Annotated in this window: 56 protein-coding genes and 2 tRNA genes (2 of these 58 running past the window's edge); 36 read left to right on the forward strand and 22 right to left on the reverse strand. The window is 62.0% G+C overall.

Features of this window, described 5'->3' with window-relative positions:
* A protein-coding gene (gene hemH, locus AAC850_RS10575; protein ID WP_340588718.1) for a ferrochelatase crosses the window boundary here: on the forward strand, positions 1–195 show its 3' end. The gene continues 840 nt to the left of window position 1, outside the view; 195 of the gene's 1,035 nt are visible here — the last part of the coding sequence; its start codon lies beyond the left edge, outside the window; its stop codon occupies positions 193–195.
* Between the two features lie 18 nt (positions 196–213).
* Positions 214–825 (forward strand): hypothetical protein, encoded by a 612-nt coding sequence (locus tag AAC850_RS10580; protein WP_340588719.1) that lies wholly within the window; start codon positions 214–216, stop codon positions 823–825.
* Here AAC850_RS10580 and AAC850_RS10585 read toward each other — a convergent pair.
* Positions 822–980 carry a DUF1674 domain-containing protein gene (locus AAC850_RS10585; RefSeq protein WP_340588720.1) on the reverse strand — a complete coding sequence of 53 codons (159 nt, stop codon included), beginning with the start codon at positions 978–980 and terminating at the stop codon, positions 822–824. The genes AAC850_RS10580 and AAC850_RS10585 overlap by 4 nt on opposite strands.
* 29 nt (positions 981–1,009) lie before the next feature.
* Here AAC850_RS10585 and AAC850_RS10590 point away from each other — a divergent pair, with 29 nt between their 5' ends.
* Positions 1,010–2,254: an RsmB/NOP family class I SAM-dependent RNA methyltransferase gene (locus AAC850_RS10590; protein WP_340588721.1), complete on the forward strand. Its 1,245-nt coding sequence runs from the start codon at positions 1,010–1,012 to the stop codon at positions 2,252–2,254.
* 153 nt (positions 2,255–2,407) lie between these two features.
* On the opposite strand, the gene msrA is transcribed toward AAC850_RS10590, so the two are convergent.
* Positions 2,408–2,938, reverse strand: coding sequence for a peptide-methionine (S)-S-oxide reductase MsrA (gene msrA / locus AAC850_RS10595; RefSeq protein WP_340588722.1), 531 nt, complete (start codon positions 2,936–2,938; stop codon positions 2,408–2,410).
* Positions 2,939–3,040: 102 nt separating this feature from the next.
* Here msrA and AAC850_RS10600 point away from each other — a divergent pair, with 102 nt between their 5' ends.
* From AAC850_RS10600 to folK, 4 genes are read left to right on the forward strand one after another with little or no spacing between them, the layout of a single operon-like run.
* Positions 3,041–3,853: a class I SAM-dependent methyltransferase gene (locus AAC850_RS10600; protein ID WP_340588723.1), complete on the forward strand. Its 813-nt coding sequence runs from the start codon at positions 3,041–3,043 to the stop codon at positions 3,851–3,853.
* A 12-nt stretch (positions 3,854–3,865) separates the two neighbouring features.
* Entirely contained in the window at positions 3,866–4,729 is an 864-nt protein-coding gene (gene aguB / locus AAC850_RS10605; protein ID WP_340588724.1) for an N-carbamoylputrescine amidase, read from the forward strand.
* Positions 4,730–4,745: 16 nt separating this feature from the next.
* Positions 4,746–5,183 carry a hypothetical protein gene (locus AAC850_RS10610; RefSeq protein WP_340588725.1) on the forward strand — a complete coding sequence of 146 codons (438 nt, stop codon included), beginning with the start codon at positions 4,746–4,748 and terminating at the stop codon, positions 5,181–5,183.
* Positions 5,176–5,661 carry a 2-amino-4-hydroxy-6-hydroxymethyldihydropteridine diphosphokinase gene (gene folK, locus AAC850_RS10615; RefSeq protein WP_340588726.1) on the forward strand — a complete coding sequence of 162 codons (486 nt, stop codon included), beginning with the start codon at positions 5,176–5,178 and terminating at the stop codon, positions 5,659–5,661. Before AAC850_RS10610 ends, folK begins: the two co-directional genes overlap by 8 nt.
* Here folK and AAC850_RS10620 read toward each other — a convergent pair.
* Positions 5,658–6,263: a hypothetical protein gene (locus AAC850_RS10620; RefSeq protein ID WP_340588727.1), complete on the reverse strand. Its 606-nt coding sequence runs from the start codon at positions 6,261–6,263 to the stop codon at positions 5,658–5,660. The two genes, folK and AAC850_RS10620, sit on opposite strands and share 4 nt — an antisense overlap.
* A gap of 184 nt (positions 6,264–6,447) precedes the next feature.
* Between AAC850_RS10620 and AAC850_RS10625 the strand changes: the two genes are divergently transcribed.
* The 9 genes from AAC850_RS10625 to AAC850_RS10665 all read left to right on the forward strand — a co-directional run bounded on the left by AAC850_RS10625 (position 6,448) and on the right by AAC850_RS10665 (position 16,341).
* Positions 6,448–6,523 (forward strand) — tRNA-Lys (locus tag AAC850_RS10625).
* 184 nt (positions 6,524–6,707) lie between these two features.
* Positions 6,708–7,202, forward strand: a complete 495-nt coding sequence (locus AAC850_RS10630; protein WP_340588728.1) for a NotI family restriction endonuclease — start codon at positions 6,708–6,710, stop codon at positions 7,200–7,202.
* Between the two features lie 848 nt (positions 7,203–8,050).
* Complete coding sequence (locus AAC850_RS10635) at positions 8,051–9,583, forward strand: acyl-CoA carboxylase subunit beta (protein ID WP_340588729.1); 1,533 nt, start codon at positions 8,051–8,053, stop codon at positions 9,581–9,583.
* A 255-nt stretch (positions 9,584–9,838) separates the two neighbouring features.
* Entirely contained in the window at positions 9,839–10,288 is a 450-nt protein-coding gene (gene mce, locus AAC850_RS10640) for a methylmalonyl-CoA epimerase (protein ID WP_340588730.1), read from the forward strand.
* Positions 10,289–10,315: 27 nt separating this feature from the next.
* On the forward strand, positions 10,316–12,478 hold the full coding sequence (gene scpA, locus AAC850_RS10645; protein WP_340588731.1) for a methylmalonyl-CoA mutase: 2,163 nt from the start codon (positions 10,316–10,318) through the stop codon (positions 12,476–12,478).
* A complete protein-coding gene (locus AAC850_RS10650; RefSeq protein ID WP_340588732.1) occupies positions 12,475–12,684 on the forward strand; it encodes a hypothetical protein in 210 nt (69 codons plus the stop codon). The genes scpA and AAC850_RS10650 overlap by 4 nt, the downstream gene beginning before the upstream one ends.
* Positions 12,677–13,534 carry an alpha/beta hydrolase gene (locus AAC850_RS10655; protein WP_340588733.1) on the forward strand — a complete coding sequence of 286 codons (858 nt, stop codon included), beginning with the start codon at positions 12,677–12,679 and terminating at the stop codon, positions 13,532–13,534. The genes AAC850_RS10650 and AAC850_RS10655 overlap by 8 nt, the downstream gene beginning before the upstream one ends.
* Positions 13,534–15,540 (forward strand): ATP-binding protein, encoded by a 2,007-nt coding sequence (locus tag AAC850_RS10660; protein WP_340588734.1) that lies wholly within the window; start codon positions 13,534–13,536, stop codon positions 15,538–15,540. The genes AAC850_RS10655 and AAC850_RS10660 overlap by 1 nt, the downstream gene beginning before the upstream one ends.
* Before the next feature lie 21 nt (positions 15,541–15,561).
* Entirely contained in the window at positions 15,562–16,341 is a 780-nt protein-coding gene (locus AAC850_RS10665; RefSeq protein ID WP_340588735.1) for an enoyl-CoA hydratase-related protein, read from the forward strand.
* A gap of 15 nt (positions 16,342–16,356) precedes the next feature.
* On the opposite strand, the gene AAC850_RS10670 is transcribed toward AAC850_RS10665, so the two are convergent.
* The 3 genes from AAC850_RS10670 to AAC850_RS10680 form a co-directional block, all read right to left on the reverse strand.
* Complete coding sequence (locus AAC850_RS10670) at positions 16,357–16,554, reverse strand: YgaP family membrane protein (RefSeq protein WP_340588736.1); 198 nt, start codon at positions 16,552–16,554, stop codon at positions 16,357–16,359.
* 70 nt (positions 16,555–16,624) lie between these two features.
* Entirely contained in the window at positions 16,625–17,587 is a 963-nt protein-coding gene (locus AAC850_RS10675; RefSeq protein WP_340588737.1) for a DUF2891 domain-containing protein, read from the reverse strand.
* Complete coding sequence (locus tag AAC850_RS10680) at positions 17,584–21,063, reverse strand: hydantoinase B/oxoprolinase family protein (protein ID WP_340588738.1); 3,480 nt, start codon at positions 21,061–21,063, stop codon at positions 17,584–17,586. The genes AAC850_RS10675 and AAC850_RS10680 overlap by 4 nt, the downstream gene beginning before the upstream one ends.
* A 99-nt stretch (positions 21,064–21,162) precedes the next feature.
* Here AAC850_RS10680 and AAC850_RS10685 point away from each other — a divergent pair, with 99 nt between their 5' ends.
* The 3 genes from AAC850_RS10685 to AAC850_RS10695 are packed head-to-tail and all read left to right on the forward strand — an operon-like array spanning position 21,163 to position 23,453.
* Entirely contained in the window at positions 21,163–21,894 is a 732-nt protein-coding gene (locus AAC850_RS10685; protein WP_340588739.1) for an energy transducer TonB, read from the forward strand.
* 42 nt (positions 21,895–21,936) lie between these two features.
* The gene (locus AAC850_RS10690) at positions 21,937–22,968 is read left to right on the forward strand and encodes a mannose-1-phosphate guanylyltransferase (protein WP_340588740.1); all 1,032 of its coding nucleotides are present in this window, start codon (positions 21,937–21,939) and stop codon (positions 22,966–22,968) included.
* A 23-nt stretch (positions 22,969–22,991) separates the two neighbouring features.
* Complete coding sequence (locus AAC850_RS10695) at positions 22,992–23,453, forward strand: DUF2721 domain-containing protein (protein ID WP_340588741.1); 462 nt, start codon at positions 22,992–22,994, stop codon at positions 23,451–23,453.
* A 17-nt stretch (positions 23,454–23,470) separates the two neighbouring features.
* On the opposite strand, the gene AAC850_RS10700 is transcribed toward AAC850_RS10695, so the two are convergent.
* Genes AAC850_RS10700 through AAC850_RS10710 form a run of 3 tightly spaced genes read right to left on the reverse strand, consistent with a single transcriptional unit; the run spans position 23,471 to position 25,839 of the window.
* Entirely contained in the window at positions 23,471–23,779 is a 309-nt protein-coding gene (locus tag AAC850_RS10700; protein WP_340588742.1) for a polyhydroxyalkanoic acid system family protein, read from the reverse strand.
* Positions 23,779–24,621, reverse strand: a complete 843-nt coding sequence (locus tag AAC850_RS10705) for a hypothetical protein (RefSeq protein ID WP_340588743.1) — start codon at positions 24,619–24,621, stop codon at positions 23,779–23,781. Before AAC850_RS10705 ends, AAC850_RS10700 begins: the two co-directional genes overlap by 1 nt.
* Positions 24,622–24,630: 9 nt before the next feature.
* Entirely contained in the window at positions 24,631–25,839 is a 1,209-nt protein-coding gene (locus tag AAC850_RS10710; RefSeq protein ID WP_340588744.1) for a toxic anion resistance protein, read from the reverse strand.
* 127 nt (positions 25,840–25,966) lie between these two features.
* On the opposite strand from AAC850_RS10710, the gene AAC850_RS10715 reads away from it, so the two are divergent.
* Together AAC850_RS10715 and AAC850_RS10720 are read left to right on the forward strand one after the other, a co-directional pair.
* Entirely contained in the window at positions 25,967–27,544 is a 1,578-nt protein-coding gene (locus AAC850_RS10715) for a TIGR00341 family protein (protein ID WP_340588745.1), read from the forward strand.
* Positions 27,545–27,560: 16 nt separating this feature from the next.
* Positions 27,561–27,956: an MAPEG family protein gene (locus tag AAC850_RS10720; RefSeq protein ID WP_340588956.1), complete on the forward strand. Its 396-nt coding sequence runs from the start codon at positions 27,561–27,563 to the stop codon at positions 27,954–27,956.
* A 7-nt stretch (positions 27,957–27,963) separates the two neighbouring features.
* On the opposite strand, the gene AAC850_RS10725 is transcribed toward AAC850_RS10720, so the two are convergent.
* Positions 27,964–29,691, reverse strand: coding sequence for a fatty acyl-AMP ligase (locus AAC850_RS10725; RefSeq protein ID WP_340588746.1), 1,728 nt, complete (start codon positions 29,689–29,691; stop codon positions 27,964–27,966).
* Positions 29,692–29,821: 130 nt separating this feature from the next.
* Here AAC850_RS10725 and AAC850_RS10730 point away from each other — a divergent pair, with 130 nt between their 5' ends.
* Genes AAC850_RS10730 through AAC850_RS10745 form a run of 4 tightly spaced genes read left to right on the forward strand, consistent with a single transcriptional unit; the run spans position 29,822 to position 31,867 of the window.
* A complete protein-coding gene (locus AAC850_RS10730; RefSeq protein ID WP_340588747.1) occupies positions 29,822–30,424 on the forward strand; it encodes a regulatory protein RecX in 603 nt (200 codons plus the stop codon).
* Positions 30,408–30,911, forward strand: coding sequence for a DUF192 domain-containing protein (locus AAC850_RS10735; protein WP_340588748.1), 504 nt, complete (start codon positions 30,408–30,410; stop codon positions 30,909–30,911). Before AAC850_RS10730 ends, AAC850_RS10735 begins: the two co-directional genes overlap by 17 nt.
* A gap of 51 nt (positions 30,912–30,962) precedes the next feature.
* Positions 30,963–31,361 (forward strand): NADH:ubiquinone oxidoreductase subunit NDUFA12, encoded by a 399-nt coding sequence (locus tag AAC850_RS10740; RefSeq protein ID WP_340588749.1) that lies wholly within the window; start codon positions 30,963–30,965, stop codon positions 31,359–31,361.
* Positions 31,358–31,867 carry a DUF2155 domain-containing protein gene (locus tag AAC850_RS10745; protein WP_340588750.1) on the forward strand — a complete coding sequence of 170 codons (510 nt, stop codon included), beginning with the start codon at positions 31,358–31,360 and terminating at the stop codon, positions 31,865–31,867. Before AAC850_RS10740 ends, AAC850_RS10745 begins: the two co-directional genes overlap by 4 nt.
* Here the strand turns inward: AAC850_RS10745 and aat are convergent.
* The gene (gene aat, locus AAC850_RS10750) at positions 31,804–32,499 is read right to left on the reverse strand and encodes a leucyl/phenylalanyl-tRNA--protein transferase (protein ID WP_340588751.1); all 696 of its coding nucleotides are present in this window, start codon (positions 32,497–32,499) and stop codon (positions 31,804–31,806) included. The two genes, AAC850_RS10745 and aat, sit on opposite strands and share 64 nt — an antisense overlap.
* Positions 32,500–32,576: 77 nt before the next feature.
* On the opposite strand from aat, the gene AAC850_RS10755 reads away from it, so the two are divergent.
* The 3 genes from AAC850_RS10755 (at position 32,577) to AAC850_RS10765 (ending at position 34,185) form a co-directional block, all read left to right on the forward strand.
* Positions 32,577–32,652: transfer RNA gene (locus AAC850_RS10755), tRNA-Trp, on the forward strand.
* A gap of 159 nt (positions 32,653–32,811) precedes the next feature.
* Positions 32,812–33,999: a glycosyltransferase family 87 protein gene (locus tag AAC850_RS10760; RefSeq protein ID WP_340588752.1), complete on the forward strand. Its 1,188-nt coding sequence runs from the start codon at positions 32,812–32,814 to the stop codon at positions 33,997–33,999.
* 39 nt (positions 34,000–34,038) lie between these two features.
* Entirely contained in the window at positions 34,039–34,185 is a 147-nt protein-coding gene (locus tag AAC850_RS10765; protein WP_340588753.1) for a hypothetical protein, read from the forward strand.
* Positions 34,186–34,279: 94 nt separating this feature from the next.
* On the opposite strand, the gene AAC850_RS10770 is transcribed toward AAC850_RS10765, so the two are convergent.
* A complete protein-coding gene (locus AAC850_RS10770; protein WP_340588754.1) occupies positions 34,280–35,815 on the reverse strand; it encodes an alanine/glycine:cation symporter family protein in 1,536 nt (511 codons plus the stop codon).
* Between the two features lie 276 nt (positions 35,816–36,091).
* Here AAC850_RS10770 and secE point away from each other — a divergent pair, with 276 nt between their 5' ends.
* Together secE and nusG are read left to right on the forward strand one after the other, a co-directional pair.
* Positions 36,092–36,316 carry a preprotein translocase subunit SecE gene (gene secE / locus AAC850_RS10775; RefSeq protein ID WP_340588755.1) on the forward strand — a complete coding sequence of 75 codons (225 nt, stop codon included), beginning with the start codon at positions 36,092–36,094 and terminating at the stop codon, positions 36,314–36,316.
* A 66-nt stretch (positions 36,317–36,382) separates the two neighbouring features.
* Entirely contained in the window at positions 36,383–36,922 is a 540-nt protein-coding gene (gene nusG, locus AAC850_RS10780) for a transcription termination/antitermination protein NusG (protein WP_340588756.1), read from the forward strand.
* A gap of 21 nt (positions 36,923–36,943) precedes the next feature.
* Here the strand turns inward: nusG and AAC850_RS10785 are convergent, their stop codons facing one another.
* Both AAC850_RS10785 and AAC850_RS10790 read right to left on the reverse strand, forming a co-directional pair.
* On the reverse strand, positions 36,944–38,353 hold the full coding sequence (locus AAC850_RS10785; protein WP_340588757.1) for an HWE histidine kinase domain-containing protein: 1,410 nt from the start codon (positions 38,351–38,353) through the stop codon (positions 36,944–36,946).
* Between the two features lie 206 nt (positions 38,354–38,559).
* On the reverse strand, positions 38,560–39,351 hold the full coding sequence (locus AAC850_RS10790; RefSeq protein ID WP_340588758.1) for a CPBP family intramembrane glutamic endopeptidase: 792 nt from the start codon (positions 39,349–39,351) through the stop codon (positions 38,560–38,562).
* Positions 39,352–39,723: 372 nt separating this feature from the next.
* Between AAC850_RS10790 and rplK the strand changes: the two genes are divergently transcribed.
* From rplK to AAC850_RS10805, 3 genes are all read left to right on the forward strand, one after another.
* The gene (gene rplK / locus AAC850_RS10795; RefSeq protein WP_340588759.1) at positions 39,724–40,155 is read left to right on the forward strand and encodes a 50S ribosomal protein L11; all 432 of its coding nucleotides are present in this window, start codon (positions 39,724–39,726) and stop codon (positions 40,153–40,155) included.
* A gap of 4 nt (positions 40,156–40,159) precedes the next feature.
* The gene (gene rplA, locus AAC850_RS10800; RefSeq protein ID WP_340588760.1) at positions 40,160–40,852 is read left to right on the forward strand and encodes a 50S ribosomal protein L1; all 693 of its coding nucleotides are present in this window, start codon (positions 40,160–40,162) and stop codon (positions 40,850–40,852) included.
* 225 nt (positions 40,853–41,077) lie between these two features.
* Positions 41,078–41,485 carry an MAPEG family protein gene (locus AAC850_RS10805; RefSeq protein WP_340588761.1) on the forward strand — a complete coding sequence of 136 codons (408 nt, stop codon included), beginning with the start codon at positions 41,078–41,080 and terminating at the stop codon, positions 41,483–41,485.
* 41 nt (positions 41,486–41,526) lie between these two features.
* On the opposite strand, the gene AAC850_RS10810 is transcribed toward AAC850_RS10805, so the two are convergent.
* Genes AAC850_RS10810 through folD form a run of 3 tightly spaced genes read right to left on the reverse strand, consistent with a single transcriptional unit; the run spans position 41,527 to position 44,791 of the window.
* Positions 41,527–42,291 carry a competence/damage-inducible protein A gene (locus tag AAC850_RS10810; RefSeq protein ID WP_340588762.1) on the reverse strand — a complete coding sequence of 255 codons (765 nt, stop codon included), beginning with the start codon at positions 42,289–42,291 and terminating at the stop codon, positions 41,527–41,529.
* Positions 42,292–42,301: 10 nt separating this feature from the next.
* Positions 42,302–43,840, reverse strand: coding sequence for a flavin-containing monooxygenase (locus AAC850_RS10815; protein ID WP_340588763.1), 1,539 nt, complete (start codon positions 43,838–43,840; stop codon positions 42,302–42,304).
* Between the two features lie 12 nt (positions 43,841–43,852).
* Positions 43,853–44,791, reverse strand: a complete 939-nt coding sequence (gene folD, locus AAC850_RS10820) for a bifunctional methylenetetrahydrofolate dehydrogenase/methenyltetrahydrofolate cyclohydrolase FolD (RefSeq protein ID WP_340588764.1) — start codon at positions 44,789–44,791, stop codon at positions 43,853–43,855.
* 126 nt (positions 44,792–44,917) lie between these two features.
* Here folD and AAC850_RS10825 point away from each other — a divergent pair, with 126 nt between their 5' ends.
* From AAC850_RS10825 to AAC850_RS10835, 3 genes are read left to right on the forward strand one after another with little or no spacing between them, the layout of a single operon-like run.
* Positions 44,918–45,808: a hypothetical protein gene (locus tag AAC850_RS10825; RefSeq protein WP_340588765.1), complete on the forward strand. Its 891-nt coding sequence runs from the start codon at positions 44,918–44,920 to the stop codon at positions 45,806–45,808.
* Between the two features lie 10 nt (positions 45,809–45,818).
* The gene (locus tag AAC850_RS10830; RefSeq protein ID WP_340588766.1) at positions 45,819–46,433 is read left to right on the forward strand and encodes a GyrI-like domain-containing protein; all 615 of its coding nucleotides are present in this window, start codon (positions 45,819–45,821) and stop codon (positions 46,431–46,433) included.
* A gap of 59 nt (positions 46,434–46,492) precedes the next feature.
* On the forward strand, positions 46,493–48,478 hold the full coding sequence (locus AAC850_RS10835) for a TonB-dependent receptor plug domain-containing protein (protein ID WP_340588767.1): 1,986 nt from the start codon (positions 46,493–46,495) through the stop codon (positions 48,476–48,478).
* 12 nt (positions 48,479–48,490) lie between these two features.
* On the opposite strand, the gene AAC850_RS10840 is transcribed toward AAC850_RS10835, so the two are convergent.
* The 5 genes from AAC850_RS10840 to AAC850_RS10860 all read right to left on the reverse strand — a co-directional run.
* The gene (locus tag AAC850_RS10840) at positions 48,491–48,814 is read right to left on the reverse strand and encodes a TraR/DksA family transcriptional regulator (protein WP_340588768.1); all 324 of its coding nucleotides are present in this window, start codon (positions 48,812–48,814) and stop codon (positions 48,491–48,493) included.
* 102 nt (positions 48,815–48,916) lie between these two features.
* Positions 48,917–50,416, reverse strand: a complete 1,500-nt coding sequence (locus tag AAC850_RS10845) for a Ppx/GppA phosphatase family protein (RefSeq protein WP_340588769.1) — start codon at positions 50,414–50,416, stop codon at positions 48,917–48,919.
* A gap of 5 nt (positions 50,417–50,421) precedes the next feature.
* Complete coding sequence (locus tag AAC850_RS10850) at positions 50,422–52,620, reverse strand: RNA degradosome polyphosphate kinase (RefSeq protein ID WP_340588770.1); 2,199 nt, start codon at positions 52,618–52,620, stop codon at positions 50,422–50,424.
* 59 nt (positions 52,621–52,679) lie between these two features.
* Positions 52,680–53,717, reverse strand: coding sequence for a P-type DNA transfer ATPase VirB11 (gene virB11, locus AAC850_RS10855; protein ID WP_340588771.1), 1,038 nt, complete (start codon positions 53,715–53,717; stop codon positions 52,680–52,682).
* 6 nt (positions 53,718–53,723) lie between these two features.
* Positions 53,724–54,788, reverse strand: the 3' portion of a protein-coding gene (locus tag AAC850_RS10860; RefSeq protein WP_340588772.1) for a TrbI/VirB10 family protein. The gene runs 93 nt beyond the window's last position; 1,065 of the gene's 1,158 nt are visible here — the last part of the coding sequence; the start codon falls outside the window, past its right edge; the stop codon is at positions 53,724–53,726.

The raw sequence follows: 54,788 nt of genomic DNA on the forward strand, positions 1-54,788 counted from the left end.
CGTCTCGCCATCGTGGCACCAGGCTTCTCCGCCGATTGCCTCGAAACGCTGGAAGAACTGGCGATCCAAGGCCGCGATGCTTTCCTCGAAGCGGGCGGAGAGAAATTCGCCACGCTTGAATGTCTCAATGCGCGCGAACCGGGGATGGACATGATCGAGGCCATAGTGCGGCGCGAACTCGGCGGGTGGATCTGATCCGCCCAAATCACTGCCATGACAACGTATCTCATTCTCTTTGCAGTGGTTTTCGGGATAAATCTGCTGCCCGCATTTGGCCCGCCCACGTGGTCGATCATCGTGCTGTTCGGTCTGAATTCCGACCTGCCGCTGGCCAGCATCGTCCTTACCGGCGCGCTCGCTGCTGCACTGGGCCGCTTCACACTGGCGCACGGCTTTCGCTTGCTGTCGAATTATGTCTCGCAAAAAACCCGCCGCAATCTGGCCGCCGTGCGGGCCGCTTTTCTGGCGCGAAAGCGCCACGGTATCGCCGGACTTGCGCTTTTTGCCGTGTCTCCCGTACCGTCGGCACAGCTATTTGCAGCGGTCGGACTGGCGGGCGTGCCGCTTGCCGCGTTCACCTTCGCATTTTTCGCCGGGCGGCTTGTTTCCTATACGATCTACGCGGGGTCGGCTGAACTGATCGCACATTCGAGCATCGGCGAAGCCTTCAGCGATTCGCTCACCAGCCCGCTCGGTATCGGGTTGCAGATCGTGCTGTTGGCGGCGCTTATTGCGTTCGCTCGCATCGATTGGGAGAAGATTTTCGGTCCGGCGCCTGAATATCGTGAAACGCCAGAAACCAGAAAAGACGATCGCGCAGGCTAGAAATCGATCGCGATGCCCTTGCTCACCCAGTCACCATAACGCGTGGGACTTAATTCTTCGTCCACCTCCCCTTTTTCCGGTTTGGGAGCCGGATCATTGGTCCAGTAGGCAGGCTTGGTGAAGCCTTCAGGGCGTTTGGTTGCGCGCTTTGTCATGGCGCATAACATGGGACGGCTGGCGCTTCATGGCAACTGGCCCTAGGGCCATGCCGATGGAAACGGTTCCCGGAAGTGGTGCGCGCAAGGCCGCGCTCAAGATGCTCGACGCGGTGCTGCGCCGTGGCGAAACGATGGAGCAGGCGGGCGGCGCGGCCAATGGCCTGCCCAGTTTTGCCGACCGCGCGCTGGCGCGTGCAATTGCGGGCGAAGTGCTGCGCTGGCTGACCGATCTCGACGCGCTGATCGATTCCGCCACCGCCAAGCCGCTGCCTGATGATGCCAAGCCACGCATGGTGCTGCGCATGATGCTCGCCCAATGGCTGCGGCTCGATACGCCGCCACATGCGGTGATCGCCACTGCTCTGCCGCTACTGGCTGGCGGCCCGAAACGGTTGGCGCATGGCGTCTTCGCAACGCTCACGCGCGGCGAAGCCAGGCTGCCGCATCTACCGACACTGCCACAAGACGTTGCCGAGCGCTGGGGTGAGCGGGCAGGGGCGATTGCTGCCGGTATTGCCGAACCGCCGCCACTCGACCTGACGCTGCGCTCCGAAGATTCCGCGGATGTACCTGAGGGCGAAAGCCTTGCTCCGCTCCATCGGCGGTTGCCACGCGGGGCGGCGGTCGAAAACCTGCCCGGCTTCGATGAAGGCGCATGGTGGGTGCAGGATCTGGCTGCCTCGCTGCCTGCGCGCCTGCTGGGTGCGGGCGAGGGTCGCCGCGTTCTCGACCTGTGCGCCGCGCCGGGAGGAAAGACGCTGCAACTGGCCAACGCCGGATGGAAGGTCACCTCGCTCGACAATTCCTCGCGTCGTCTGGAGCGGTTGCGGCAAAATCTGGAGCGCACCGGATTGTCAGCCGAGATAGTGGAGGCCGACGCGATGGGGTGGGAGCCGGACGGATTGTACGACGCCATCCTGCTCGACGCGCCCTGCACCGCGACCGGCACCTGTCGTCGCAATCCCGACGTGATCCACCGCATCGGCCCGCGCCAGATCGAGGCGATGGCGCTGCTGCAGAAGCAGCTTCTGGACCGCGCCGCCAACTGGCTCGCGCCGGGTGGGCGGCTGGTCTACGCGGTCTGCTCGCTCGAACGCGAAGAGGGTGAGGATATTGCCGCGGGATGCGACCTCAAACCCGATCCGATTGCACCCGATGAACTGCCTTCCGGCATCACGCCGACGCCAGAAGGTTGGGTCCGTACCAATCCCGGCCTTCTGGCTGACAGCGGCGGAATGGACGGGTTCTTTATCGCGCGATTTACCGGATAAGCATCCGCGCCAATCCTTTCGGACAATGGTTAACGCCAAGCTGCCGAGGGATCAGCCGCCGCGTGGGGTTTAGCGGCTTTCCGCTCTCGAAAAGCCGCCAAACCTCAACTTCGCTTGACCTGATTAACCGCTTCGGCGCGCATTCCGCCTCGGTTAGGATTTCACCTTGTCGGCAAAACTCTTGCGCAGCTTCATCAGCTTGGGCGGGATCGTGGCCATGCAATAGGGGTTTCGCTGGCCTTCGCCTTCCCAATATTCCTGGTGGTAGTCTTCCGCCGAATACCATTGGGCCGGACCTTCGATGGTGGTCACAGCCGTCCCATGATTGCTGTCGTTCCAGCGCTCGATTGCAGCTTCTGCCTCTGTGCGCTGCTCGTCCGACAACGGGAAAATCGCGCTGCGGTATTGCGTGCCGACATCATTGCCCTGCCGGTTCAACTGGGTCGGGTCATGCGTGCCGAGGAACATGTCGTAGATTTCTGGCAGGCTGACCGTGGCGGGATCGAAAGTAACCTTCACACCCTCGGCATGACCCGTGGTGCCTGTGCAGACCTGCTTGTAGGTCGGATCGGGTACGTCACCGCCGATATATCCGCTCTCAACGCTTTCCACGCCGATCACGTCGTTGAATACCGCCTCGGTGCACCAGAAGCAGCCACCGGCTACGATCACAGTCTCGCTCATCGCAAATCTCCTTTGCCGGTTAGATGGGGACCAAGGCACGGCTTGTCATCCCGCCAATGGTCTGTAGTGCTTGCGGCAATGACTGACACCGGGAGAGTTTCAATGCGTTTCACCCATCTTCTTGCCGCCGCCGCCGTTGTGCTGGCCGCTCCCGTCGCCGCCCACGACGGGCACGACGAACAACACTCGCTGGACGAAGTGCTGGCGATGGAACTGCGCAACGATGATCGCGCGCGCGACCAATATCGCCATCCTGCCGAAACGCTGGCGTTCTTCCAGGTCGAGCCGACCATGCGTGTGGCAGAATACGCCCCCGGCGGCGGCTGGTACACCCGCGTGCTGGTGCCGTGGATTGCGCCGCACGGCCAGTACATCGGCCTGAACCGTGACAGCGGCGCGCGCGAAGAAGGCGCGGCAAGCTGGGGCGATCAATTTGTGGCTGCTATTGCCGAAAGCGGCATGGCGACCGCTGATGCCATCATGGCTTTCGAAAGCGACGAGATTCCCGAAGGTGTTGCCGGCACCGCAGATCGCGTGCTGATCTTCCGCTCCATGCACGGTTTGATGAACGGCAACGCCGCCGATGCCGAACTGCGCGCCATCCGTACGCTGCTCGCTGATGACGGCATGGTTGGCGTGGTCCAACACCGCGCACCCGAAACCGCAAGCTATGCCGAAGCCAGCGGCACGCGCGGCTACATGCGCCAGTCCGACGTGGTGCGCCTGTTCGAACTGCACGGTTTCGAACTGGTCGCGGAATCCGAAATCAACGCCAACCCCAACGACCCGGCCGATTGGGAAGGCGGCGTGTGGACTCTCCTGCCGGTGCTGCGTTTTGGTGACGAGGACCGCGAACGGTACGAAGCCATCGGCGAAAGCGACCGCATGACCCTGCTGTTCCGCAAGCGGGATTGAGCGACTGTCCCGATGACCACGCTTGCTGTCACCGCCCTGCAACTTGCCCTCGGCTCGGATGACGAGGCCGAGAATATCGCCGCTGTATCCACGCTCGTCGAGGAAGCGGCGCAGCAGGGCGCACAAGTTGTCCTGCCGCCCGAACTGTTCTCCGGCCCATACTTCTGCCGCGAGGAGAAAGACGAATTCTTCGCGCTCGCAAGGCCGGTGGCGGAGCACCCCTCGGTCGTCGCGATGCAGAAATTGGCAAAGGGGCTGGGTGTGGCGATTCCCACCAGCTTTTTCGAGCGTGACGGACATCACTATTACAACACGCTCGCCATGATCGGCGCGGACGGCGAGTTGATGGGCACTTATCGCAAGAGCCATATCCCCGATGGTCCGGGCTATGAGGAGAAGTTCTATTTCCGCCCCGGCAATGACGGGTTCAAGGTGTGGGACGTGTTCGGTGCGCGCATCGGAATCGGCATCTGCTGGGACCAATGGTATCCCGAAACCGCGCGCGTGCTCGCGCTGAAGGGCGCTCAGGTCCTGTTCTACCCCACCGCCATCGGCTCCGAACCCAAGGATGCCGAGATGGATACCAGCCGCATGTGGCGCCGCGCCATGGTCGGCCATGCGGTGAGCAATTGCATGCCTGTCGTCGCCGCCAACCGGATCGGCCATGAAGGTGGGCAGAGCGATGGCACAACCTTCTACGGTCACAGCTTCATCTGCGACGAATGGGGTGATATGCTGACCGAGTTTGGCGCGCAGGAAAGCGGCGTACTAAGCGCCACGCTCGACCTCGATGCCGCCCGCCAGCACCGCGCAAGCTGGGGCTTCTTCCGCGACCGCCGCCCGCAGCTTTATGACCGGATTTGCGAGGACATCTGAAACAGGGGGAGTAACAATGCCAAGCCAGGACCAGTTGGACGACCTTTACATCGCCAGCCTCGATATGGCTGCGACGTTGCTGGAGAAAAATGGCGAGTTCTTCCCCATTGGGCACAAGTTGGGGAAAGACGGGCAGATCGCTGCCATTGCGGTGCTGGAGGACGACGACAACCCACCATCGCAGCAAGTAATCGAAGGGCTTGAAACCGCCTTGCGCAGCCTTGCCGGGGCAGGAGACATAGCCGCATCAGCAATCGCGGTGGATATCAGGGTGCGACCCGTTCCCGATGCCGAGCCGACCGATGCGGTACAGGTCCGCGTCCGCGCCGCCGACTACGCGCGCGATGTGATCGTGCCCTATCACGTGGCGACGTCCGGCCTGTTCCGCAAAAAGCGCAAGGTTTCCATCGGCACGCCCTATGCCCAAGCAGCCGAGAACGACATTTTTGGCTGAGTCGCAAGGAAGCCAGTATCTGATCGCCCTGGGCAGCAACCAGCGGCATCCGGGATTTGGCTCGCCCGAAGCGATCCTGCGCCATGCGGCATGCTCGATCGGAGAAATTTTGGGCGATGTTCTCGCCACCTCGCGCATCATCCGCAGCGCACCTGTCGGGCCATCGACGCGGCAATATGCCAATGGCGCGCTCGTGGTGGGAAGCGACCTGCCTCCGCTCAACATGCTGGACGGGCTGCAAATGATCGAGAGCCAATTCGGTCGCAGGCGGGTGGGGCGACGCTGGCGTGCTCGCACGCTCGATCTCGATATCGTGCTGTGGAGCGAAGGGCTGTTTGCATCACCCGACTTGCTGATCCCGCATCCCATGTTCCGCCAGCGCGGGTTCGTGCTCGGCCCGGCCAGCGAAATCGCGCCCGACTGGCGCGATCCGGTGACCGGGCTGACACTTCGGCAGCTACGCGCGCGATTACGCTAGTCGAACACCGATCGGGTTCCCGTCACCACGATAGCTTGCCCGATCTCCACGACTTGCTCCTGCAGGCCGAATTGCAGCGCGACGATGCCATTGCGGCGGATTGGTCGTTCAGCCTCGGAAGTCACCTCATAAAAGCCCCATTCGCGCCCGATCTCGAGCACGGTATCGCCATAACCGGCGTAGGGCGGCTCGTTGATCTGGAAACGCACGCTGACCCGGCCATTGCCATTGGACGCACTGCTTTCGATGGTGCGGGCAAAGAAGCCGATGGTCAGTTGTTCGCCGCGGTTGACCCGGGCAAGAAGCGGGATGTTCACGCCGCCGGCATAGACCTCGGTCGCAGGACCCATGGCGATGCGCAGGGCTGCACCACCGCCGGGATAGCTTTCATCAACAACCAGGTCGCGGCCTAGGCCATAATGCTCCCAGTTGAGATCGGTCGGATCGTTCAGCAACCCGCCCCGCAGCATGTCGTCGATTGCGTGCAGGTGCCCGGGAAGCCCCCGCGTGTTGCGCGGTTCGGGCGCGTCATCATCCTGGGCGGCAACCGGTCCGGCCAAGCTGATCGCAAGGGCGGCGGAAATGGCAAGTATCTTCAACATCGCAGGCAGGCCTCCTCCGGGGCATCACTTGTTATTGTTGTGAACGTTATCATATATGGAAGAGCACACTCTGCAAGTCTCTATTGGGACCAGCATCGCGGCGATAGCGCACAGCGCGCTTGACCATGCACCGCTCGGTCCCTAGGTGACGCGCCGCAGAGAAGTGCTGATGACAACCTCTCTCGGGCCCTTAGCTCAGTCGGTAGAGCAACTGACTTTTAATCAGTAGGTCGCTGGTTCGAACCCAGCAGGGCTCACCACCTTTTTCCTTATATTTCAGCGCGTTGAGTGGCCCTCGGGCCGCTTACGTCGCTGCGTGTGGCGGTCAAGTACCGAATAAGCACCGTGAAGAGGTTCCGAGCGCGGATTTCCTCAGTCTTCTGAGGTGCCAAGCTGGATCGACTGCAGGCCACTTGCTACGCCTTCCCACGAAAGGTAAGGGACTTGGCAGAGCGCTTCCACATCGCAGAATGGTACGGTCGGCCCTTCCTTGAGCTGACGGATGTTGAACGATTGAGGTTTGCTGACCATAAGGTTGGCGGCTCCGCGATGACGAAAGTTGAAATTTCCCGCTTGCTTTTCCTCGAAGAGAAGCTGGCAGCCACTGGACTCACTGACCATCAAACAAAAAGATTGGACACCCTCCGCACCAAGCTGGAAGACCAGCGCGCCGACGAGTTGCCCTGCCCTTTTAGAACAGATACAGCTTATCCGACCTGCAATAAGGCAGGCGGGGTCTGCTCGCTGCAACTTGTCACAGATGATGGGGGCACCATTGAGCCGGTGGCCGGTGAGAAATCCATGGTGAGAGCGACATGCCCAAGCCGTTTTCAGCAGGATAACACGGTTTTTCGACGAATAGGAGAGGATCTCCTCGGCGACAGCGACCCCGCTCAGCTTGAATGTCGCGATCTTAGAGACTTGCGAGCGCCTAACTGACCATGATTGCTTTCACAGAAACGTATTGGTAACACACGGTTTCTGGTCCGCTTGGCTAGAGCACGGGAGCGAATTGCTCACAGGGGGACTATGCGTATTCTAGTGACTTTGTTCGGCTTGTTTTTTGTTTCGGCCTGCGCCTCATCACCAACTCCAACCTTTCTGAACGGTGCTTACTACGTCACAGGAGGGAGTGGCTGCAAAACCTATATCCCGCTAAACGATGGTCGGATTATGTGCTACAATTCCGATAGGAACTTTACGGGTTATCGTAGTGCGATGACGGTCGCAGAACTTCAATATGGTACGGCTGCGAGGGCGAGGCAGCAACAAGCGCGAGATGCGCAACGAGCTAGAATCGACGCTGGTAACGCGCAAATTCAAAACCAAACGCAAAGAACTTTGGAAGCCGCAAGCTCATATACCCCACCTTCTATCGCACCCCTATCACCAAGCTCATCTGCTACCGCATCTTGCACCAACGTAGGTAACTATCTCAGCTGTCGATCAGCTCTACCGCAAGCGAACTTTTCCTGCATTGTGGCGGGCAACGTTTATCATTGCCGACCACGTGAATGAGCACCGCGTCAAGCACCGAAAACACAGCCCCCTTGGCTGCCCTCGATTGACGCTCATTCACTTCATGTCGTGTTTTTAGAGACTTGCGGGCGGCAAACTGACCATAATTTGCCGCTATTGCCGCTACTGCGCGCAACTTTTAATCAGTAGGTCGCTGGTTCGAACCCAGCAGGGCTCACCATTATTTCCGCAATATCGCCGCTGCGCTTCGTCCGGTTTGACTGGATACAATTCCCATGCAACTGGCTGTTGCAGGAGGATTCGCGTCAATGTCAGCCAATATTGCCGAGATGGAGCGGCGCCGCGAAGCAGCCCGGATGGGTGGCGGCCAGAAGCGTATCGATGCGCAGCATGCCAAGGGCAAGCTTACCGCGCGCGAACGGCTCGATATCTTGCTCGATGAAGACAGTTTCGAAGAGCTGGACACCTATGTCGAACATGACTGCATCGATTTCGGGATGCAGGACCAGAAGATTCCCGGCGATGGCGTTGTCACCGGCAGCGGCACGATCAACGGGCGGCTGGTCTATGTCTTCAGCCAGGATTTCACTGTCTTCGGCGGCTCGCTGTCGAAACGCCATGCGGAGAAGATCTGCAAGGTGATGGAGATGGCGATGCGCGTGGGCGCGCCTGTCATCGGCCTCAACGATTCGGGCGGTGCGCGCATCCAGGAAGGCGTGGCCAGCCTTGGCGGCTATGCCGATGTGTTCCAGCGCAATGTGCTTGCATCGGGCGTGGTGCCGCAGCTCAGCCTCATCATGGGGCCATGCGCGGGCGGCGCGGTCTACAGCCCCGCGATGACCGACTTCATCTTCATGGTGAAGGACAGCTCCTACATGTTCGTGACCGGCCCCGAAGTTGTGAAGACCGTCACCAACGAGGAAGTGACGCAGGAAGAACTGGGCGGCGCGGTGGTGCACACAACCAAGACTTCAGTCGCCGATCTCGCGCTGGAAAACGACGTCGAGGCGCTGCTCGCCGCGCGCGACCTGATGGGCTTCCTGCCCGCTTCCAACCAGTCCGAACTGCCGGTGTTGCCGACCGATGATCCGTGGGACCGGATCGAGGACAGCCTCGACACGCTGATCCCCGCCAATGCCAACATGCCCTACGACATGCACGAGCTGATCGCGAAGGTCGTGGACGAGGGCACTTTCTTCGAAATCCAGCCCAAACATGGTGGCAATATCATCACCGGCTTCGGCCGTATCGAGGGCCGCCCGGTGGGCTTTGTTGCCAACCAGCCGATGGTGCTGGCGGGCGTGCTCGACATCGATGCCAGCCGCAAGGCCGCGCGCTTCGTGCGGTTCTGCGATGCCTTCTCGATCCCGATCGTCACCTTCGTCGACGTGCCCGGTTTCCTTCCCGGCACCGCGCAGGAGCACAATGGCATCATCAAGCACGGCGCGAAGCTGCTGTTCGCCTATGGCGAGGCGACCGTGCCCAAGATCACCGTTATTACCCGCAAGGCCTATGGCGGCGCCTATGACGTGATGGCCTCCAAGCATTTGCGCGGCGACCTCAACTATGCCTGGCCGACGGCCGAAATCGCGGTGATGGGCGCAAAGGGCGCGGTGGAGATTATCTTCCGCCAGGACCGCGACGATCCCGACAAGATCGCCGAGAAAACGAAAGAATACGAAGACCGCTTCGCCAACCCCTTCGTCGCCGCTTCACGCGGCTATATCGACGAGGTTATCCACCCGTCCTCGACCCGCAAACGCATCGCGCTGGGGCTGCGCAAGCTGGCGGGAAAGCAGCTCGAGAACCCGTGGAAGAAGCATGATAATCTTCCGTTGTGAGGCGTCCAACTGGGTGAACATCGGTAGTCATGGTACTAGTTTTTTGTCTCGGATTTTTCGCATACTCGGCTGTGCTCTTCTGGAAGGTGCTTCGTGCCATTCGATCAGGGCAAATTGAACTAAGTCGGGAAAAGCAGGATCGAATTGAAAATCCGAAGAAGTTTTGGACAGGTGTCATGATCACAGGTTTAGCTGCGATAATTATGTCCGCAGCCGGGATAGTGGCTTTATTCGTCGCCTCTGGGAGCAGTTAAAATGAAACTCGGACGTCTCAACCACATCGGCGTGGCAACGCCCTCGATTGCGGAATCGATCGCGCATTTCACCGACACCATGGGTGCGACGAAGGTGCACACGCCTTTCGATCTCGAGGAGCAGGGGGTGAAGGTCTGCTTCGTCGATACGCCGACCGAGAGCGGCTATAACGGCACGCAGATCGAGCTGATCGAGCCTTTGTCCGATGCCTCTCCCATCGCCGGTTTCCTCGCCAAGAACCCCTTGGGCGGGCAGCATCATATCTGCTTCGAGGTCGAGGATATCGAGGACGCGCGCAAGTGGTTCGAGGAGCAGGGCAAACGCATCCTTGGCCCCACGCGCATCGGTGCGCATGGCACGCCTATCTTCTTCCTCCACCCCAAGGACATGATGGGCCAGCTCACCGAGATCATGGAAACACCCAAGGAAGGGGCGCATTGGTCGAACTGACCTCGCGCCTGCGCACTGGACACTGAAATGACAGACAAGCCGACGAAATCAGACTGGCACGAAAAGGCCGCCAGGGAAGTGAAGGGCCGCGATCTGACGTGGCACACGCCCGAAGGCATCGCCGTGCAGCCGCTCTATACAGCGGAAGACGCGCCCGAGGACGGCCCTAATGGTGCTGGGGGCCTGCCCGGCTTCGCGCCTTTTACCCGCGGCCCCTATGCCAGCATGTACACCGGCCGCCCGTGGACGATCCGCCAATATGCAGGCTTCTCCACCGCCGAGGAATCGAACGCCTTCTACCGCCGCAACCTTGCAGGCGGGCAGAAGGGTCTGAGCGTCGCCTTCGATCTCGCCACCCATCGTGGTTATGACAGCGATCACCCGCGCGTGGTCGGCGATGTCGGCAAGGCTGGCGTGGCGATCGACACCGTGCGCGACATGGAAATCCTGTTCGACCAGATCCCGCTCGACACGATGAGCGTGTCGATGACGATGAACGGCGCGGTGATCCCGGTGATGGCGTTCTATATCGTCGCGGCAGAGCGGGCCGGCGTCAGCCAGGAAAAACTCAGCGGCACGATCCAGAACGACATCCTCAAGGAGTTCATGGTCCGCAACACCTATATCTATCCGCCTGCGCCCAGCATGCGGATCGTGTCGGACATCATCGGCTATACTTCGCGCAACATGCCGCGCTTCAACTCGATCTCGATCAGCGGCTATCACATGCACGAGGCCGGGGCGACGGCGGTGCAGGAGCTTGCCTTCACCATCGCCGACGGCAAGGAATACGCCAGGCGCGCCATCGAAACCGGGCTTGATATCGACGCCTTTGCGCCGCGCCTGTCGTTCTTCTGGGGCATCGGCATGAACTTCTTCATGGAGATCGCCAAGATGCGCGCCGCGCGCACGCTGTGGCACGATGTCATGACCGAGCTTGGCGCGCAGAACGACAAGTCCAAGATGCTGCGCACCCATTGCCAGACTTCGGGCGTCTCGCTGCAGGAGCAGGACCCCTATAACAACGTCATCCGCACCACGCTGGAGGCCTTGGCGGCGGTGCTCGGCGGCACGCAATCGCTGCACACCAATGCGCTGGATGAGGCATTGGCGCTGCCGACCGACTTCTCCGCCCGCATCGCGCGCAATACGCAGCTGGTGCTGCAGGAAGAAAGCGGGATCACCAATGTCGCCGATCCGCTGGGCGGCAGCTATTACATCGAGGCGCTGACCGCCGAGATCACCGAAAAGGCCCGCGAACTCATCGCCGAGGTCGATGCGCTGGGCGGCATGACCGAGGCGGTCGCCAGCGGCATGCCCAAGGCGCGCATCGAGGAAGCCGCTGCCGCCAAGCAGGCGAGCGTCGACAAGGGCGAGACGGTGATCGTCGGGGTGAACAAGTACCGGCTCGACGAGGAAGACCATCTCGACACGCTCGACATCGACAATCACGCGGTGCGCGCATCGCAGGTTGCCCGGCTCGAGCGGGTGCGCTCGCAGCGCGACGAGGCGGCGTGCACAGCTGCTTTGAAGGCTTTGACCGAGGGCGCGCGCGGCGATGGCAACCTCCTCGCGCTGGCAGTCGAGGCCGCCCGCCACGATGCGACGCTGGGCGAAATCTCCGCCGCGATGGAGGACGTGTTCGGCCGCTATGACACCGTGCCAACGCCGGTAAAGGGCGTCTACGCGTCTGCCTACGAAGGCGATGCGCGCTACGAGCAGGTGGTGGCGGGCGTGCAGGCGGTTGCCCGCAGGCTCGACCACACACCGCGCGTGCTGGTCGCCAAGATGGGCCAGGACGGCCACGATCGCGGTGCCAATGTGATCGCCTCGGCCTTCACCGACATGGGTTTTGAAGTGATCTCCGGCCCGCTGTTCCAGACGCCCGAGGAAACCGCCAAGATGGCGCTCGACAACAATGTCGATGCCATCGGCGCAAGCTCATTGGCCGCCGGACACAACACGCTGATCCCCGAACTGATCGGACACCTGAAAGACGCAGGCCGCGCCGATATCAAAGTTGTCGCCGGCGGCGTGATCCCGCCCAAGGATTACGACTACCTCAAGAAGGCAGGCGTGCAGGGCATCTACGGCCCCGGCACCAATGTGGTCGAAGCGGCAGCGGACTTGCTGCGCCTGCTGGGCCACAATATGCCGCCTGCGGGTGACGAGCTGGAGGCGGCGGAGTGAAGGCGCAGCTTGCCCGGATCATCGCGTTCTTCGTGTTCGTCATACCGGGGTTCTGGTATTTCTTCAGCCATAACGGCATCAGCGCGTGGCTGGTGCTGATCGGCTGCTTCATCCTCGGCAATATTGCCGCGCGTTTGGTGTTCAAGCGTCTGGCCACCGACAAACAACGGCGCGAAGACCTGACGGCGAGATTATTCAATGATTGATTACAAGGCGCTTCTCGCCATTGCCGCTCTCACCGTCGCCACACCGGTGTCGGCGCAGGGTGCCGGTACACCGATCACGATTGGCGAGTCGCACTTGCTGACATTTGATGATGAACCGGTCGCACGGCATATCAATGTGTTTATTCCGCCGGAATATCGAGAGAGCGAGCAAAGCTTCCCGGTGCTCTATCTGATCGACGGATCGCTGGATCAGGATTTCCTGCATGTCAGCGGCACCGTTGCGCTTAATGCCATGTGGGGACGTTCGCAGCCTGCCATCGTTGTCGGGATCAGCACGCGAGACAGGCGCGCGGAATTAATCGGTACTGCGGGCAATGCGGAGGAGCGCGAGGCGTTCCCCACCGCGGGCAATTCCGCGAGCTTTCGCGCATTCATCCGTGACGAGGTAAAGCCTCTGATTGAAGCAACTTACCGTACCAATGGCACCGATGCGGTGCTGGGGGAATCGCTTGCGGGCCTGTTCATCGTTGAAACATGGCTTACCGAACCGGCGCTGTTCGACGGCTATGGCGCGGTTAATCCCAGCCTGTGGTGGGAGGGACAGGCGCTGGCTCGCTCTGCCGCCAACACGCTTGCCGATGGCGGAACGCGAGGACGACTGCTGGTCAGCTATTCCAACGAGGGACCGGAAACACAGGAGGCTGTCGAAATGGTCGCCGTTGCAGCAGGGGAGAGCGCCTGCCTGCTTGCGACGCCCGACCTGACCCATGCCACCGCTTATCACATCCTAACGCCTGCAGTGCTGCAATATCTTTTGCCGACCGGCTATGACTTCAATCCCGAATGGGACTTCAACGTCCCATGTGCGCATGAAGAGGGCGCTCAATAATGTTCAAAAAAATCCTCATTGCCAATCGTGGTGAAATCGCGTGCCGGGTCATCAAGACCGCGCGACGCATGGGTATTGCCACGGTGGCGGTCTATTCGGATGCCGATGCGCGCGCGCCCTTCGTGCAGATGGCCGACGAGGCGGTGCATATCGGTCCGGCTCCGGCAAACGAGTCCTATCTGATCCCCGAGAAGATCATCGACGCGTGCAAGCAGACCGGCGCCGAGGCGGTGCATCCGGGCTATGGCTTCCTCTCCGAGCGCGCGAGCTTCGTGGAGGCGCTGGCCAAGGAGGGCATCGAGTTCATCGGCCCGCCCACCAATGCCATCGCGGCGATGGGCGACAAGATCGAGTCCAAGAAGCTGGCGAAGGAAGCGGGCGTCAACGTCGTTCCCGGCTTTGTCGGCGAGATCGAGGATACGGACCACGCGGTGCGCATCTCGGACGAGATCGGCTATCCGGTGATGATGAAGGCCAGCGCGGGCGGCGGCGGCAAGGGCATGCGCCTTGCCTATAACGAAAAGGACGTGCGCGAAGGGTTCGAGGCGACCAAGCGCGAAGGGCTCAATTCCTTCGGCGACGACCGCGTTTTCATCGAGAAGTTCATCCTCGACCCGCGCCATATCGAGATCCAGGTGCTCGGCGACAAGCACGGCAATGTACTCTATTTCAACGAGCGTGAATGCTCGATCCAGCGCCGCCACCAGAAGGTTGTCGAGGAAGCGCCATCGCCCTTCGTCACTCCCGAAATGCGCCGCAAGATGGGCGAGCAGGCGGTCGCGCTGAGCCAAGCCGTGGGCTACCATTCGGCAGGCACGGTCGAGCTGATCGTTTCCGGCGCGGACCCGACCGGCGAGAGCTTCTACTTCCTCGAAATGAACACCCGCCTGCAGGTCGAACATCCCGTGACCGAGGCGATCACCGGCGTCGACCTGGTCGAGCTGATGATCCGCGTGGCGGCGGGCGAGAAGCTCGAAATGACGCAGGACGATGTAAAAATCGACGGCTGGTCGATCGAAACGCGCATCTATGCCGAAGACCCCTATCGCGGCTTCCTGCCGAGCACCGGGCGGTTGGTGCGCTACCAGACCCCGGTCGATGCCTGGGACGGCGATTTGCGCGGTGTAGACGGCGTGCGCGTCGATAGCGGCGTGCAGGAAGGCGGCGAAGTGTCGATCTTCTACGACCCGATGATCGCCAAGCTCATCACCTGGGGCGAAACCCGCGACGAGGCTGCAGACCTGCAGGTCAAGGCGCTCGACAAGGTCGTGCTCGAAGGGCTCGGCCACAATGTCGATTTCCTCTCCGCCCTGATGCAGCATCCGCGCTTCCGCAGCGGCAATATGACCACCGGCTTCATTGCGGAGGAATATCCCGAAGGCTTCGAAGGCGCGGCCGCATCAGACGAGCTGAAGCGCGCGGTCGCTGCTTGGATTGCCGGTGCCGAATGCACCGAGCGGGCGCGTGCCGGGCGCATCTCCGAACGGCTGAACGGCACGCCTTCGCCCGGCTCCAACTGGACCGTAAAACTCGACGGCGAGACCCATGCGGTCGAACTTGGTGATGGCGGCGCTACCGTCGATGGCGAATGGATCGCTGGCACGTGGGACTGGCAGCCGGGCATGCGCCTCTCCACCGTCACCGCAGATGGCGAGGAATACGGCATCCAGCTGCAACGCGACGGCGCATGGTGGAACCTCACCACGCGCGGGCGCAAATATCGCGGCATGGCCTTGCCCGCGCGCCATGCCGATCACGCCAGCCACATGATCGAGAAAGTGCCGCCCGACACCTCCAAGCTGCTGCTGTGCCCGATGCCGGGCCTGCTGGTGAAGCTGCATGTCGGCGAAGGCGACGATGTCGAGGCGGGCCAGCCGCTCGCCACGGTCGAGGCGATGAAGATGGAAAACATCCTGCGCGCCGAGAAAACAGGCACGGTCGCCACGATCAACGCCGATGAAGGCGAGACATTGGTGGTCGACGCCGTTATTCTCGAACTCGAATAATCCTCACAAGAAAGTACCCCCATGGCTTACGAAACCATCACCTCCGAGGCGCGCGGCGCTGTCACCCTCATCACACTCAACCGCCCCGAAGCCCTGAACGCGCTCAACACTACGGTGCTGCGCGAGTTGCAGGAGGCTTTCGCCGCGTTCGAGGCCGATGACAGCCAGCATTGCGCGGTGGTGACCGGCTCGGGCGACAAGGCCTTTGCGGCGGGTGCGGATATCAAAGAAATGGTCGAGAAGGAGCCGGCCGATTTCTTCCTCGAGGATTTCTTCTCCGGATGGAACGACATGACCGCCAAGATCCGCAAGCCGTGGATCGCCGCCGTCAACGGTTTCGCGCTGGGCGGCGGGTGCGAAGTGGCGATGATGGCCGATTTCATCATCGCATCGGAAAACGCGAAGTTCGGCCAGCCCGAAATCAAGCTGGGCGTTGCGCCCGGCATGGGCGGCAGCCAGCGCCTCACCCGTGCGGTCGGCAAGGCCAAGGCGATGGATTTGTGCCTGACGGGCCGGATGATGGATGCCGAGGAAGCAGAGCGCGCCGGCCTCGTCGCCCGCGTCGTCCCGCATGACCAGCTGATGGACGAGGCGATGAAAGCCGCCGAAACGATCGCCGGAATGCCGCCAATGGCCGCGATGATCAACAAGGAGTTGGTCGACGCTTCGTTCGAAACGACGCTGCAACAGGGCATGTTGCACGAACGCCGCCTGTTCCAGATCCTCACCGCGACGCAGGACAAGGCCGAAGGCATGCAGGCCTTCGTCGAAAAGCGTGCCGCGAACTGGAAAGGCCGCTAGTGCGCCCGTCCAGCTTCAACTGCAGGTAGTGATGCCGAACGGCAGATAGGCCGGACAGGTCGAAACGAAGCTTGTCAGGGCGAACACTGCCGCGACGACATAGGCTGCGACGGCGAGCGTGCCGGTAATCGTGCCCGTTACACCCAGCACAACGAGCACGAATGCCGCGAAAAGGCGCAAGGTACGGTCGAGCGGGCCCATATTCTTCTTCATGGTAGAAACTCCTGTTCCAGTCACAGGAGTTGGTTCTAGCCATCGCCTCAGCGAGCCGCCTTGATCTGGCTCAATTTTCAAGCATGCTGAGCAGCGCGAACGTCGCCAGCCAGTGAGATCCCATGTAGTCGCCGTCGATCGCGGCTTGCGAGGCGGCATAGTGCCGCTCGGCATTGTCACCGCCAAGGCCTAGCGCGCGCCAGCACCATGTGCGGGTGAGGTTCAAGCCGTCGAGATGCGCGGCTTTGCCGTCGCTGGGGTCACTGACCTGCGCGGGCGTGAACAAGGTGGCGGGCTCACCGCGCTCCAGAGCGGGGAGAAAGGCTGCAAACCAGCTGTCGAACTGCGCTGGGGGAAGCACGCGCTGCATCAGCAGCGCTTCCATCAGCGTGGGGGATAGGAATTCGTCGCCCCCCGGCTCCCAGCATTGCGCCGCTCGATCATCGGCAAAATATCCCTGCGCAGCGGATTCGATCAGTTCGGCCAGGTCGCTGTCGAACTTGCGCGCCCATTCGACGCTTAGCGTCAACGCGAAGGCGGTGTTGAAATGCGCGCCTTGGCGGATCGGGTGGGAGAGGGTTTGCAGATAGTCGCGCCAGCCCGCGGCGAACTGCCGCGCGAGTGGTTCGAGCCGGTTGGCCCATGCGCAGTCCGGGTGGCGGGTGGTTTCAAGGTGCAGATAGAGCAGCCACGCCCAGCCGTAGGGCCGCTCGAACCCGCGCGCCTCAGGCCGCTGCGCATAGGCCAATTCTGCAGCTAGGTTCTCTTCCGACAGGGTAACGTCCGCCAGTGCGGCAATTTCCTGCGCCTCGGGCAGGTCCGGGTACAGCCGTCGCAATGTCAGCAATGTCCACCAGCTGTGAACGCAGCTGTGCCAGTCATAGCTACCGTAGAATGCTGGGTGCAGTTCGCGCGGCGTTTCTGCATCCTGCGGCCCAGCCATCACATGATCGAGCTTGTTGGGATATTCGCGCGTAACATGGCCGAGCGCGGTGCGGGCAAAGCGCTGCGCGGTGGCTTGGTCGAGTTTCATTCGGATGTCCCGTAGCCGCCGCCGCCCGGCGTGCGGATCACTACCACGTCGCCCGGGCCGACATCGGCCGCACCGGTTGCGCCAAGCGTGGTGATAGAGCCATCGGAGTGCTCGACAAAAGTGTCGCCGGGCTGTGCATCGCTGCCGCCGCAGATACCACGCGGCGGTACGATACGGCGGTTGGCGAGGATTTGCGCGCGCATGGGCTCGAGAAAGGCAATCCGGCGTTCAACCCCGTCTCCGCCCTTGTAAAGCCCTTCTCCGCCCGAGCCTTCGCGAATGGCAAAGCTCTCGACGCGTACAGGCAGGCGTGCTTCCAGCACCTCGGGATCGGTCAGGCGGCTGTTGGTCATATGGGTCTGCACGGCGGAGGTTCCGTCATGGTCCTTCCCTGCACCAGATCCGCCGCAGATCGTCTCGTAATACTGCCGCTCATGGTCACCGAAGGTGAAATTGTTCATCGTGCCCTGCGCCGGGGCGAGCGCCTTGCAGGCGGCGAGAACGGCATCGGTGATCACCTGGCTCGTCTCCACATTGCCCGCGACAATTGCGGCGGGCGGATTGGGCGAGAGCATCGAGCCTGCGGGAATGCGGAGCGTGACGGGTCGCAAGCAACCATCGTTCAATGGCACGTCATCGTCCACCAGGCAGCGCAGCGCATAAAGCACGGCGGCGCGGGTGATCGCTTCGGGCGCATTGAAATTGTCAGGCAGTTGCTCGCTGGTACCGGTGAAATCGAACAGCGCGCCGCGCTTTTCCCGGTCGATGGAGATGGCAACGCTGACATGCGCGCCATTGTCCATGGGGTATGTGAATTCGCCTTCAGGCAGATGGCCGAGCAGTTCGCGCACGGCGGCTTCGCCATTGTCCATAACGTGGCCCATATAGGCTGCCAGAACTTCGCCCGAGTGCTCGCCCGCGGCAACTGCCAGCAGGTCTGCTCCGCGCGCGCAGGCTGCCAGCTGGGCCTTGAGATCGGAAATGTTGCGGTCGGGAGCGCGCGCCGGGTAGGGGCCGGAACCGAGCAGCTCGCGCATCTCGTTTTCGCAAAAGCGCCCTTCGTCGACCAGCAGCACATCGTTGAGCCGCACACCTTCCTCGTCGATTGTCCGACTGTCGGGCGGCATGGAGCCGGGCGCGGTGCCGCCGATATCGGAATGGTGGCCGCGCGCCGCAACAAAGGCGTCGGCCTGTGTGCTGGCATCGTTCCAGAACACCGGCGCAATCACCGTCACATCGGGCAGATGCGTGCCGCCGTGATAGGGATCATTGACCACATAGGCATCGCCGCGCCTTATGCCGCGCGTACTGCCCGCGCGGTTGGCGATCACGCGCTGGATGCTCGCGCCCATGCTGCCCAGATGTACCGGTATATGCGGCGCATTGGCGATCAGCGATCCCTCCGCATCGAACAGCGCACAGGAAAAGTCGAGCCGTTCCTTGATGTTGACCGAGCTTGCCGTGGCTTCGAGAACGACGCCCATTTCCTCGGCTATTGCCATGAAAAGATTGTTAAAGATGGCAAGCCGCACAGGATCGACCGCGGTGCCTGCGGCGGGTGCGCGATCGCGCGGCGTGGTGCGCGAGAGGATGAGCGATCCGTCCTCTGCGCGTCGCGCGCTCCAGCCTTCCTCGAGCACTGTGGTCGAGCCTGCTGCCGGAATGATCGCGGGGCCGGTTTGCATTTTTGCGTCATCGCCGACGCTCTCGACATAGTCGCTCAACCCGCCGCTGGTGCCCTGCGCTTCCACGCTGAGGGCCTCAAGAACGATGGGTGCGGCTTCATCCGACCAACCGAAGCGGAGGCGGTGTTCGGAGCGGAACCGCGCATCGGCATCCTCGCCCAGCGCGAGATCGAGCGTTGTGTCACTGCCGTCGAAGCGCAGGCGCATCCGTGCGACCAGCGAGATGCGGTCGTCGCTGATACCCTGTGCCAGCAAATCGTCGCGCGCCTGATCCTGAAGCGATGCCAGTGCTTGCGAAAAATCCTCGGCAAGCGGTCGCACGATGCCTGCTTCACGGATCGAGACGACCGGAGCGAGGCCGATGCCATAAGCGCTGAGCATCCCGGCAAGCGGGTGGACCAGAACCGTCTCCATCCCCAGCTCGTCCGCCACGCGGCAGGCAAATTGTCCGCCCGCGCCGCCAAAACAGGCCATCGCATGGGTGGTCACATCGTGCCCGCGCGCGGTGCTGATCTTGCGGATGGCATTGGCCATTTCATCCACCGCCAGCGCGAGGAAGCCTTCGGCAAGCTCGGACGGCTCCATGGGTTCGGGCAATTGCGCCACGATCTCGTCGAGCCGCGCGCGCGATGCCGCAGGGTCAAGCGGCTGGTCGCCGTCGGGACCAAAAACATGCGGGAATTGCGCCGGATCGATCCGCCCAAGCACGAGGTTGCAATCGGTGACGGTCAACGGACCGCCTTTGCGGTAGCAGGCAGGGCCGGGATCGGCACCGGCGCTTTCCGGGCCAACGCGCAGCCGCTGGCCGTCGAAGCGGCAGATCGAGCCGCCGCCCGCCGCCACTGTATGGACCTGCATCATGGGCGCAGCGATGCGCACGCCTGCGACGAGGCTGTCGCCGGTCCGCTCATACTCGCCCGAATAATGGCATACGTCGGTGCTCGTCCCGCCCATGTCGAAACCGATCAGTCGTGTGTGGCCAAGCCGCTGCGCCGTCTGCACCATGCCCACGACGCCGCCTGCCGGACCGGACAGCACTGCGTCCTTGCCGCGGAAGGCGCGGGCATCGGCAAGCCCGCCGTTCGATTGCATGAAACGCAAGGAGCCATGCTCTGGCAGGCGCTGGGCGAGTTGTTCGACATAGGCGCGGATCACCGGCGAAAGATAAGCATCTGCGACGCTGGTATCGCCGCGCGGGACCAGCCGGATCAGCGGCGACACCTCGTGGCTCGCACTCACCTGCGTAAAGCCCATCTCCTGCGCGATCTGCGCCAGCCGTGCCTCATGCTCGGTGAAGGTCCAGCCATGCATCAGCACGATGGCGAGCGCATCGACACCCTTTTCGCGCAAAGCGCCGAGATCGCGCCGCGCCGCGTCTTCATCGAGCGGGCGCAGGATTTCACCGTCGGCACCGACACGCTCGTCGATTTCGATCACATGGCGCTCGAGCCGTTCGGGCAGCACGATGTGACGCGCGAAAATATCGGGCCGCGACTGGTTGCCGATCCGCAGCGCATCGCGGTGGCCCGCGGTGATTGCCAGCGCGACTTCGGCTCCTTCGCGTTCGAGCAATGCGTTGGTGGCAATCGTTGTGCCGATGCGCAATTCGGCAATCGGCGCATCTCCGTGCTCGGCGAGGATCCGCCGCACCGCCTCGCTCGCGGCGTCGGGATATTGTTCGGGATTGCTGGAGAGCAGCTTGGTTGTCACCAGTCGGCCGTTCGGACATTCTGCCACGACGTCGGTGAAGGTGCCGCCGCGGTCGATGGCGAAGCGATAGCTCGTGTTCATGCCCGCCAGATTAATGGCGAAGCCCAGCGCTGTCGACCTTGCAAAACGCGGAATTTCGCGTCAGGCGAGGCGCATCGCGACACTAGGGACAGGCAGCAAATGGTGCAGGGCGGTTACTCGGCAAAACGCAAAAGGCTAAATTGGAAGCTGGTGGTGCTGATCGGCCTTTTGCACGTTGCTGCGCTGGCGGGGCTTGCCCGGTTGCTGGCACCAGAATTCACCTCGGGCGTGATCGAAAGTGCTACCAATATCGTCACTGTCACCGTGCGCACCTATGAAGAGCCCGAGGTCGAGCCGAGCATTTCGCCGCCGCAACGCGATGAAGGTGCGGCAGGCGATGAAGGGCGCGAGGCAACGCCGCGCGAAGTCACCGCTCCGGAACAGCCTATCCCGCGTCCCTCGCCAGCACCGCGCGCATCTTCCACCGGGACCGCCAACCAGTCCGGCGCGCGCGAGCAGGGCGATGGCACCGGTGCGGGCGGCGATGGCGATGGCACCGGCAGCGGGCGGAGTGGATCGGGCACCGGCGGCGCGGTTGCGGTCGGCCCCTCTGTCCGCTCGGGCGAATTGAACGAGGCGCGCGATTTTCCCATTCCCGAAGGCGGACGAGAAGCGCGGCTGGGCCGTTCGGTGACGGTGCATTTCACCGTCACTGTCGATGGCCGCGCGCGCAATTGCACCGTCGCCAATACGCAGGTCGATGCTGCCACCACGGCGCGGGTTTGCCCGCTGGTGGAAGAACGTATCCGCTTCAATCCGGCAACAGCCGCAGACGGAACGCCTGTCGAAGCGCGTTATGGCTATCGTGTCGATTTCCGCGCCCGATCCTAGCGCCGGGGTTGCAGGGGGCGGCTTAATTTCACAAGGCAGGGCATGACCAAGATCCATCCTGTTATCATGTGCGGCGGCAGCGGCACCCGCCTGTGGCCCCGCAGCCGCAAGACCATGCCCAAGCCGTTCCTGCCGCTGGTGGGCGATGCGACCCTGTTCGAAGAGACGCTGGCGCGGTGCAGCGATGCTGGGCAGTTCGCCGCCCCTACCATCGTCACCGGAGCCGCGCATCTCGCCCATGTCGAGGCGCAGCTGAGCCATGAGGGTGCACGCATCGTGGTCGAGCCCGAGGCGAAGAACACCGCCGCCGCCATCGCGCTCGCCGCTGCGCTGCTGCCCGATGACGCAGTGATGCTGGTTTGCCCGAGCGATCACCACATTGCCGATGTGCCGGCGTTTCGCGCTGCGGCGCAGGCTGCCGCCGCTCTTGCGCGTGAGGACCGGATGGTCGCCTTTGGCATCACTCCGACACACCCCGAGACTGGCTATGGCTACATCCTGCGCGACGAGGAGTTGGCGGGTGGCTTTGCGGTCGAAAGATTTGTCGAAAAGCCCGATCTTGAGCGTGCGAGTGAATTCTTGGCCCACGGCGGCTATAGCTGGAACGGCGGCATCTTCGCTTTCCGCGCAGGCGCTTTCATGGCCGAACTGGCGCGCCATCGTCCTGCGCTGGCCGACGCGGTGCGCAGCGCGGTGGCAGAAGGACGCGAGGATGGCGCTCGCTTCCACCCGGCACCCGAACCGTTCGCGCAGATCGTGTCCGAATCGGTCGATTACGCGGTAATGGAAGAAACCGACCGCGCCGCCATGGTGCCTGTTTCGATGGGATGGTCCGACATCGGAAGCTGGCAATCCTTGCGCGATGCGCGTTTGGCGGATGATGGCGGCAACCGCGTGCGCGGACAGGCCGATCTGGTCGACTGCCGCAATGTGCTTGTCGACAGCGATGGCCCGCGCGTTTCGGTCATTGGCCTGGAGGATGTTGCGGTTGTCGTCGATGGCGATGAGGTGCTGGTGACGACGATGGCGGGCTCGCAAAAGGTCGGCAATCTCACCGGTGCGAAGAACCAGTAGGGCGCGAGAGGGCAATCGACATCATGGACCCGCTGACCGACACGATGATCGCCCAGACTATCCAGCTGTCGCTGGCCCCGGTCTTCGTGCTGGTTGCGATCGGCAGCATTATCGCGACGCTCACCCAGCGCCTTGGCCGCGTGGTCGACCGCAGCCGCGAGCTGGAAAAGCTGCATGGTGCGACGCAAGGGATGGAGCACGACATGATCGTGCGCGAAATCCGCATTGCCGACCGGCGCATCGAACTGATCGGTCGCGCCCTGCTGCTCCTCGTGCTCGCCGGCCTTTCGATCGGCGTCACCGTGGTGCTGCTGTTCGTTCAGGACTTCGCCCAGCTTCGCCTGAGCATCCTGATCGCCGTGACCTTCATCATGGCCATCGTGCTGCTGATGGCGGCGCTGGTGGTGTTCCTGAAGGAGACCCGCGAAGCGACCGATGCGCTGCGCATTCCCGAGGAATATCTCGAAAGAGACCGCGACCTGTAACCCCGCGCCGGTGCTGGTCAGTCCTTCGGCGGTTCGAGCATCTTCTGCCCCGACTGCCTTATTGCGCCTTCGACAATGGGTTTGAGGAAGCCGAGGGCTGGCGGCAGGTCCATGTGGAAGATGACCTGATTGTCTTCGATATCGATATGGCCCGATAGCGCCTGGCCCATCGCGGAGATCGCCATCGCCATTCGGTCCTCGCTAGGCCAGCTCGTCTGCACCTCGGCCATGCCGCCGGGGATGTGATCGGCGATCTGGTCGCTGTTCTCGCTCAGGCGACGGCGGACTTCCTCGCGGCCCAGCTGGTGCGGGATTGCAACCTGCATCAGCTCTTGCTCTTCGCGCGGTCGAAATCTGGCAGCGGGACGCCCGAACCTTCGTCGGAAAGCGGAGTGCCGCTGTCGGTAGGCTTGGCGCTATCCCCGAGGGCCATGCCCTCGGCATCACCGTAACGGTAATCGAGGTAGCGGTCCTTGATCGCGAGATCGTCGAGCGAACCCTGCGCCAGCTGGCGCGTGACCGAATCCACTTCCTTGCTGATCTTGCCAAGGCTGCTGACCAATTGTTTGTCCGGCGTGGATCCGGCGCGTTCTTCATTGCGCAGGTTGGCGGGTATCTTTGTGTAACTGTCGATGGTTTCGGGCAGGATTTCCCCCACCAGCCGCCGCACTTCGCCCGCAGCTTCGTGCGTGGGATCGACGTGCGCCAATTGCTTGCCCAGCGCATCGAGTTGCACACCCAGATCGTCCACGATCTTCACAGCGGGAGCAGGCAGAGCATGGCGCTGATGCTCAAGCCACAATTCGGTCCGCGCGACCAACTGCCGGGCGTCCTGCGTGCGGGTGAGGTCGGCGCGCTGTGGAACCTTGATCTTCTGCTTGAAGACCACGCCGAACAGCAGGAACATGACCAGCAGCGAGATCATGACGCCCCAGAAGCCGATCCCGTTGAGAATTGCTCCAGCCACGCCGGCGGCCACAAAGATGCCGATCATCCCGACCGCAAGCTGGATCAGTTTCCTGGTGAAATGCTTGCGCTTGAGCTTGGCCGAGCCCTGTCCGATCGAGCGGCCCTCCAGCCGATGGCGCCCGCCGGTCTGGTTGTCGCGCAGCACGGCGCGGCTGTCGGACAGGATGCGGTCGGAAAGGCGTGTCAGATCGTCGGGCATAGGTAGCGCTTAGCTCTCCAGACTCAGGAGGCCGCTATCATGGACCTGCTGTGTGGCTTGCGCCTGCCCCTCGGCGCGGGCGATATAGCCCTTCGACTTCTCGACCTCGGTGGAAAGCACGTCGACGGTCTGCTTCATGCTGTCGAGCGCGCGCAGTTTGAACTGGTCGACCTCATCCATCGTATCGTAAATGTTCTGAAAGGCGCGTTGCAGCGTCTCCATCGGGATGGTGCTGCTGGCGGCCTGTTCGTGAATTTGCGCGGTGTTCTCGCGCAGCATCTCGCCGGTGGAATCAATGATCCCGGCGGTCGTCTGGTTGAGCGCGGTGATCTGGCCAAGAACCAGCTTCTGGTTGGTCATCGCCTGCGCCACGGTCACAGCGGTGCGCAGCGCGCCCACGGTGGTGGTGCTGGCGCGGTCGACGCCCTTGACCAGCTCGACATTGTTCTTCTTGACCAGGTCAAGCGCGAGATAGCCCTGTACCGAAACTGCCATCTGGGTGAGCAAGTCCTGCGTGCGCTGGCGAACATAGAACAGCGCGGTTTCGCGGATTGCCTTGGCCTTCTCCGGATCGGTCGCGTCGAGTTCCGCAGCTTTCTCTTCCAGCTCTCCATCCAGCGCCTTGGCGATGTGGATCATCTGTTCGAGCTTGCCCATAGCTTCCCACAGCTTCTGGCGTTCGACATCGATTGCGGCATTATCCATCAGCAGCTCGTCCTTGCCGCTCGACAAGCGGGCGAGGATCGACTGGATGTGGCCCTGCGCACTGGTGTAGCTGTCGAAATAATTGCGCAACTTGTTGCCGAAGGGGATGATGCCGAACAGCTTGCGCCCGCGCAGCTTGCCCTTGCGGCCGGGATCGAGGTCTTCGACCGTGCGGCGCAATTCGGCGAGGTCGGTGCCGACGCCGCTTTCCTGGTCCATCGCGCGTACCGGACGGTCGAGGAAACGGTTGGACATCTGGCTGGCAGCCATGATTTCCTTGCGCCCCATATTGGTAATCTGGTCGACCTTTTTGCCGAAATCGGGGGAATTGGCATCGAGCGCCACCAGTTCGTTCACGAAGCCATCGACCTTTTGCTGAAGTTCGGTCTTCTGTTCTTCGCTCACGGGAACGAGGCCTGCCGCCTTTTCGGGAGCAATTGCGGGCACCGGATCGGGCGGAGTCAGTTCAAGATCGATTGCGGTCTTGGTGGTTGTCTCGTTTGTCGTGGCCATCGCGGCGTGTTTCCCTTCCTGCCCTGCGTCGAATGCTACCTACTGTATTAGGCATACAAGACACGTTATTCAAGTTGAGGGCGTTTCCCCCTTTGTGCCCAGCGAGTTTCCGCGATAATGCGCGGTAATGCAAACACCAAACGCGAACGATATCGGCCCGGAGGAACAGGCGGCGCAGTCGGCAGGTGCAGCGACTGAAGCGAGCACGGCCAACTTGTCGGTGCGTGAAAGCATCGGCGATGTGTTCACCAGTCTCGAAAGCTGGTGGCGCCGGGACGTAACCGGCACGGTTGACCAGGTTGCTGTCATCGAAAAGCGCCGCGCCGAATGCGCACTCTCGGCCCGATATCTGCTGATGATCTCCATGTCGGCCGGCATTGCCGTGCTTGGCCTGCTCCAAGGGTCGGCAGCCGTGGTGATCGGGGCGATGTTGCTCAGCCCGCTGATGGACCCGATCATGGGCGTGGGATTTGCGCTTGCCATCGGCGATTTTCAATGGCTGCGGCAATCGGCAAAATCGCTCGCAATCGGGGTGCTGGTTGCCGTCGCGTTCTGCGCGCTGATCGTGTTTCTTTCGCCCTTGCAGGCCATTACGACGGAAATTGCGGCGCGAACGCGGCCCAGCCTGTTCGACCTTGGCGTGGCGATCTTCTCCTCGATTGCAGGCGCCTATGCCATGATCCGCGGGCGCGAGGGGACAATCGTAGGCGTGGCCATCGCAACCGCATTGATGCCGCCTCTGGCCGTGGTCGGCTTCGGCTTTGCGACGTGGAACGGCACGGTGTTCTGGGGGGCATTGTTCCTGTTTATCACAAACCTCACCGCCATTGCCCTGACGGCCACGGCAATGGCGCGCATGTACGGCTTCAGCACCAGCCTGTCGGAGAAGCAGACGCAGATGCAGGCCTTCCTGATCTTCTCTGCCTTTGTCGTGCTGGCCATCCCGCTGTTCCTCTCTCTCCGCCAGATCGTGTGGGAAACCAATGCCACGCGCCAGATAAACACAGTGGTCGAAGGCGTGTTCGACGGGCGTGCGCGGGTCGACCGCGTGGTGCCGAATTACGAAAGCGAGACAATTCAGGTCACCGCGACCGTCCACACGCCGGAAATTATTGGTGACGCGGAATCGCGTGCAGAGGTGGCGATTTCGGAACGGCTGGAGCGGCAAGTCGACTTGACCCTGACACAGCTTCGCGTGGGGACCAGCCAGGATGCCGCCGAAGAAGCGCAACTGGCGGCTGCACGTGCGCAGGAAGCCGAGGCGGCGGAACGTGTGGAGGACCTTGCCGACCGGCTGGCGCTGCTTGCAGGCGTACCGGTGGAGGATGTGACGATAGATCGCCAGCGCCGCCGCGCCGTGGTTACAGCGCGCCCGCTGAACGGGGCCACGATGGCAACCTATCTTGAGCTGGAACGGCGTATCGATTCGACCGAGCCGGATTGGGATATCCGCTATATCCCGCCGCTGCGGCCATTGCCCACGATTGCCTTCGAAGGCGAGGAGCCGACCCCCGCCGGGCGCCGCGCGCTGCTGCTGGCGAGCTGGGCGCAGGACCGTGTCGGCGTGCCGGTGCGGCTGACCGGGCCCGAAGGCTCGCTCTCGGCGCTGCGTGCGCTTCTCGCGGCAGAAGAAGTATCGATGCGTTCTGAATCGACAGGCACCGGCTTCGGCAATGTGACTGTCGGTTGGGCGGTAGAGGAGTAGGACGATGATTGCAGGCTTGCCCGCCGAACTTGCGGTTCTGGGACTTTCCGGCATTCTTATGCTGGTCCACATTTTTACCGCAACGCATTACAAGACCAAGCAATATGGCGCGGACTGGAACATGGGTGCGCGCGACGAGGACTTGCCGCCGCTGAACGATATCGCCGGCCGGCTTGACCGTGCGCGCGGCAATTTCCTTGAAACGCTTCCGCTGGCGATCATCGCGCTCGGTGGCGTTGTGCTGGCAGACAAGACGACTGCGCTCACGGCTCTCGCCGCGTGGATCTGGCTTGGCGCAAGAGTGATCTACTTGCCGCTCTACTGGGCCGGAGTACCCAAGCTGCGCACGCTGGTATGGGGCGCGGGACTGGCTGCGCTGGTATACGTGCTGGGCGTGCTTTTGCTGGCCTGATCGCCCGCTAGGCCGCCAGTTCGAGCGGTGCGATTTCGCCTGACAGGTAGAGCTTCTTCGCCTTCGCGCGGCTCAACTTGCCCGAACTTGTGCGCGGCAGGGTACGCGGCGGCACAAGTTCGACCACGCAGCTCATGCCCGTAACCGCGCGGACCTTGTCGGAAATCTGGTCGCGCAGCCGCAGCCGTTCTTCGGGGTCGGAGACGCGGCAATGCACCAGCACAGCGGGCGCTTCCTCGCCGGTTTCGGTTTCGACCGAGAAGGCGGCAATGTCGCCGTGATTGAAGCCGGGCAATTGCTCCACCGCCCATTCGATATCCTGGGGCCAGTGGTTCTTGCCGTTGATGATGATCATGTCCTTCGCGCGGCCCACGATGAACAGATAGCCATCGGCCATGTAGCCCATGTCGCCCGTGTCGAGCCAATCGTCGACAAGGCAATCTTCGGTGGCGGCCTCGTCGCGGAAATAGGAGTGCATGACACTGGGGCCACGGCACCAGACCTTGCCGATGTGGTGATCGCCTTTGGCATTGTCGTCCTCGCCGCGGATTTCGACTTCCATGTCGGGCAGCGGCTTGCCGCAATTGACGATGGCGCGGTAGCGGGCAGGGCGCGACAGATCGCGCAGCGTGCCCGAGAGGCGCTCCTCTTCCACCAGTTCGACACGGATACCTTCTCCTGGCGGCATCACGGTGACCGCCAGCGTCGCCTCGGCGAGGCCGTATGACGGGGTAAAGGCGCTCGCCTTGAAGCCGGCATCGGCAAAGGCGTTGACGAATTGCTGCATCACGTCGGGCCGGATCATGTCCGCGCCATTACCCGCAAGCCGCCAGCGCGACAGGTCGAAACGGTCGGCGACATGGCTCTGGCTGGAAATGCGACGCGCGCAGATGTCGTAGCCGAAGGTTGGCGAGTAGCTCAGCGAATTGCCGGGGTTGCGGCTGATCAGATCGAGCCAGGCCAGCGGACGGCGAGCGAAATGTTCGGTCTTGAGATAATCCGCGCTCACCTGGTTGCCGACCATCGACAGGAAACAGCCGACCAGACCCATGTCGTGATAGAAGGGCAGCCAGCTGACGCCGCGGTCGCCTTCGCCAATGTGCATCGACGTGGCGTGGCCATAAAGATTGTGCAGCAGCGCACGATGCGTGACCGCGACGCCGGTGGGGAAGCGGGTCGAGCCGCTCGAATATTGCAAATAGCAAATATTTTCGGGATCGGCTTCGGGCAGGTCCGCTTCAGGCGCGTCGAGCGCGGTGAATTCTTCCCAGTCCATTCCCTTGCAGCCCTGCTTGCGGGCCGCTTCGGACGCCATTTCACCGATTTCGGCGGGGTAGACGAGCAAGGCGGGGTCGCTGCTGGAAAGCTGCACGCCCAACTGTTCGATATAGCTGTCCTTGCCGCCGAAGGTGGTCGGCAGTGGTAGCGGCACGGGCCAGGCGCCAGCGTAAACGCAGGCGCAGAACATGGCGGTGAATTCGGGGCTGGTTTCGGCGATCAACGCCACCCGGTCATCCTTGCCGATACCCAGTCCGGCGAGGCGCCGCGCCTGCTTCAGCGCATCCTCGCGCAACTGCGTATAGGTATAGACGCGTTCGAGGTTGCCGCGCGGATCGTAGAAATTGAGGCCCTTCTCGCTACGCGCTGCGTAGTCGATGGCTTCGTTGAACGTGGCGAAATCGGATCGCCGCCTTGGCAGGGGGCAATCATTGGGTGTGGGGGTAAGTTCGGTCATACCGTGATGCTGAACCTTCGATGCTACGCGCTCTGGTGGCGCTTCCCAAATTCAAAAAAACGGTGTCAGACATGGCCGACACCGCTGCAAGCTTTCCCATTTGAAGGGAAGTGTGGCACGAATAAGGCCAATGGAGCGCAATCGACAAGCCTCTCGCCGCAGAAAAAGGGCGCCCAAGCCGCTTTCCGCACCTGTGCTGGAAGAGCTGGCGCTGGCCTATGTCACCCGTTTTGCCACAAGTGCGGCCAAGCTGGAGCGTTATCTGGCGCGCAAATTGCGCGAGCGCGGCTGGGACAGCGAAGATCCGGAAAATGCGCCCGATATCCCGGCGCTGGTCGAACGATTTGTCGAAAAGCGCTATGTCGACGACGAAGCCTATGCGCGGGCCCGGTCTGCCGACCTGCTGCGACGCGGCTATGGCGGCAACCGTGTGCGGCAGGCCCTGGGGCAAGCGGGAATCGCAGAAGGCGTGCACGAAACGGTGCAACCTGGCGAGGCTGTAAAGCGCCGAGCGGCATTGCATCTTGCCAGCAAGCGCCGCTTCGGGCCTTTCGGACAGGAACCCCTCGCGCCGGACAAACGCGAAAAACAGATTGCAGCCATGCTTCGCGCAGGCCACACGTTCGATCATGCCCGCGCGCTTGTCGATGCTTCGGACGAAGCCCAGGCGCATGAATGGGTCGCCGAAGCAGAAGATTGGCCAGAGGAATTGAATGATGATGATTTTGCCTAAGCCGGCCTTGCGGGCGCTCGCCCTGCTGCTGGCGCTGCCGATGGCCGCGTGTTCGCCGCAGGCCGCCGAACAAGTACCCGAACCGACAGCGGCTGCGGCCGACGCCAATGTCTCCGCCGCCGGGCTCGAGATCATCCCGGTCACGGTTACCACCGATAGCGGCACACATGTCATCCAGACCGAAGTCGCGGCGACTTTCGAGGAAAAGCAGCGCGGCATGATGTTCCGCACCGAAATGGGCCCGAATGAAGGAATGATCTTCCCTTATGACGAGCCGCAACAGCTCGGTTTCTGGATGCGCAATACCGTCCTGCCGCTCGACATCATCTTCATCGACGAGAACCGCACCGTCATCAATATCGCCGACGGCGTCCCCTATAGCGAGGAAAGCGTCTATTCGGATCGCGATGCCATCGCCGTGCTCGAACTGATCGGCGGACGCTCTGCAGAACTCGGTATCGAGCCGGGTGACAGGATCGACTGGTAAGGGCGGACCAAATGCTTGGCCTTCGCCCGCAATCCCGCTAATGGCGCATCCATGAGCTTTCTCGGCAAGATTTTCACCTGGTGGGACGGTGCCACCATCGGCACTTCGCTTTGGTCTTCGCGCAATGGCGAGCATGTCGGCACCGATGCGCAGGGCAACAAATATTTCCGCACCAAAAAGGCGAAGGACGGCCAGCGTGAGCGGCGCTGGGTGATTTATTCGGGTGCCAATGATGCAAGCCGCGTCCCGCCCGAATGGCATGGCTGGCTGCACGGATCGTTTGACGATCTGCCCGAAAGCTATCTCCCACCTGCCAAGATCTGGGAAGTCGATTACACGCCCAACGCGACGGGCACCGATGACCGCTACCTGCCCGCAGGCGCTCTGGAACGCGGCGGCAAGCGCGCTGCAGCACGCGGCGATTACGAAGCGTGGACGCCGGACGCGTGAGCGCGCTTCGCGCCGCTGTGGCCGCGCTGGCTGCTCTGGCGCTGGCAGCTTGTAGCGGGGACGCACCCGATCCCGAACCCGAAGCGACTGAAATCCCGCAGGAATTGCAAGGCGAATCCGCGCCGCCCGCGGTCGTTATCGAAGGTATCGGTACGCCGATGGAAGAGCGCATTGCTACCGTCGGCCTCGTCAACAAGCGCAATAACGAAACCCGCGATATCGAAATGCGCCCCGGCGAATCGCGCCGTTTGGGCAATGTGATCGTGCGCCTGTCAGCTTGCGAGCGGTCCGCTCCGTGGGAAGAAATCCAGCAGGCTGGCGCTTTCGTGCAGGTATTCGTCAATGAACGCCGCAGCGCCGATTCGGACGCGCAATGGTACAGCGTATTTTCCGGCTGGCTGTTCAAGGAATCGCCCAGCCTCAACGTGGTCGAACACCCGATTTACGATGTCTGGGTGAAAGACTGCACGATGAGCTTCCCCGGTGAGGAAGAAGCCGAATCCTGATGTAGCCGCGCCAACGCCTCTGGCAGCGACATGTGCGGGGGGTATTCGGCAGCCTTTGCCAGCAGTTCCTGATAACGATCGCGTGGAATCTCCACCGCGCCCAGTGATGCAAGGTGCTCAGTCATGAACTGGCAATCGAGCAGGACAAACCCGGCACGCCGCATGAGCGCCACCAGCCAGGCGAGCGCCACCTTGCTGGAATTGTCGGCGCGGGCAAACATGCTTTCACCGCAAAACACCCGGTCGAAGGCGACTCCGTAAAGTCCGCCGACTAGGGCGCCATCCTGCCAGCATTCCACCGAATGCGCGTGGCCGTGACGGTGCAAATTGCGATAGCTTGCGGCAATGACTTCGCTGATCCAGCTTTCGGGATGGTCGCGCCGCGGCTGTGCACAGGCATCGATCACGGCAGAGAAATCGCCATCCAGCCGCACTTCGAAGCGATCGGACCTGATCACTTTTGCGAGCGAACGCGAACAGCGGAATCCATCGAGTGGAAGGATCGCACGGTTGCGTGGCTCGACCCAGAACACCTCCTCGTCCTCGCGCGAATCGGCCATCGGGAAAACCCCGCTGCGATAGGCGAGCAACAGGACTTCGGGAGGTATCAGCTTGGGCGAAGGCGCGTGCATTACGCCATATTAGCACGATGCACGCATGTCGTCGCTTGCCATCGCGGCGCACGCGTTATAGAGGCGCACCTCCCTGCAGGGGTGTAGCTCAGTTGGTAGAGCATCGGTCTCCAAAACCGAGGGTCGTAGGTTCGAATCCTATCGCCCCTGCCAGATTTTCTTTTGTTTCGTGCACGCGCATCCGCGCGCGCGTCCTCGCTAGGCGGGCAGGCAAGCCGCCCCGCTGCGGGCGGCCAGTCGGCCTTTGTCGGCCGCCGATTGATCCCAAACAAACAAATTCCCCATTTACGATATTCCGCTAACACGCAGCTTATGAGCGCTTCGATCCTCGAGAGTATTCGCACTGCCGATTGGCTCGATGCGGGCCGCGTGCGCGGATATGCGGTCATCGTGGGCATCGCCAGCATTGCGCTGCTGGTCAATTCCTACCTCAAGGCGATGGGCAGCGACGGTACCGATTTTCTCGCCTTCTGGGGCGCCGGCCACGTCGCGGCGACAGGCGATCCGGCGGCGGCATACGATCTCATGGTGCAGGAGCGGGTGCAGACCGGCACGGGGAGCGAGGGCTGGTTCGCTTTCGTCAACCTGCCGCCCTTCCTTTTCGCGGTAGCTCCCTTCGGCGTATTACCGTTTCCCATTGCCTGGATCGCTTGGGTGCTGGTGACGTTCGCCGTCTGGGCCTGGGCAAGTATCCGCACCTTCCCGCGCCTGTGGGTGCTGGTGCTGGTGTTTCCCGGAGCATTGCTGGCCGCAGGCCATGCGCAAACCGGGCTGCTGACGGGTGCCCTGCTGGTGGGCGGGGCCGTGTTGCTGGACAAGCGGCCCGCTTCGGCCGGTCTGCTGCTCGGCGCGCTGGTCATCAAGCCGCATCTGGCGCTGCTTGTGCCGTTCTGGCTGGCAGGAGCGGGCAAGTGGCGCGCTTTCCTTGCCGCCGGTGCCTCTGCGGCAGGCCTGTTGCTTGCATCATGGGCGGTGTTCGGGATCGATACTATGATCGCCTACACTTCAAGCTGGGAGGCAAGCCGTCTGATCATGGCGAGCGAGGACCGCGAGTTCTACCTGCGCATGGCCACGCCTTACAGCCAGTTTCGCCTGTTCATGCCGGCAGGGCTGGCGCTGGCGATCAATGTCGCGATTGCGTTTGCAATGATGGCGATTTCCTTCATGGCTTGGCGGCGGATGGGGCAAGACGCGCTGGCGAGCGGGGCGCTGGTGCTGGCCGCTACCGCGCTCGCATCGCCATATCTGTTTAATTACGACCTGCCGTTCCTGATCCTGCCGCTGCTGTGGCTGGTGAGCGAAGGGCTGCGTCACGGATTCCGCTCCTACGAGAGGCTGGGCCTCGTCCTGCTGTATTTCGCTCCCTACGCCACGCGCGCTGCTGCGCTCGAACTGGGCGTGAACCTGATGCCGATCGCATCGCTCGTGCTTGTCAGGCTTATCTGGACTCGCGGTGGCTCACTGCGGAAGCAGGCTGGGGAACCCGTTTCCTCCCCATGAATTGTATCATGCAGGGCGGGAAAATATAGGGAGCCGATCATGTCCAAGATCTTCCGGAGCGGCCGCCCAGACGGGTGGAACACTCCCAAGCCTTATTCCGATGCCAGCCTTCGCAGGATGACCCACGGCAAGATCCTGCCGATGGAAGAGCCTAGCTTTCTCGACAGGCTGTTGGGCCGCTTCTAGGCGCCAATCAGACAAATTACTGGATTAGCTGATCGTAGCGAGAGCGCGGTACCCGGTCACAAGTCCGGGCACCGCGCCTCGAAAGCCGTCAGGATTAATATTCCTCAGGCTCCTCCGGCGTGTCGGCAGTATGCGTTTCGCCGGCATCCTTCTGGCCTTTTGCCAGTTTGAACACCACGCCCGACAGCAGTGCGAGCGCCAACAGGTTAGGCAGCGCCATCGCCGCGTTGGAGATATCGCCCATGCGCCAGACCAGCGTAAGGTCCAGCGTCGAGCCCATGTAAATCACCACGCACCACAGTACGCGCCAGATCATGTGCAGCACCTTCTCGCCCGCGCGGGTGGAGCCCGGTACGCGGTCGTAGATGAAGGTGATCGCCCGCTCGCCGTAATAGCTCCACGTCAGCAGGGTGGTGAACACGAACAGGATCAGCGCGATCGAGGCAATCAGCGTGCCGAGCGGGACACCGATGATCTCGAACGGGAAGGCGGCGGCAAAGGCACCGCTGGTCATGGCGAAGCCTTCGAGGTCCGAATTCCACGCGTGTTGCACGGTTTCGCCGCCAGCAGTGAAGTCGCCCTGCACGGTCAGCATGACCAGCGCCGTCATGGTGCAGATCACGATGGTATCGATGAAGGTGCCGAGCATCGCCATGCGGCCCTGTTGTTCAGGATCGTTGGTTTGCGCCACGGCGTGCGCGATTGGGGTGGATCCCTGTCCTGCCTCGTTAGAGAACAGCCCGCGCGCCACACCGGCGCGGATCGCCAACATGATCGCGGCACCGGCAAAGCCGCCGGTCGCCGCTTGCGGGTTGAACGCTCCGTCGAAGATAAGCGCAAAGGTTGCCGGCAGGTCGCCGAAGTTCAGGATAAGCGCGATGACGGCCATGATGATGTAGGCGGCGGCCATGAAAGGGATGATCTTTTCCGCCACGCTACCGATCGACTTGATACCGCCGATGATGACGATGAAAACGAGGATCGCGGTAACAAGTCCGCCGATCCATTCCTCGACGCCGAACAACTCGTTCATGCCGTCAGCAATTGCGTTGGCCTGGATCGAATTGCCAGTCACCAGCGCGGAGAACAGCGTGCCGAGGCAGAAGACGATGGCGAGCCAGGTCCATTTCTTGCCGAGGCCCATCATGATGTAGGTCATCGGACCGCCGCGATAGACGCCGTCCGAAGTTTTCTCACGATAGCGAATCGCCAGCGAGCCTTCGGCAAAGGCCAGCGCCATGCCGACCAGCGCGGTGATCCACATCCAGAAGATTGCACCGGGTCCGCCCAGCGCAATCGCGGTTGCGACACCGGCGAGGTTACCCGTGCCAACCTGTCCGGAAAGCGCGGTGGAAAGTGCTGCGAACGGCGAAATCTCGCCCGAGCCAGCGCTCTTGCGACCGGCAAACAGACCCTTGAACGCGCTGCCCAGCTTGATGATGGGGTAGAAGCGCAGGCCGATCATGATCCACATGCCGATGCCCAGCAGGACCAGCGTCATCGGCGGGATTGGCTGCCCTCCGATCGAGAGCCAGCCAAGCGCCTCCCCGTTCCAGGTGCCGCCCCAGATAAAGTCCGAGACATTGGTGACCCTGTCGACCAGGCTTATCGATCCGTCTTGTGCTGCCACGTGGTGACCCCTCGCTTTGATTTTCTCCCGAAGACAGGGGTGCTAAAGGCCCTTTGCCGTGCTGCAAAGCCCCCTTGTTGCTTTTGTAACCGTTTCTTGGATGTGTGATCGCGCGCCAAATGCTGCCACTTGGTCTTGCCAAGCGACAAGCCCGGCCCTAAATAGCCCCTCGTCTTCCGACATTGGAAATCTGCCAGCCCCTCCCGGACATCGTCCGGGGCGGCGCGGAGACCTACCCGGAAGGCGAGTGAAATTATTCAGGCGAGCGAATAGGCAATGGCCGAAGAAACGACAAACGCACCAGCCAAGAAGAAGACCAGCCCGGGCGAATTCGTTCGCCAGGTGCGGTCGGAAACGTCCAAGGTTGTCTGGCCGACATGGCCCGAAACCGCACGCACCGCGATTTTCGTGGGCATCATGGTGGTGATCCTGTCGCTGTTCTTCCTGGCCGTCGATTCGCTGTTCGGCTGGGTCGTGCGCAAGCTGCTCGAGCTGATCTGACACGCTGGTTCAACGTTGCCCGGCCAAGCCCGGGACTGACGGATTTTTGAGGGAAAAGGGACGACAATGGCTGCCCGCTGGTACATCATCCACGCATATTCCGGTTTCGAGAACAAGGTACGCGACGCGATCCTTTCCGAAGCCGAACGCCTTGGCCTGTCCGAAGGTGTCGAAGAGGTCGAAGTGCCGACCGAAACCGTGACCGAGATCAAGCGCGGCAAGAAGGTTCAGGTCGAACGCAAGTTCATGCCCGGCTACGTGCTGGCCAAGCTCAACATGACCGATGACGTGTACCACCTCGTAAAGAACACGCCCAAGGTCACCGGCTTCCTCGGCGCAGGCAACAAGCCGCAGGCGATTTCCGAGAAAGAGGCCGCGCGCTATTTCGGCGGTGTCGAAGAAGCCAAGTCCGCACCCAAGAAGGACATCCACGTCGATTACGAAATCGGCGACCAGGTCAAGGTGCTCGAAGGCCCGTTTGCCAGCTTCAACGGCGAAGTCGAGGAACTCGATTTCGACAAGGCGAAGGTCAAGGTCAGCGTGTCGATCTTCGGCCGCGCAACCCCGGTGGAACTGGATTTCGATCAGGTCGAACTGGTCAAGTAAAGGCGCGCATTCGCGCCGCGATCATTTGTCGAGCACGCGTTCGGCGGGCGCCTCAAGGCGATAGCACAATCCCGTTTTGGCGTAGTCGAGCGTGACATCGGCTTGCAGCGCCGAACGCGGCTGACGATCAAGCACGATTGTACCAAAGCCGGTTTCCGCCGGCTCGTGAACTGCGGGCCCGTCGCTTTCGCGCCATTCGAGCACGAATTTGGCGTCACCGTCTTCACCCGTTGCCGACCAGCCGATGTGCACCGTTCCGCCTTCTTCCGAAAGCGCACCGTATTTTGCGGCATTGGTCGCCAGCTCGTGCAGCGCCATACCCAGCACCTGCGCTGCTTCGGCGCTGACCGCCACTGCATCGCCTGCAAGCTTGATGCGCGAACCCAGCAGGTCCTCGAAATGCGCGAGGTGCGAGCGCACCAGATCGTCCATCGGTATCTTGCGCCAGAACCGGTCGACAAGAATGTTTTGGGTCGCAGCTAGCGCAGAAATTCGCTGTTCGAGTGTCTTTACGAAGTGTTTCGGATCGCGAGATGCCGTCTGGCGGGCGATGACCTGTACGAGGCTGAGCAGATTCTTGGCGCGATGATTGACTTCGCGCACCAGCAGCTTCTCCCGTTCCTCGGCCTGCTTGCGCGCAGTTATGTCGTTGATCGATGCGAAAAAGGCATTGTCCGGCGCCTTGAAGAACTGCAGGCACACTTCGACATCGTAATGCGTGCCGTCCTTGCGCTGATGGACAGTCTCGAACGAAAGCTCGGGAACTTCGCCGCGCTGGAGAGGGATGACGAAATCGCGAAACTGTTCTTCGGTGTATTCGGGCTTCAGGTCCCACGGCGTGAGCACCTTGAGTTCCTGGAGTGTGTAGCCGAGATTCGTGCGCGCACCGCGATTAACCAGTTCGAAGCGGAAATTCTCGCCTGAAAAGACAAAGGCCTCGCTGACCGAGGCTTCGACGATCCGCCCGAGGCGCTCATTTGCCGAGACGGTCAACAAGCGGTCCAGCTCTGCGCCGGCTCGCCCGGCCAGAAGATCGATCGCAGCGCCGATCTCCACGCAGTCGGCGATCGGCTTGTCATCGAGGACAGCGATCAGCCCGATCACATCACCGGACGAATTCCGTAAAGGCGTTCCGACATAGGAATGCGCCCCCATGTCGACCAGCAGGCGATCCTGCGGGAACTTGGCCTGAATATCAGATGGGAACTGGCACGAACCCTGCGACAGGATGTTTTCACACGGCGAGCCCTTGAGCTCGTAGCTCAAATTGTCGCGCGGCTCGCCATCCCAAACCGAGACGGTAAGTGCACGGCTGGAATCCTGCGGATCGAGGCTGCTGACAAATACCCAGCGAATTCCGAATGACTGGGCCAGAAAGCGAGCCATCTCCGTGAAGAAAGCATCGCCCACGACTTTCGAGGTCGATGCCACGAGATCATGGACAAAGGCAGTCGACAAAGCGTCCCGATCAAATTTAATTTGATGTTCCAGCGACGTACTCCCTGCAGGCCGACTTGCCCCGCAGCGACTGACGGGACATGTAGCGGGCGATTCGAAATGCTAGGCTGAACAATATGACGAGGCAAAGCAATTTTGCGCGTTCAGATCGGTGTCCTCGCGTGCCTCAGCCAGCGCGATCAAACCCCGAACCAGCCGAGCTTGTCGGCGTAGGCGAGGCTCATCATGATCACGTCCACGCTGGCATGGGCGATGATGACCGCCCACAGATTGCCGCGTTGCAAGATGCGGACCCAGCCAAGCAGCAGGCCGACCGATCCGGTCACGATCATGCCGCCGACGCCCTGATAGGCGTGTGGCAGCCCGAACAGCACTGCCTGGACGACCAGCACAAGCCAGATCTTACCGCGCAATCCGCCAAGCCGCTCCAGCCGGTCCATCAGGAACCCGCGCCACAGCAATTCTTCACCGACACCGGCGGCAAGAATCGCCACGCCCACTATCCACAGCGCAAACAGCAGCGGGCTCTCGGTCACGAGGTCGAGCACGAAGCTGGCGTCGGGCGCGGGCAGTCCGATCGCTTCCACCAGCGCCCCTCCACCGATGAAGATGGCGATGGTGCCCACTGTTGCGACTGCCGCAAGCATCAAGGTGCGCCGCCAGTCTTCGGGCGCGGTCAGGTTCCATGCTTCGGCCACGCGGCCTTCGCGGCGCAGCCACAGCCAGCACACCAGCAGCGAGAGCGCCATGCTGAGCATGACGGTGGACGCAACAAGGGCGGAGCCGAACTCGGGCTCGCCGGTCTCGCCCGACATCACCTGCTCGATAATGCCTGGCAGGACGGGCAGGAGGCTGCCGGTGAGATAGACCACCACGACGGTGATGAACTGGGCAAGGAACAGCCACCACCCGATGCGCGCCTTGTGCTCCAGCGACGGAGGCACGGCCTCATGCCCAATTATGCTTGTCATGGAATTCCCCTGCGCGCGTCCCTGTCATGCCTTGTGCGCATAGGTACCGGCGAAAGCAAGACAGCGCGCCGCGCTTTCCAACACGGTGGTTCTGGCAGTATGAGCCCGCCACGAGCGAGGCAATTCCTCCACAAATCCGAAAGATTATCACCTGTTTATAGATGGATATGTCGACAGGCACACTTTCAAGTTTGTCGGTATCGAGGACCCACTCCCGCTCGCTTGCTATTTCGCCTGTTTGCGCCTATCTGCGCGCTTCCCAAGCGACAGTTTCGGGAATCCGTGCGGGAGGAGGGCGCAAGTCCTCCGCTGGACCGCTTAACATGAGCTTGCCGTTAGTTCGGCGGGCAACAGTGAGAAAAGGAGGCCATCATGGCCAAGAAGATCGAAGGTTATATCAACCTTCAGGTGCCTGCGGGCGCCGCCAACCCGTCACCCCCGATCGGCCCGGCACTGGGCCAACGCGGCGTGAACATCATGGAATTCTGCAAGGCTTTCAACGCCGCAACGCAGGACATGGAAAAGAACGCTCCGATTCCGACCAAGATCACGGTCTATGCCGATCGCAGCTTCACTTTCGAAACCAAGACCCCGCCTGCCAGCTTCCTGATCAAGAAGGCGATGAAGATCAAATCCGGCTCGAAAGAACCGGGCAAGGATATCATCGGCTCGATCAAGACAAGCCAGCTTGCCGAAATCGCCGAGACCAAGATGAAGGATCTCAACGCGAACGACATCGACCAGGCGACCAAGATCATCGCCGGTTCCGCCCGCTCGATGGGCATCGAAGTGGTGGAGGGCTGATTCCATGGCAAAACTGACAAAGAAGCAGAAGGCAGTTGCGCAGCTCGATAACGAGAAGCTGTACACTGTTGACGAAGCCATCACCGTGCTGCGTGAGCACAAGGCCAAGTTCGACGAGACTGTCGAAGTCGCGATGAACCTCGGCGTCGATCCGCGCCACGCTGACCAGATGGTCCGCGGCATGGTGTCGCTGCCTTCGGGCACCGGCAAGGACGTGAAGGTTGCTGTCTTCGCACGCGGCGATAACGCCGAAAAGGCAACTGCCGCCGGTGCCGACAAGGTCGGTGCCGAAGACCTGATGGAAGACATGCAGAACGGCAATCTCGATTATGACCGCGTGATCGCCACGCCGGACATGATGGGTGTTGTCGGCCGTCTCGGTAAGGTGCTTGGTCCCAAGGGCCTGATGCCGAACCCGAAGCTGGGCACTGTCACTCCCAACGTGGAACAGGCCGTGAAGGACGCCAAGGGCGGCCAAGTCGAATTCCGCGTGGAAAAGCAGGGCATCATCCACTCCGGCATCGGCAAGCTGTCGTTCAAGGATGCTGACCTGAAGGCCAACTTCAAGGCGCTGACCGACGCAATCGTCAAGGCCAAGCCGACCGGTGCCAAGGGCAAGTTCGTGAAGAAGGTCGCTTTGACCAGCACGATGGGTCCGGGCCTCAAGGTCGACCTCACGGAAATCGAGGGCGCGTAATATCAGCGCGAAGCGGTAGCGCCGAAACAGGCGCTGTCCTGCATCACCGAAACAACCGAAGGGGCCGGGGAAGCAATTCTCCGGCCTTCTTTGTTTTTATTCCTATTGGAAGCAGCTGCTTAGCCTGCGATCGCCGACGCGCTAGTCCTCTCGGTTACGCTTGGGAGCGAAATCGTATATTCTTCGGTCGGTGCACGATTCAAGAGGCGACCGAAAGGACATCCATTGACACCCACGACCAATCCAGAACTTTTCTGGCTCACGCTCACAATCATCCTGACCGGACTCTTGTGGCTCGTCTATATCACCCAAATCATCAGCAAGATTGGACCAATCGCTGCAGTTACCGAAGTGAATGGTGTCGAGCCCAGTGCGCAATGGAGCACGCGGGCGAAAAAGGCGCATGCCAATGCGGTGGAAAATCTTGTCATATTCGCGCCGCTAGTTTTGATTGTGCACGCCCTGGGTGCAGGCAGTGCGACGACTGCGGCGGCTGCAGCCGCTTATTTCGTTCTGCGCGTGATCCACGCAGCGGTTTACATTGCTGGGCTGCCCTATCTGCGGACCCTGGCCTTCGCCGGAGGGGTAGTCTGTCAGGCAATATTGGCGATTGCCCTTCTGGGTCACACCTGACGCCTTACCCGGAAAGCTGCTGACGGCTCCAAGCGAGCGTGTCAGATACCCCCGGGCGTGAAGTCATATCCCTCTTCGCCCAATGCCTCGCACAAGGTGTCGACTGCGCTTTGCAGGACTTCCTCGCTTGTGGACCGGATCACGAAATTGGCACCGATGCGGCCTTCGCGAAAGAAGGGATAGCTGCCGATCTGGCAGTCTTCATGCGCTTTCTCGATCTGGCGCAAAATGTCCGCCACCTCGCTTTCAGCGGTCCAGCAGCCGACCGTTTCGCTGAGAAGCGGAGCGCCGCCCTCGAGCGTTCCGGTCAATGCGTCGAGCATCTGCGCGGTGATGTGGGGTACGCCCGCCATCAGGAAAACATTGCCGTGACGGATACCGGGCGCGCCGGACATACGGTTGGGGATGAGATCGGCACCTTCGGGCACACGCGCCATGCGCAGCCGCGCCTCGGTCAGGCCGCCCGGCTTGTCAGCGTAATAATCGGCCAGGATAGCGCGTGCTTCGGGATGGACGACGACGTCCACACCAAGCGCCGCGGACACGGCATCAACGGTAATATCATCGTGCGTGGGGCCAATGCCGCCGGTCGTGAAGAGATAGTCATGTTCGCTGCGCAGCGCGTTCACTGCCGCGATAATGGCATCCATGTCGTCCGATACCACGCGAACCTCGCCCAGCCGGATACCCTGCACCTGCAGCCAGCGCGCGATCTGGGCGATGTTCTTATCCTGCGTGCGTCCCGACAGGATCTCGTCACCGATGATGACGAGTGCCGCGGTCCAGACCTTGTCCGTATTGCTCATCGCCGCAGTCTCATTCGGCAGCAATGGCCTGATGATCCGCCTCATCCGCGTCCCGATCGCCGGTTCGCGCATTCTCGGCGGGGTTCACGGCGTAGAAACGCAGCACGCCGTCGCGCACCGGGCGCTGGCGAAAATCGCGGACATCGGCGAGATAATCGTGCTTGAGCGACCATGGCCGCTCCGGCCCGACCTTGGGCATCAGGTGCTTGGCGCGCTGGAGATAGCCGGAGGAATAGTCCCACGGCTCGACCGTTTCTGGCTCATCCTCCGGCGCGAGTTCTGCGACCGCAACATTCGCGCCCGCCTTGGCCATGTCGTTGAGCACGTCGCATGCGTAGCGCGCATTGCTGTCGGCTCGCAGCGTCCAGCTGGCGTTGAGGTAGCCGAATACGAAGCTGAGATTCGGCAGATTGGAGAACATCGTGCCGCGGTAGAAATAATGGTCGGTGAAATCGACCGGCTCGCCGTCGCTGGTCACCTTGACCTTCCCAGCGAGCGTCAGGCGCAGCCCGGTAGCGGTCACAACGACATCGGCGGGCAAGTGATCGCCCGATTTCAGTTTCACCCCGTCAGCATCGAACCCTTCGATATGGTCGGTAACGATGTGCGCCTTGCCCTCGCGCATTGCCTTGTAAAGGTCGCCATCGGGGACGAGGCAAAGGCGCTGCTCCCACGGATTGTACGGCGGCTCGAAATGCTTGGGGTCGTAAAGATCGCCCAGCGACGTGCGCGCCATGCTGCGCAGCGTATCGGCCAGTTTCTGCGGATTGCGGCGCGACAGGGCGAAGATATAGGCGCGAAACAGAATGTTCTTGCGGCGTGTTAGCCAATACGCGACTTTCGGCGAAAACCAGCGACGGAAGCGGTGATCCCATTTGTCCTGGCGCGGCCCCTTGCCCATCCAGGTGGGTGTACGCTGCAGCATGGTGACGCTCTCGGCATCTTCGGCCATCGCCGGAACCAGCGTGATCGCGGTCGCGCCCGATCCGATGATGACAACCTTCTTGCCCGCATAATCGAGATCGTCCGGCCAGAATTGCGGATGAACTACCTGCCCGCCAAAGGCATCGAGCCCGGGAATCTGCGCATCGTGCGGATTGTCGTAATCGTAATAGCCGCTGCCGAAATAGAGCCAGCGTGCGGTGATCACGCTCGTCCCACCGTCCTTGGTGCGCGAGGTCACCGTCCAGCACGCTGCGGCGCTGTCCCAGTCAGCGCTCAGCACTTCGTGGCCGAAGCGCATGTTGGGGCGAATGCCGCGTTCATCGACCACGCGGTTAAGATATTCGAGGATCGCCGGGCCATCGGCAATCGCATCATCGTGCTTCCACGGTTCGAAGATGAAGCCGAGCGTGTGCATGTCGCTATCCGAACGCACGCCGGGATAGCGGAACAGGTCCCACGTCCCGCCAAGCTGGTCCCGCCGGTCGAGGATCGTGTAGCTGCGGTCCGGACACAGCATCTCCATATGCCCCGCCATCGATATGCCGGACAGGCCCGCGCCAATGATCAGGACGTCGGTTTCAGGCTGGCTTGTCTGCACATTCATTCTCTTGGACACCTAGTTGGGAGTCGAACCGGAAGCGGTGAACATAGACCGTGCAGGCGCATCGGCATAGTCGTTACTGACATCAGTGTTGGCATTGAGCGCAGCGCGGGCAGCCTGCACGGTGTTGGACAGCAAGCAGGCGATGGTCATCGGCCCCACTCCGCCCGGCACCGGAGTGACAGCCTTGGCGTGCTGCACTTCGTCGAACGCGATATCGCCGACCAGTTTCGTCTTGCCGTCCTCATCCTTCGTCCGCGTGATCCCGACGTCGATCAGAACCGCGCCATCCTTTACCCAATGACCGCGCACCAGTCGCGGAGCGCCAGCAGCGGCAACGATCACATCTGCCTGGCGACAGATTTCGGCCAGCCCTTCGGTATAGATATGGGTGACCGTGACAGTCGCCTCGGCATCGAGCAGCAGGTTTGCCACCGGCTTGCCGACGATGTTGGACTTGCCGATCACCACCACGTTCACGCCGGTCAGATCGTCGATCACCGTGCCGATCAGCTTCATGATGCCCAAAGGCGTGCAGGGAACGATGCCGCCGGTGCCCGTGGACAGGCGTCCGACATTGACCGGGTGGAAGCCGTCGACATCCTTTTCGGGCGCGATCGAGCGGAGTACCTGCCGCGCATCGATGTGGTCGGGCAATGGAACCTGGCACAGGATACCGTGCACTTCGGGATCGGCATTTAGTCGGGCGATGAGCGTGAGCAGCGCGTTCTGCGACGTGCTGGCAGGCAGACGATGCTCGCTCGACCTGATGCCGACAGCTTCGCAGGCGGCCATCTTGCGGCGGACATAGACCTCGCTCGCCGGATCGTCGCCCACGAGGATAACGGTCAGCCCCGGCGCCGGATGGCCTTCCGCCACCAGTGCTTCGACTTCAGCCTTGGTCTTCTTGTCCAGTTCGCGCGCGATGGCGCGGCCGTCGATAATATCCGCCATTATGCGAGAATCCTGTCGCGCTTCAGTACTTGCTGCCCGTGGCTATAGGCACGCTCGCGCCGCATTCCCACCCCGCTCGCGCCCTTTTGCTTGCCTAGTGCAGGCCTGGTGCGGCAGGTTGCACGCATGATCAGGAACCTGCTGCTGTTTTTCGTCGCCTTGATGGCAATCTGGACACCTGCTGCCGCGCAGGAGCCGGACGACGCGCACCCCCTGCAAGGCACATGGGCGTTGCAGATCGATGACGCATCGGTGTTTGTCTTCCTGCTCGAACGCAATGATCGTGGCAATTGGCGCGGTGCGTGGCTGCGACCGGAGCGTTTTCGCGGCAACGGCGTGGTGTTTTCGCATTTTCGCGGATCGGAAGTCGTCAGGACTGTTGATTATACGATGCACGAAGATGCGCTGGAACTGCGCTTTGCGCCGACGAGCGAGGAAGGCTCGACCGATGTCCTGCACTTTCGCGCCACCGGCACCAACCAGGCCGAACTGACCTATACCGGCACCGATCTCGCCCCGTTTCCGCTGGTGCGCGTTGTCAGGGGTACCCCGCTTGGTCCCTTCGAGGACAACCGCATCTACGACCGTGACAATGCAGTGGTGGAAGCCGACTACGATCCGGCAGATGAACCCGCCTTGCGACAAGTGGTCGAAGAGGTCGAAGTTGCCGAAGAAGCGCCTGCCCCGCAGGAGCCTGCCCCACAGTCGCGTATCGACGACGATTTTCTCGATGGCTTAGACGATCTGGCGCCAGCGCCCGGCGCGGCGCCGAAGCGCGAGCAGGACGACGCGTCTGAAGCTGATGAGCCAGTAACCACCATTGCGCGCGCTTGCACCGACCTCGATCCGGACGCGCTGCCCGATGCCGAGGAACTCGATGCCCTGTGGGGCGACGACTACGAAGCAATCGGGAGCGGACTGGATATCCGCGAATACCGCATGGACAACGGCGATATCGCGCGCGTGACAATGCTTGGCGAGCGGATTTATCTCAATGCGTGCGGTTCGGCTGACTGAAGGTTTGGCCATGGGCGCTAAAGTTGATCTCAAGAAGGCCGAAAAAGCCTATTTCACCGCCGCCAAGAATGATTTCGCCGAGCAAGAGTTTCGCGCGTTCAATTATTTGATGGTTGATGGGCAAGGATCGCCGGGGGATTCGCCCGAATACCAGGCCGCACTCCAGGCGCTCTATCCGCTCGCTTATGCCACCAAGTTTCTCAGCAAGCAGACATTGGGTTGTGATTATGTCGTCCCGCCGCTCGAAGGATTGTGGTGGGCGGACGATATGAGCGCCTTCATCGAACAGGGGCGGCGTGGCGAATGGAAATGGACACTGATGCTCATGCTGCCCGATTGGGTCGAACCGTCGCATGTTGAGAAAGCGCGCGCGAAGAAGCCCCAACATGACCTGTCGCGAGTGCGTTTCGCCTCACTTGAAGAAGGCTTGTGCCTCTCCAAGCTTCATCACGGCGCCTTCGCCGATGAAGCACCAGTGTTGCGGCAACTCCACAACGAATTGATCCCGCAGGGCCCTTACGCCTTCAATGGGCACCATCACGAGATTTACCTGAGCGACCCGCGCCGGACGCCACCGGAAAAATTGCGTACCATCCTGCGCCAACCGGTTGCGCGCATTCCTTAAAGCTGTGCTGGCCCAAAGGTGCGCTTGCCTTCGTTACTGCAGGGCTTCAGGGGTAGCGAATGAAATTGAAATCGCTTCTGTTTGCCTCTGCCTGTCTCGCCACCGCCTTGCCAGCCCATGCACAGGATGAGGTGGATATTGAGGAGCAGGAGGCGATCATCGTTCTGGGCGAAGGCCTGCCCGATACGCCCGCAGCACCGGCCTACTCGACTGTCGAGATCGACAGGGAGCAGATCAATGCGACCGGATCTGGACGGCTCGACGACGTGCTGCTGAACGTCGCGGGCTTCCAGCAGTTTCGCCGTGCGGACAGCCGTTCTTCCAATCCGACATCGCAGGGTGTGACTTTGCGGGCGCTCGGCGGGAATGCGACCACGCGGGCATTGGTAACACTCGACGGCGTCCCTCTGACCGATCCGTTCTTCGGCTACGTCCCGTTCAATGCAGTCGCGCCGGAGCGACTGGGGAGTATCCGCGTAACGCGCGGCGGCGGGACCGGACCGTTTGGCGCTGGCGCACTGGCTGGCACGATTGCGCTCGACAGCGCCGATGCAGCGACGTTGGGGCTGTTCTCTGGTCAGGCGCTGGTCAATGATCGCGGCGAAACGCAGTTGTCCGCGACAGTCGCGCCCGAAGTTGGCGAAGGCTACGCGGTGGTAAGCGGACGCTGGGACAGGGGGCAGGGGTTCTTCACCGCGCCCAAGGACCAGCGCGTGCCCGCCAGCGCAAGGGCGCGGTTCGACAGCTGGTCGGTGAGCGGCCGGCTGGTGCAGCCGCTTGGTGATGCGCTGGAACTGCAATTGCGCGCACTCGCCTATGACGATGCGCGGACGCTGCGTTTCGATGGGCAGGACAGCACCAACGAAGGGCAGGATTTGAGCGCGCGGATCGTCAGTCGCGGCCCGTGGCAGGTCGATGTGCTGGGCTATGCACAGTGGCGCAATTTCACAAATATTGTCATATCTTCCAACAGCTTCAATCCGGTGCTCGACCAACGCGATACGCCCTCCACCGGGTTGGGAGGCAAGATCGAAGTGCGTCCCCCCGTCGGCGAATTGCATACCGTGCGCCTCGGCGTGGATTACCGCCGCTCTGACGGAAATCTGGAAGAGGTGAACGCCTTTTCGGGTCCGCGTTTTGCTGGCGGTGTCAACACCATGCTGGGGTTTTTCGCTGAAGACGATGTGCAGCTTGGGGACCTGCTGCTCACAGGCGGTGTGCGGGTCGATCGTTCGACCATAAGCGACGGCTATTTCGAGACCGTTGCCGCCGGGCGGACCGAATTTGCCGATCGCGCCGACTGGTATTTCTCGTGGCGAGCGGGCGCGTTGTTCGAAGCGAGCGACGTGCTGCGCCTGCGGGCGGCGGCCTATACCGGACTGCGCCAGCCAACGCTGAACGAGCTTTACCGCCCGTTCCAGATATTCCCCGTCACCTTTCTCGCCAATGCCGAACTGGAGCTGGAGCGGCTTGAGGGATACGAAGTGGGCCTCGACTGGTTGCCGGTGCCGGGTGCGAAACTGTCGCTTACGGCATTCGACAACAAGGTCGAAAACGCGGTCGCCAATGTCACGATCGGGACCAATCTGAACCAGCGCCGCAATCTCGATGCGATCGAGGCACGCGGCATCGAGGCATCGGCGCGCTATGAGGCAGGTACGTTCAGCGTGCTTGGATCGCTCGCCCTGACCGATGCCGAAGTGCGCGGCAGTGATTTCGCCGAACCGCTCGACGGCTTGCGACCCGCGCAGACTCCCGAACTGGCCGCCAGCCTGACCATGAGTTGGCGTCCATCCGAAGGCGCGCTGTTCGCCGCGACCCTGCGCCATGTCGGCGAGCAGTTCGAGGACGACCGTGAAACCGATATCCTGCCTGCCGCCACGACGGTGGACCTGTTTGCGCAGTATCCGCTGTTGGAAGGTCTCTCTGTCGTGGGGCGCGTGGAAAACCTGCTCGACGAGGAAATCGTCACGCTCAATCGTGGAGGCACGATGGACCTTGGCGTGCCGCAGACTTTCTGGATCGGGCTGCGTTACGGGTTCTGAGCCTGTCGAACCTTACATCTTCTTGGCACAGTCGATGCAAAGCGCTGCCTCGGGCCGTGCATCGAGGCGTCCGTCCGAGATTTCTCCGCCGCATTGCACGCAGTAACCATATTCGCCGGCTGCAATGCGGTCGAGCGCGCGCTTGGTCGAGGCGATTTCGCGGGTGACGAGGAGGGCCTGCCCTTCCAGGCTGTCGTCATCTTCCATCTGCACCGCTCGTTCGCTCGAATCAGGATCGTGCGGTTCGTCCAGATCGCGCTCGATGCGTTTCAGGCGCGCTTCAAGCTCGGTCAGGCTCTTTTCGAGAGTTGCCTTGTAGGGTGCGGTATCGTCCATCGCCTTGCCTTTCCCGTTCGGTGAATTTTCCTTCCAATTAATTCTAGCAGCGATCAGTCCGGCAGTGTTTGATGCAGGACAAACCCGCAACCACTTCTACAATCACCTGTCGGCAAAGACGGTTTCGTACTTCAATCCCTGCCATCCGGCGAGATTGGCGAGTTCGGTTTCGACCGTGTCGGCCATCAGGTAGGATCGGCTTTCGTCTATGCGCAATACAAGCGTCTCGCGTTCCCTGCGCAGCGCGCTGCCCGATAGCGAAATCCGGGTTCCAGCACCGAGTTTGCGGCACAGTCTGGCTGCAAGTCCCCATGCAGAGGCGCGGTGCAATTGCTCTTCACTGGCCAGTTGAAGAAGGTTTTCGACCACTTTCGGCTGTCCGCAACTGGCGCGCAGGGCCTGCGCCATCATTGCCCGCCCCGTGTGATCAAGCCCGACCCAGCGCTTTTCGAGCGCCCAGTCGGTTGCATGCTTCAACCGCATGTTGGGTTCGATACGGGCGGCAGCCTGGATCAGCATTATGGCCGCGAGACGAATTCGCTCGCTCCCCCGGTTGCGCCCTTCCACCGCGTCTGCAGTCCAAGCTGCTGTCAGCGTGGCGTTGGTGATGTCTGCGCCGCGCGGCGTGGCGAAATGGGTGACGGCGGTCAGCAGCGGGTCCTGATCGCGCGCAATGTCCTTCAGCCGATCGAAAAGCAGCCCCTCGCGAATGCCCCAGGCCGAGATTACCAGCGAGTCCGGCGCAAATTGTTGCAGCATCACGCGCAGCATGGCGGCGGCATCGGGCAGGCCCGCCGCGCGACTGGTCGTGATGCCCGAGATCGAGGAAAGCTTGTCCGGGTCTGCTTTCTCGAGCTTGCGGGCAACTTTCTCGGCCTGCTCCGGTGTGAGACAATAGGCCTGCGGATCGGTGAGCGGGTACTTCGCCTTGTGCATGGCGAAGCTTGCCAGTGCGCGCCATGTGCCCCCGACGAGGTACAATGGACCGCTCTGCTTCTTCGCCCAGGCGGCCTTGGCAAGTTCCTGCTTTACTGCCTTAGGAAACCCGTTCGCTCCGTTGTCGCGCAGCGCGGGCAAGCGCAACGTGCCGAGGGGAAGGCTGACACCGTCATGGCATCCCGCATCCTCGATCGCGACCAGTTCCAGACTGCCGCCGCCGAGATCGGCGACGATACCCCTGGCGCCGGGAAACGCGCCGATGACGCCGAAGGCCGAAATCCGCGCTTCCTCCTCGCCGCTGAGCACGCGCGGGTCCAGCCCGAGGTCGCGTACCTTATCGATGAATTCCGCGCCGTTTCCTGCATCACGCGCGGCAGCGGTGGCTACGGTGGCGACATCGCGTACACCAAGATCGTCGATTATCGCGGCAAAGCGGACCAGACCATCGAGTGCCAGCTTCTCGGCTTCGGGCGGAATTTCGCCGGTTGCAGCAAGATCGCGGCCCAGCCGTGCGGTGACCTTTTCGTTGAGCCAGACATTGGGGGCGCGTTGCGGGCCCGAATAGACCACCAGCCGCACCGTGTTCGATCCGATATCGATGACCGCCCGATCAGGCTCTTCGATCTTCAGGCTGCTCCGCTTCGCAGGTCGCGGCGATGGCATGATCGTCACGGTGTTGGCTTGCGCAAGGTGAGCTTGGGCACGCCGCTATCCTTGAGCGCTTCGCCGCGCCCGCTGAGCGATGGATTGGTCATGAAGTATTCGTGGCAGTTGAAACCGTGGCGCTCAAGGGAGCTATCCCCGCCGACGCGCTCGTAATCCCCCGTTTCTCCATCGAGCAGCCAGCTTTGCTGCACATCGATCAGGTTGGCGAGCAGCACCTGGTCGAGCACCTGGTCGTGGACGGTCCTGTTGGTGATCGGCACCAGCGTTTCCACGCGGCGATGCAGATTACGCTCCATCAGGTCGGCGCTGGAGATATAGACCTTGGCCTTGTCGTTCGGCATCGCCTCGCCATTGCCGAAGGCGTAAATCCGGCTGTGTTCAAGGAAACGGCCGATAATCGATTTGACGGTGATGTTGTCCGACAGGCCGGGAACGCCGGGCCGCAGGCAGCAGATGCCGCGCACAACCAGCATGATTTCGACGCCCGCCTGGCTTGCCTCATAGAGCTTGTCGATAATGCCCTTTTCGGTGATCGAATTCATCTTCGCCCAGATCGTGGCAGGCTTGCCCTCCCGCGCCAGCGCAATCTCGTGATCGATATCGGAGATGATCCGGTCATACAGCGAGAGCGGGCTGATCGCGAGATGCTCCATTTCCTGCGGCTCGACATAACCGGTCACGAAATTGAAAAGCTTGGCAGCATCGCGGCCCAGTGCCGGATCGGCGGTGAAATAACTCAGGTCGGTGTAAACCTTGGCGGTGACCGGGTGATAATTGCCGGTGCCGAAATGGCAGTAGGTGCGAAAGCCGCCATCCTCCTCGCGCACGACCATGCTGATCTTGGCGTGGGTTTTCATGTCGATGAAGCCGTAGATGACTTGCACCCCGGCCCGTTCCAGCTCGCCCGCCCATTTGAGGTTCTGTTCCTCGTCGAAGCGCGCCTTCAGCTCGACCACGGCAGTCACCGATTTGCCCGACTCGGCGGCTTCGATCAGGGCGTTGATGACCGTGGGCTGGTTGCCTGCACGATAAAGCGCCTGCTTGATCGAGACGACTTTCGGGTCTGCCGCTGCCTGTCGCAGGAAATCGACCACCACTTCGAAACTTTCGTAGGGGTGGTGGATGATGATGTCCTTGCCGCCGATCGCCGCAAAGGCATCGCCATCATGTTCGAGCACCCGCTCCGGATAGCGGGGATGGTAAGGCGTGAACTTGAGGTCGGGCCGGTCTTCGCTCACCACTTCGTCCAACCCTGATATGCCGAGCATTCCATCGGTCGTGGTGACCAGCGCCTGGCTCAGCCCCAGCTTGTCGCGCAGCAATTCCTCGGCTTCCGGGTCGAAGCTTTCGTCGATCTCGAGCATGATGACCTGCCCGCGCCGCCGCCGCTGGATGGCGCTGCGGAACAGGCGGACGAGGTCTTCGGCCTCTTCCTCGATCTCGATATCGCTGTCGCGCAGCACACGGAAAACGCCGTCCCCCTGCACGGTGAAGCCGGGGAAGATCAGCTTGCCATAGCGACACACCAGCCGCTCGATTGCGACATAGATTGCGTCATCGCCGGTCACTTCAGAAGGGATGCGCACGAACCGCGGCAGTGCGCCGGGGATCAGGACCATTTCAATGAGTTGGCTGCCATCGCGCGTGCGGGCAAGATTGAACAGCGCGCCAATCCCGCCATTAGCGACGAAGGGGAAGGGATGCGCCGGATCGAGCGCCTGCGGCGTGATCACCGGCATGATGTGAGCGATGAAATATTGCCGCAGCCACGCTTCCGCTTCGTCTCCGATCCGGTCTTCGCCTGCGAGGTGGATGCCTTCCTCCTCGAGCAATGGATGGAGCCGGGCAAGCGCTTCCTGCTGCTTCGCCTCCAACTCGCGCACGCGCGCGGTCACTGCGGCGATCTGCTGGCGCGGCGTGCGGCCATCTATGCTGGTTTCGGTAATGTCGCTGCGCACCTGCCCGGCCAGGCCGGCGACGCGGATCATCATGAATTCATCGAGATTGCTGCCCGAAATCGACAGGAAGCGCAGCCGTTCGAGCAGCGGGTAGGCGGTGTTGTTGGCCTCTTCCAACACTCGGTCGTTGAAGGCGAGCCATGACAATTCGCGGTTGAAATAGCGTTCCTCGGCAGAAAGCGCGTCCGCTCCTGAACCGTCGTTCGCAGCTTGGAGTGCGGCGGGGTCGGGATTGCTGGCCATGTCTGCCTATTTGCCCCCTCGGGCGCTGCTCCGCAAGCGATCCGCGGCGCGGGACATGGTCAGTGCCAATTTTCCGCAAGGTCGCTGGCGTTGGCGATATTGGTGATTCCGCGCTTGCCGTCTGCCCGGCCCAGCTGGACGATCACGTCGATCACGCTGGCTGCATAGGCGATGGTATCGCTGCGGGTCAGCCCGATGCCGGTCTGCATGACCATCAGGCTCAATTGCTCCAATGCGCCGCGCAGCGAATTGGCGTGGATCGTCGAAAAACTGCCTGGATGGCCGGTGTTGATGGCGCGCAGGAACGACACGCTTTCCGCACCGCGCAATTCGCCGAGCACAATGCGGTCGGGCCGCAGCCGCAGAGCTGATTGGAGCAATTCATTCGCGGTGACCTTGGCCTCACCCAGCTCGCCCTTGACCGCCACGAGGCCAACGCCATTGGCGCCGGGTAATTTGAGCTCGGGCGTATCTTCCACCAGCACGACGCGCTCGTGGCGCGGGATTTCGCCCAGCATGGCGTTGAGGAAGGTCGTCTTGCCGGTGCTGGTGCCGCCCGAAATCAGGATAGTCTTGCGCGCCTTGATGGCACCGCGCAGAAATTCGATCGGCTGTTGCACCGGATCGGGCAGGTCGTCTTCCTCTGCCTGCGAAAGCGGGCCGGTATCATAGGCGTCGAGCGGAAGGTCGAGCCGGCGATGGCGGCGGATCGCCATGGCCCAGTGCTTGCGCGTGGCGGGCGGACCGCAGAACTGGATACGCGCTCCATCGGGCAAGGTCGCGCCGAGCAACGGATGCTCGCGGTTGATGCCCTGGTGGCTAACCCGCGCAACCTGTTCGGCAAGCCGCTGCACGAGCTTGTCGTCAATCGCATCCAGTTCGACGCGCTGCATTCCGCCGCCGGGATGGGCAGCATCCTCAATCCACATCTCGCCCGGCTGGTTGACGAGGATTTCGGTGACCGTATCGCGCTCCAGCCATTCGCGGAACGGCGCAAGATAGGCGTCGAGATACACCGAACCGCCCGAAACGCGCGGCGGCCCATCCTTCGCCTTGTCAGCCTCTTCGCCGGGCAATTGGTGGATCTCGGCACTCATGACGCTTCAGCGTGCCCGTGGTGCCTGTGCAAAGTCGAGATCGCGCGCGGTGTAAACGCGGATCGGTTCACCCATGCGTACGCGCACGGTTGGTGAACGCTGGCCGTCCTGCTGCAAGGCCGTGTTGGCTGCGCTCTGTCCGCCGCCGAGGATGACCGATGCACCGCCACTCGCCACGGTCGTCAGACCGCCGATGACCGACAGCAACATGGCCGAACCGAAGCGGCTGAAGAAATGCGTGTCGACATCGCCCGCGATGCCAGCAGTGCCATCGAAGCTGGTGGCCGGGCTTTGCAACTGGACAGTCACGCCGTCGGGCCGGATGACCCGCTGCCAGATGACATAGGCGCGGCGCTGCCCTGCCTGCAGGCCCGACTGGTACTGGCCGACGAGGCGGCTGGAGCGCGGGATGAGCACGCGGCTGCCATCGAAGCTGCGCACGTCCTGGCTTACCACGGCGCGCACGAATCCGGGCACATCGGTGTTGATCGCGGTTTCGAGGATGGCGGGAATCATCGTCCCCTGCGTCACGGTCGTGGCCGGATCGATGTCCTGCCGCGCGACAGCCGTGCCGCCACCAACTCCGCCAATGCGTGCAGCGAAATCACCCGCAGGGCCTGCGCCGGGGACGACCGCGTTTGCGGGGCCGTTTGCTGCGGCGGCTTCGGCAGCAGCAGCATTGGCTGCGGCGGAAGACGGTGCAACTCCGCCGTCGAAGACAAGCGTGGGGGAGGAATAGGGATTGAGGCTTGGCGCGCTGCCAAGGTCCGTACCCGGCACCCGCGCCAGTACCGGAGCAGGGGCGGGGTCAGCCTGCGGGATTACGCCCACGGCATTGGCAGCGGTGGCACCATCGGCGCTGGCTTCACCGACCGGCACAACACTTTCGGGCGGTGGGGCCGGCTGCGCTGCATTGTCTCGGGCAGCTTCGGCTTCGTTCACCTTGCTGGCATTAAGGCCCCACAACGTCGCAGCGCCGAGCAGCGCGACGAAGCCTATACCGGCTGCAAGCCCGAGCGCGTCTGACTTGCCCTTGCGGTTTGCTACCGCCGGATAGGACGTGCGGCTGGC

The sequence above is a fragment of the Erythrobacter alti genome (assembly GCF_037996805.1).
Lineage (GTDB): Bacteria > Pseudomonadota > Alphaproteobacteria > Sphingomonadales > Sphingomonadaceae > Alteraurantiacibacter > Alteraurantiacibacter alti.

What these genes read in the sequence shown, in the direction of transcription:
- AAC850_RS10580 (WP_340588719.1), top strand. Translation starts at nt 214, where the DNA reads ATGACAACGTATCTCATTCTCTTTGCAGTGGTTTTCGGGATAAATCTG.
- AAC850_RS10585 (WP_340588720.1), bottom strand. Translation starts at nt 980, where the DNA reads ATGACAAAGCGCGCAACCAAACGCCCTGAAGGCTTCACCAAGCCTGCC.
- AAC850_RS10590 (WP_340588721.1), top strand. Translation starts at nt 1,010, where the DNA reads ATGGCAACTGGCCCTAGGGCCATGCCGATGGAAACGGTTCCCGGAAGT.
- msrA (WP_340588722.1), bottom strand. Translation starts at nt 2,938, where the DNA reads ATGAGCGAGACTGTGATCGTAGCCGGTGGCTGCTTCTGGTGCACCGAG.
- AAC850_RS10600 (WP_340588723.1), top strand. Translation starts at nt 3,041, where the DNA reads ATGCGTTTCACCCATCTTCTTGCCGCCGCCGCCGTTGTGCTGGCCGCT.
- aguB (WP_340588724.1), top strand. Translation starts at nt 3,866, where the DNA reads ATGACCACGCTTGCTGTCACCGCCCTGCAACTTGCCCTCGGCTCGGAT.
- AAC850_RS10610 (WP_340588725.1), top strand. Translation starts at nt 4,746, where the DNA reads ATGCCAAGCCAGGACCAGTTGGACGACCTTTACATCGCCAGCCTCGAT.
- AAC850_RS10620 (WP_340588727.1), bottom strand. Translation starts at nt 6,263, where the DNA reads ATGTTGAAGATACTTGCCATTTCCGCCGCCCTTGCGATCAGCTTGGCC.
- AAC850_RS10635 (WP_340588729.1), top strand. Translation starts at nt 8,051, where the DNA reads ATGTCAGCCAATATTGCCGAGATGGAGCGGCGCCGCGAAGCAGCCCGG.
- mce (WP_340588730.1), top strand. Translation starts at nt 9,839, where the DNA reads ATGAAACTCGGACGTCTCAACCACATCGGCGTGGCAACGCCCTCGATT.
- scpA (WP_340588731.1), top strand. Translation starts at nt 10,316, where the DNA reads ATGACAGACAAGCCGACGAAATCAGACTGGCACGAAAAGGCCGCCAGG.
- AAC850_RS10655 (WP_340588733.1), top strand. Translation starts at nt 12,677, where the DNA reads ATGATTGATTACAAGGCGCTTCTCGCCATTGCCGCTCTCACCGTCGCC.
- AAC850_RS10660 (WP_340588734.1), top strand. Translation starts at nt 13,534, where the DNA reads ATGTTCAAAAAAATCCTCATTGCCAATCGTGGTGAAATCGCGTGCCGG.
- AAC850_RS10665 (WP_340588735.1), top strand. Translation starts at nt 15,562, where the DNA reads ATGGCTTACGAAACCATCACCTCCGAGGCGCGCGGCGCTGTCACCCTC.
- AAC850_RS10670 (WP_340588736.1), bottom strand. Translation starts at nt 16,554, where the DNA reads ATGAAGAAGAATATGGGCCCGCTCGACCGTACCTTGCGCCTTTTCGCG.
- AAC850_RS10675 (WP_340588737.1), bottom strand. Translation starts at nt 17,587, where the DNA reads ATGAAACTCGACCAAGCCACCGCGCAGCGCTTTGCCCGCACCGCGCTC.
- AAC850_RS10680 (WP_340588738.1), bottom strand. Translation starts at nt 21,063, where the DNA reads ATGAACACGAGCTATCGCTTCGCCATCGACCGCGGCGGCACCTTCACC.
- AAC850_RS10685 (WP_340588739.1), top strand. Translation starts at nt 21,163, where the DNA reads ATGGTGCAGGGCGGTTACTCGGCAAAACGCAAAAGGCTAAATTGGAAG.
- AAC850_RS10690 (WP_340588740.1), top strand. Translation starts at nt 21,937, where the DNA reads ATGACCAAGATCCATCCTGTTATCATGTGCGGCGGCAGCGGCACCCGC.
- AAC850_RS10695 (WP_340588741.1), top strand. Translation starts at nt 22,992, where the DNA reads ATGGACCCGCTGACCGACACGATGATCGCCCAGACTATCCAGCTGTCG.
- AAC850_RS10700 (WP_340588742.1), bottom strand. Translation starts at nt 23,779, where the DNA reads ATGCAGGTTGCAATCCCGCACCAGCTGGGCCGCGAGGAAGTCCGCCGT.
- AAC850_RS10705 (WP_340588743.1), bottom strand. Translation starts at nt 24,621, where the DNA reads ATGCCCGACGATCTGACACGCCTTTCCGACCGCATCCTGTCCGACAGC.
- AAC850_RS10710 (WP_340588744.1), bottom strand. Translation starts at nt 25,839, where the DNA reads ATGGCCACGACAAACGAGACAACCACCAAGACCGCAATCGATCTTGAA.
- AAC850_RS10715 (WP_340588745.1), top strand. Translation starts at nt 25,967, where the DNA reads ATGCAAACACCAAACGCGAACGATATCGGCCCGGAGGAACAGGCGGCG.
- AAC850_RS10725 (WP_340588746.1), bottom strand. Translation starts at nt 29,691, where the DNA reads ATGACCGAACTTACCCCCACACCCAATGATTGCCCCCTGCCAAGGCGG.
- AAC850_RS10730 (WP_340588747.1), top strand. Translation starts at nt 29,822, where the DNA reads ATGGAGCGCAATCGACAAGCCTCTCGCCGCAGAAAAAGGGCGCCCAAG.
- AAC850_RS10735 (WP_340588748.1), top strand. Translation starts at nt 30,408, where the DNA reads ATGATGATTTTGCCTAAGCCGGCCTTGCGGGCGCTCGCCCTGCTGCTG.
- AAC850_RS10740 (WP_340588749.1), top strand. Translation starts at nt 30,963, where the DNA reads ATGAGCTTTCTCGGCAAGATTTTCACCTGGTGGGACGGTGCCACCATC.
- aat (WP_340588751.1), bottom strand. Translation starts at nt 32,499, where the DNA reads ATGCACGCGCCTTCGCCCAAGCTGATACCTCCCGAAGTCCTGTTGCTC.
- AAC850_RS10760 (WP_340588752.1), top strand. Translation starts at nt 32,812, where the DNA reads ATGAGCGCTTCGATCCTCGAGAGTATTCGCACTGCCGATTGGCTCGAT.
- AAC850_RS10765 (WP_340588753.1), top strand. Translation starts at nt 34,039, where the DNA reads ATGTCCAAGATCTTCCGGAGCGGCCGCCCAGACGGGTGGAACACTCCC.
- secE (WP_340588755.1), top strand. Translation starts at nt 36,092, where the DNA reads ATGGCCGAAGAAACGACAAACGCACCAGCCAAGAAGAAGACCAGCCCG.
- nusG (WP_340588756.1), top strand. Translation starts at nt 36,383, where the DNA reads ATGGCTGCCCGCTGGTACATCATCCACGCATATTCCGGTTTCGAGAAC.
- AAC850_RS10790 (WP_340588758.1), bottom strand. Translation starts at nt 39,351, where the DNA reads ATGACAAGCATAATTGGGCATGAGGCCGTGCCTCCGTCGCTGGAGCAC.
- rplK (WP_340588759.1), top strand. Translation starts at nt 39,724, where the DNA reads ATGGCCAAGAAGATCGAAGGTTATATCAACCTTCAGGTGCCTGCGGGC.
- rplA (WP_340588760.1), top strand. Translation starts at nt 40,160, where the DNA reads ATGGCAAAACTGACAAAGAAGCAGAAGGCAGTTGCGCAGCTCGATAAC.
- AAC850_RS10810 (WP_340588762.1), bottom strand. Translation starts at nt 42,291, where the DNA reads ATGAGCAATACGGACAAGGTCTGGACCGCGGCACTCGTCATCATCGGT.
- AAC850_RS10815 (WP_340588763.1), bottom strand. Translation starts at nt 43,840, where the DNA reads ATGAATGTGCAGACAAGCCAGCCTGAAACCGACGTCCTGATCATTGGC.
- folD (WP_340588764.1), bottom strand. Translation starts at nt 44,791, where the DNA reads ATGGCGGATATTATCGACGGCCGCGCCATCGCGCGCGAACTGGACAAG.
- AAC850_RS10825 (WP_340588765.1), top strand. Translation starts at nt 44,918, where the DNA reads ATGATCAGGAACCTGCTGCTGTTTTTCGTCGCCTTGATGGCAATCTGG.
- AAC850_RS10830 (WP_340588766.1), top strand. Translation starts at nt 45,819, where the DNA reads ATGGGCGCTAAAGTTGATCTCAAGAAGGCCGAAAAAGCCTATTTCACC.
- AAC850_RS10835 (WP_340588767.1), top strand. Translation starts at nt 46,493, where the DNA reads ATGAAATTGAAATCGCTTCTGTTTGCCTCTGCCTGTCTCGCCACCGCC.
- AAC850_RS10840 (WP_340588768.1), bottom strand. Translation starts at nt 48,814, where the DNA reads ATGGACGATACCGCACCCTACAAGGCAACTCTCGAAAAGAGCCTGACC.
- AAC850_RS10845 (WP_340588769.1), bottom strand. Translation starts at nt 50,416, where the DNA reads ATGCCATCGCCGCGACCTGCGAAGCGGAGCAGCCTGAAGATCGAAGAG.
- AAC850_RS10850 (WP_340588770.1), bottom strand. Translation starts at nt 52,620, where the DNA reads ATGGCCAGCAATCCCGACCCCGCCGCACTCCAAGCTGCGAACGACGGT.
- virB11 (WP_340588771.1), bottom strand. Translation starts at nt 53,717, where the DNA reads ATGAGTGCCGAGATCCACCAATTGCCCGGCGAAGAGGCTGACAAGGCG.